This window comes from Parvimonas sp. D2 (genome assembly GCF_035282635.1).
Lineage (GTDB): Bacteria > Bacillota > Clostridia > Tissierellales > Peptoniphilaceae > Parvimonas.
The window spans coordinates 115,343-172,057 of the sequence record NZ_JAYKBO010000003.1 but is presented as its reverse complement, the minus strand read 5'-3'; the positions used below and the strand labels follow the sequence as shown (position 1 = coordinate 172,057).

63 protein-coding genes, 3 tRNA genes and 1 riboswitch (1 of these 67 running past the window's edge) are annotated in these 56,715 nt (G+C 28.7%); of the genes, 42 read left to right on the top strand and 24 right to left on the bottom strand.

What is annotated here, in order from left to right; genetic code table 11:
- Positions 1-4 precede the first annotated feature (4 nt).
- From VJI77_RS05085 to VJI77_RS05075, 3 genes are all read left to right on the top strand, one after another.
- Positions 5-952 (top strand): NAD-dependent epimerase/dehydratase family protein, encoded by a 948-nt coding sequence (locus VJI77_RS05085; protein WP_313961348.1) that lies wholly within the window; start codon positions 5-7, stop codon positions 950-952.
- Positions 953-973: 21 nt separating this feature from the next.
- Positions 974-2,158 (top strand): glycine C-acetyltransferase, encoded by a 1,185-nt coding sequence (locus VJI77_RS05080; protein ID WP_323988540.1) that lies wholly within the window; start codon positions 974-976, stop codon positions 2,156-2,158.
- Positions 2,159-2,440: 282 nt separating this feature from the next.
- Entirely contained in the window at positions 2,441-3,982 is a 1,542-nt protein-coding gene (locus VJI77_RS05075; protein WP_323988539.1) for a S1C family serine protease, read from the top strand.
- Between the two features lie 119 nt (positions 3,983-4,101).
- On the opposite strand, the gene VJI77_RS05070 is transcribed toward VJI77_RS05075, so the two are convergent.
- Complete coding sequence (locus VJI77_RS05070; RefSeq protein WP_313961346.1) at positions 4,102-4,494, bottom strand: hypothetical protein; 393 nt, start codon at positions 4,492-4,494, stop codon at positions 4,102-4,104.
- A 448-nt stretch (positions 4,495-4,942) separates the two neighbouring features.
- Here VJI77_RS05070 and VJI77_RS05065 point away from each other — a divergent pair, with 448 nt between their 5' ends.
- Both VJI77_RS05065 and VJI77_RS05060 read left to right on the top strand, forming a co-directional pair.
- A complete protein-coding gene (locus tag VJI77_RS05065; protein WP_323988538.1) occupies positions 4,943-6,682 on the top strand; it encodes a DEAD/DEAH box helicase in 1,740 nt (579 codons plus the stop codon).
- 13 nt (positions 6,683-6,695) lie between these two features.
- Entirely contained in the window at positions 6,696-7,400 is a 705-nt protein-coding gene (locus tag VJI77_RS05060; protein ID WP_323988537.1) for a TrmH family RNA methyltransferase, read from the top strand.
- A 385-nt stretch (positions 7,401-7,785) separates the two neighbouring features.
- Here the strand turns inward: VJI77_RS05060 and VJI77_RS05055 are convergent, their stop codons facing one another.
- The 10 genes from VJI77_RS05055 to pip form a co-directional block, all read right to left on the bottom strand.
- A complete protein-coding gene (locus tag VJI77_RS05055; RefSeq protein ID WP_009354846.1) occupies positions 7,786-8,004 on the bottom strand; it encodes a DUF1858 domain-containing protein in 219 nt (72 codons plus the stop codon).
- 173 nt (positions 8,005-8,177) lie between these two features.
- Positions 8,178-8,254, bottom strand: a tRNA-Pro gene (locus VJI77_RS05050).
- Positions 8,255-8,374: 120 nt separating this feature from the next.
- Positions 8,375-8,977, bottom strand: coding sequence for a YdcF family protein (locus VJI77_RS05045; RefSeq protein ID WP_323988536.1), 603 nt, complete (start codon positions 8,975-8,977; stop codon positions 8,375-8,377).
- 9 nt (positions 8,978-8,986) lie between these two features.
- A complete protein-coding gene (locus VJI77_RS05040; protein ID WP_323988535.1) occupies positions 8,987-9,472 on the bottom strand; it encodes a GAF domain-containing protein in 486 nt (161 codons plus the stop codon).
- Between the two features lie 27 nt (positions 9,473-9,499).
- The gene (locus tag VJI77_RS05035) at positions 9,500-9,871 is read right to left on the bottom strand and encodes a DUF6483 family protein (protein WP_009354355.1); all 372 of its coding nucleotides are present in this window, start codon (positions 9,869-9,871) and stop codon (positions 9,500-9,502) included.
- Positions 9,872-9,879: 8 nt separating this feature from the next.
- Complete coding sequence (locus tag VJI77_RS05030) at positions 9,880-10,155, bottom strand: hypothetical protein (protein ID WP_009354384.1); 276 nt, start codon at positions 10,153-10,155, stop codon at positions 9,880-9,882.
- On the bottom strand, positions 10,152-10,430 hold the full coding sequence (locus VJI77_RS05025) for a hypothetical protein (protein WP_323988534.1): 279 nt from the start codon (positions 10,428-10,430) through the stop codon (positions 10,152-10,154). Before VJI77_RS05025 ends, VJI77_RS05030 begins: the two co-directional genes overlap by 4 nt.
- A 41-nt stretch (positions 10,431-10,471) precedes the next feature.
- Positions 10,472-10,747 (bottom strand): hypothetical protein, encoded by a 276-nt coding sequence (locus tag VJI77_RS05020; protein WP_323988533.1) that lies wholly within the window; start codon positions 10,745-10,747, stop codon positions 10,472-10,474.
- Entirely contained in the window at positions 10,744-11,037 is a 294-nt protein-coding gene (locus VJI77_RS05015) for a hypothetical protein (RefSeq protein ID WP_323988532.1), read from the bottom strand. Before VJI77_RS05015 ends, VJI77_RS05020 begins: the two co-directional genes overlap by 4 nt.
- Positions 11,038-11,062: 25 nt before the next feature.
- On the bottom strand, positions 11,063-12,004 hold the full coding sequence (gene pip, locus VJI77_RS05010; RefSeq protein WP_323988531.1) for a prolyl aminopeptidase: 942 nt from the start codon (positions 12,002-12,004) through the stop codon (positions 11,063-11,065).
- 119 nt (positions 12,005-12,123) lie between these two features.
- Between pip and VJI77_RS05005 the strand changes: the two genes are divergently transcribed.
- From VJI77_RS05005 to VJI77_RS04925, 17 genes are all read left to right on the top strand, one after another.
- Positions 12,124-12,363, top strand: a complete 240-nt coding sequence (locus VJI77_RS05005; protein ID WP_269752642.1) for a SemiSWEET transporter — start codon at positions 12,124-12,126, stop codon at positions 12,361-12,363.
- Between the two features lie 71 nt (positions 12,364-12,434).
- Positions 12,435-13,322: a fructose bisphosphate aldolase gene (locus VJI77_RS05000; protein WP_009447729.1), complete on the top strand. Its 888-nt coding sequence runs from the start codon at positions 12,435-12,437 to the stop codon at positions 13,320-13,322.
- A gap of 144 nt (positions 13,323-13,466) precedes the next feature.
- The gene (locus VJI77_RS04995) at positions 13,467-13,790 is read left to right on the top strand and encodes a PadR family transcriptional regulator (protein WP_269722603.1); all 324 of its coding nucleotides are present in this window, start codon (positions 13,467-13,469) and stop codon (positions 13,788-13,790) included.
- Positions 13,783-14,334 carry a DUF2812 domain-containing protein gene (locus tag VJI77_RS04990; RefSeq protein WP_323988530.1) on the top strand — a complete coding sequence of 184 codons (552 nt, stop codon included), beginning with the start codon at positions 13,783-13,785 and terminating at the stop codon, positions 14,332-14,334. The genes VJI77_RS04995 and VJI77_RS04990 overlap by 8 nt, the downstream gene beginning before the upstream one ends.
- A gap of 291 nt (positions 14,335-14,625) precedes the next feature.
- Positions 14,626-15,126, top strand: a complete 501-nt coding sequence (locus tag VJI77_RS04985; protein WP_323988529.1) for a hypothetical protein — start codon at positions 14,626-14,628, stop codon at positions 15,124-15,126.
- Positions 15,127-15,189: 63 nt separating this feature from the next.
- Positions 15,190-15,417: a YciI family protein gene (locus VJI77_RS04980; RefSeq protein WP_323988545.1), complete on the top strand. Its 228-nt coding sequence runs from the start codon at positions 15,190-15,192 to the stop codon at positions 15,415-15,417.
- Positions 15,418-15,557: 140 nt separating this feature from the next.
- Positions 15,558-15,779 (top strand): AbrB/MazE/SpoVT family DNA-binding domain-containing protein, encoded by a 222-nt coding sequence (locus VJI77_RS04975; protein ID WP_323988528.1) that lies wholly within the window; start codon positions 15,558-15,560, stop codon positions 15,777-15,779.
- A complete protein-coding gene (locus VJI77_RS04970; protein WP_323988527.1) occupies positions 15,769-16,899 on the top strand; it encodes an alpha/beta fold hydrolase in 1,131 nt (376 codons plus the stop codon). Before VJI77_RS04975 ends, VJI77_RS04970 begins: the two co-directional genes overlap by 11 nt.
- Positions 16,900-16,931: 32 nt before the next feature.
- Positions 16,932-17,690, top strand: coding sequence for an EFR1 family ferrodoxin (locus tag VJI77_RS04965; RefSeq protein ID WP_323988526.1), 759 nt, complete (start codon positions 16,932-16,934; stop codon positions 17,688-17,690).
- A 54-nt stretch (positions 17,691-17,744) separates the two neighbouring features.
- Complete coding sequence (locus VJI77_RS04960) at positions 17,745-18,188, top strand: GNAT family N-acetyltransferase (protein WP_323988525.1); 444 nt, start codon at positions 17,745-17,747, stop codon at positions 18,186-18,188.
- A 137-nt stretch (positions 18,189-18,325) separates the two neighbouring features.
- The gene (locus VJI77_RS04955; protein WP_029950463.1) at positions 18,326-18,601 is read left to right on the top strand and encodes a hypothetical protein; all 276 of its coding nucleotides are present in this window, start codon (positions 18,326-18,328) and stop codon (positions 18,599-18,601) included.
- Positions 18,602-18,714: 113 nt separating this feature from the next.
- Positions 18,715-18,999 carry a hypothetical protein gene (locus VJI77_RS04950; protein WP_323988524.1) on the top strand — a complete coding sequence of 95 codons (285 nt, stop codon included), beginning with the start codon at positions 18,715-18,717 and terminating at the stop codon, positions 18,997-18,999.
- 45 nt (positions 19,000-19,044) lie between these two features.
- Positions 19,045-19,536 carry an SF0329 family protein gene (locus VJI77_RS04945; protein ID WP_323988523.1) on the top strand — a complete coding sequence of 164 codons (492 nt, stop codon included), beginning with the start codon at positions 19,045-19,047 and terminating at the stop codon, positions 19,534-19,536.
- 29 nt (positions 19,537-19,565) lie between these two features.
- Entirely contained in the window at positions 19,566-19,952 is a 387-nt protein-coding gene (locus tag VJI77_RS04940) for a hypothetical protein (RefSeq protein WP_323988522.1), read from the top strand.
- Positions 19,953-19,976: 24 nt separating this feature from the next.
- Positions 19,977-20,615: a DJ-1/PfpI family protein gene (locus VJI77_RS04935; protein ID WP_323988521.1), complete on the top strand. Its 639-nt coding sequence runs from the start codon at positions 19,977-19,979 to the stop codon at positions 20,613-20,615.
- A gap of 698 nt (positions 20,616-21,313) precedes the next feature.
- The gene (locus tag VJI77_RS04930) at positions 21,314-21,961 is read left to right on the top strand and encodes a leucine-rich repeat domain-containing protein (protein ID WP_323988520.1); all 648 of its coding nucleotides are present in this window, start codon (positions 21,314-21,316) and stop codon (positions 21,959-21,961) included.
- 16 nt (positions 21,962-21,977) lie between these two features.
- A complete protein-coding gene (locus VJI77_RS04925) occupies positions 21,978-22,589 on the top strand; it encodes an alpha/beta hydrolase (protein ID WP_323988519.1) in 612 nt (203 codons plus the stop codon).
- 343 nt (positions 22,590-22,932) lie between these two features.
- On the opposite strand, the gene VJI77_RS04920 is transcribed toward VJI77_RS04925, so the two are convergent.
- Positions 22,933-23,625, bottom strand: a complete 693-nt coding sequence (locus VJI77_RS04920) for a class I SAM-dependent methyltransferase (RefSeq protein ID WP_323988518.1) — start codon at positions 23,623-23,625, stop codon at positions 22,933-22,935.
- 141 nt (positions 23,626-23,766) lie between these two features.
- On the opposite strand from VJI77_RS04920, the gene fsa reads away from it, so the two are divergent.
- The 4 genes from fsa to VJI77_RS04900 are packed head-to-tail and all read left to right on the top strand — an operon-like array spanning position 23,767 to position 27,207.
- A complete protein-coding gene (gene fsa, locus VJI77_RS04915; RefSeq protein WP_009354330.1) occupies positions 23,767-24,408 on the top strand; it encodes a fructose-6-phosphate aldolase in 642 nt (213 codons plus the stop codon).
- Between the two features lie 12 nt (positions 24,409-24,420).
- Positions 24,421-25,401, top strand: coding sequence for a class II fructose-bisphosphatase (gene glpX / locus VJI77_RS04910; protein ID WP_004832662.1), 981 nt, complete (start codon positions 24,421-24,423; stop codon positions 25,399-25,401).
- Between the two features lies 1 nt (position 25,402).
- Positions 25,403-26,707 carry a transcription termination factor Rho gene (gene rho / locus VJI77_RS04905; protein WP_323988517.1) on the top strand — a complete coding sequence of 435 codons (1,305 nt, stop codon included), beginning with the start codon at positions 25,403-25,405 and terminating at the stop codon, positions 26,705-26,707.
- A gap of 38 nt (positions 26,708-26,745) precedes the next feature.
- Positions 26,746-27,207 (top strand): flavodoxin, encoded by a 462-nt coding sequence (locus VJI77_RS04900; protein WP_323988516.1) that lies wholly within the window; start codon positions 26,746-26,748, stop codon positions 27,205-27,207.
- Between the two features lie 372 nt (positions 27,208-27,579).
- Here VJI77_RS04900 and uraA read toward each other — a convergent pair whose 3' ends face one another.
- Positions 27,580-28,845, bottom strand: a complete 1,266-nt coding sequence (uraA, locus tag VJI77_RS04895) for a uracil permease (protein ID WP_323988515.1) — start codon at positions 28,843-28,845, stop codon at positions 27,580-27,582.
- A 462-nt stretch (positions 28,846-29,307) separates the two neighbouring features.
- Here uraA and VJI77_RS04890 point away from each other — a divergent pair, with 462 nt between their 5' ends.
- Both VJI77_RS04890 and yjeM read left to right on the top strand, forming a co-directional pair.
- On the top strand, positions 29,308-30,900 hold the full coding sequence (locus VJI77_RS04890; RefSeq protein ID WP_323988514.1) for an ABC transporter ATP-binding protein: 1,593 nt from the start codon (positions 29,308-29,310) through the stop codon (positions 30,898-30,900).
- Between the two features lie 490 nt (positions 30,901-31,390).
- A complete protein-coding gene (gene yjeM, locus VJI77_RS04885) occupies positions 31,391-32,887 on the top strand; it encodes a glutamate/gamma-aminobutyrate family transporter YjeM (RefSeq protein WP_293439600.1) in 1,497 nt (498 codons plus the stop codon).
- Positions 32,888-32,960: 73 nt separating this feature from the next.
- Here the strand turns inward: yjeM and VJI77_RS04880 are convergent, their stop codons facing one another.
- Positions 32,961-33,563: an ECF transporter S component gene (locus VJI77_RS04880; protein WP_323988513.1), complete on the bottom strand. Its 603-nt coding sequence runs from the start codon at positions 33,561-33,563 to the stop codon at positions 32,961-32,963.
- Positions 33,564-33,612: 49 nt separating this feature from the next.
- A riboswitch (FMN riboswitch) is annotated at positions 33,613-33,726 on the bottom strand.
- Positions 33,727-33,936: 210 nt separating this feature from the next.
- On the opposite strand from VJI77_RS04880, the gene VJI77_RS04875 reads away from it, so the two are divergent.
- The 4 genes from VJI77_RS04875 to VJI77_RS04860 all read left to right on the top strand — a co-directional run bounded on the left by VJI77_RS04875 (position 33,937) and on the right by VJI77_RS04860 (position 40,616).
- Positions 33,937-37,905, top strand: coding sequence for an N-acetylmuramoyl-L-alanine amidase family protein (locus VJI77_RS04875; RefSeq protein ID WP_323988512.1), 3,969 nt, complete (start codon positions 33,937-33,939; stop codon positions 37,903-37,905).
- A 343-nt stretch (positions 37,906-38,248) separates the two neighbouring features.
- Positions 38,249-39,064, top strand: a complete 816-nt coding sequence (locus tag VJI77_RS04870) for a 2-hydroxyacyl-CoA dehydratase family protein (protein ID WP_323988511.1) — start codon at positions 38,249-38,251, stop codon at positions 39,062-39,064.
- Between the two features lie 23 nt (positions 39,065-39,087).
- Entirely contained in the window at positions 39,088-40,362 is a 1,275-nt protein-coding gene (locus VJI77_RS04865) for a double-cubane-cluster-containing anaerobic reductase (RefSeq protein ID WP_009354390.1), read from the top strand.
- Positions 40,362-40,616 carry a DUF3343 domain-containing protein gene (locus VJI77_RS04860; RefSeq protein WP_323988510.1) on the top strand — a complete coding sequence of 85 codons (255 nt, stop codon included), beginning with the start codon at positions 40,362-40,364 and terminating at the stop codon, positions 40,614-40,616. The genes VJI77_RS04865 and VJI77_RS04860 overlap by 1 nt, the downstream gene beginning before the upstream one ends.
- A gap of 40 nt (positions 40,617-40,656) precedes the next feature.
- Here the strand turns inward: VJI77_RS04860 and VJI77_RS04855 are convergent, their stop codons facing one another.
- The 8 genes from VJI77_RS04855 to VJI77_RS04820 all read right to left on the bottom strand — a co-directional run bounded on the left by VJI77_RS04855 (position 40,657) and on the right by VJI77_RS04820 (position 44,984).
- Complete coding sequence (locus VJI77_RS04855; protein ID WP_323988509.1) at positions 40,657-41,109, bottom strand: hypothetical protein; 453 nt, start codon at positions 41,107-41,109, stop codon at positions 40,657-40,659.
- A gap of 17 nt (positions 41,110-41,126) precedes the next feature.
- On the bottom strand, positions 41,127-41,558 hold the full coding sequence (locus VJI77_RS04850; RefSeq protein ID WP_313961308.1) for a hypothetical protein: 432 nt from the start codon (positions 41,556-41,558) through the stop codon (positions 41,127-41,129).
- Between the two features lie 30 nt (positions 41,559-41,588).
- A complete protein-coding gene (locus VJI77_RS04845) occupies positions 41,589-42,659 on the bottom strand; it encodes a PIN/TRAM domain-containing protein (RefSeq protein ID WP_323988508.1) in 1,071 nt (356 codons plus the stop codon).
- Positions 42,660-42,668: 9 nt separating this feature from the next.
- Positions 42,669-43,148 (bottom strand): CarD family transcriptional regulator, encoded by a 480-nt coding sequence (locus VJI77_RS04840; RefSeq protein ID WP_009354432.1) that lies wholly within the window; start codon positions 43,146-43,148, stop codon positions 42,669-42,671.
- A 102-nt stretch (positions 43,149-43,250) separates the two neighbouring features.
- A complete protein-coding gene (locus VJI77_RS04835) occupies positions 43,251-44,153 on the bottom strand; it encodes a ribonuclease H-like domain-containing protein (protein ID WP_323988507.1) in 903 nt (300 codons plus the stop codon).
- A 77-nt stretch (positions 44,154-44,230) separates the two neighbouring features.
- Positions 44,231-44,314: transfer RNA gene (locus VJI77_RS04830), tRNA-Leu, on the bottom strand.
- A 5-nt stretch (positions 44,315-44,319) separates the two neighbouring features.
- A tRNA-His gene (locus VJI77_RS04825) sits at positions 44,320-44,396 on the bottom strand.
- 87 nt (positions 44,397-44,483) lie between these two features.
- Complete coding sequence (locus VJI77_RS04820; RefSeq protein WP_323988505.1) at positions 44,484-44,984, bottom strand: Fur family transcriptional regulator; 501 nt, start codon at positions 44,982-44,984, stop codon at positions 44,484-44,486.
- A gap of 111 nt (positions 44,985-45,095) precedes the next feature.
- On the opposite strand from VJI77_RS04820, the gene VJI77_RS04815 reads away from it, so the two are divergent.
- From VJI77_RS04815 to VJI77_RS04770, 10 genes are all read left to right on the top strand, one after another.
- Positions 45,096-46,052, top strand: coding sequence for a metal ABC transporter substrate-binding protein (locus VJI77_RS04815; RefSeq protein ID WP_323988503.1), 957 nt, complete (start codon positions 45,096-45,098; stop codon positions 46,050-46,052).
- Positions 46,053-46,059: 7 nt separating this feature from the next.
- Entirely contained in the window at positions 46,060-46,731 is a 672-nt protein-coding gene (locus tag VJI77_RS04810; RefSeq protein ID WP_313961304.1) for a metal ABC transporter ATP-binding protein, read from the top strand.
- A complete protein-coding gene (locus VJI77_RS04805; protein ID WP_293439550.1) occupies positions 46,731-47,534 on the top strand; it encodes a metal ABC transporter permease in 804 nt (267 codons plus the stop codon). The genes VJI77_RS04810 and VJI77_RS04805 overlap by 1 nt, the downstream gene beginning before the upstream one ends.
- A 97-nt stretch (positions 47,535-47,631) precedes the next feature.
- Complete coding sequence (locus tag VJI77_RS04800; RefSeq protein ID WP_323988501.1) at positions 47,632-48,618, top strand: lipoate--protein ligase; 987 nt, start codon at positions 47,632-47,634, stop codon at positions 48,616-48,618.
- A gap of 10 nt (positions 48,619-48,628) precedes the next feature.
- The gene (gene lipA, locus VJI77_RS04795; protein ID WP_009354854.1) at positions 48,629-49,483 is read left to right on the top strand and encodes a lipoyl synthase; all 855 of its coding nucleotides are present in this window, start codon (positions 48,629-48,631) and stop codon (positions 49,481-49,483) included.
- 291 nt (positions 49,484-49,774) lie between these two features.
- Entirely contained in the window at positions 49,775-50,560 is a 786-nt protein-coding gene (locus VJI77_RS04790; RefSeq protein WP_323988500.1) for a sugar phosphate isomerase/epimerase family protein, read from the top strand.
- Between the two features lie 239 nt (positions 50,561-50,799).
- The gene (locus VJI77_RS04785) at positions 50,800-51,729 is read left to right on the top strand and encodes an alpha/beta fold hydrolase (protein WP_323988499.1); all 930 of its coding nucleotides are present in this window, start codon (positions 50,800-50,802) and stop codon (positions 51,727-51,729) included.
- Between the two features lie 74 nt (positions 51,730-51,803).
- Positions 51,804-52,511, top strand: coding sequence for an SGNH/GDSL hydrolase family protein (locus VJI77_RS04780; RefSeq protein ID WP_323988497.1), 708 nt, complete (start codon positions 51,804-51,806; stop codon positions 52,509-52,511).
- Positions 52,512-52,541: 30 nt separating this feature from the next.
- Positions 52,542-53,156 (top strand): SAP domain-containing protein, encoded by a 615-nt coding sequence (locus VJI77_RS04775; RefSeq protein ID WP_323988496.1) that lies wholly within the window; start codon positions 52,542-52,544, stop codon positions 53,154-53,156.
- A 329-nt stretch (positions 53,157-53,485) separates the two neighbouring features.
- Positions 53,486-54,796, top strand: coding sequence for an NCS2 family permease (locus VJI77_RS04770; RefSeq protein ID WP_293439533.1), 1,311 nt, complete (start codon positions 53,486-53,488; stop codon positions 54,794-54,796).
- 72 nt (positions 54,797-54,868) lie between these two features.
- Here the strand turns inward: VJI77_RS04770 and VJI77_RS04765 are convergent, their stop codons facing one another.
- Together VJI77_RS04765 and VJI77_RS04760 are read right to left on the bottom strand one after the other, a co-directional pair.
- Positions 54,869-56,593, bottom strand: coding sequence for an NADH-dependent [FeFe] hydrogenase, group A6 (locus VJI77_RS04765; RefSeq protein ID WP_323988494.1), 1,725 nt, complete (start codon positions 56,591-56,593; stop codon positions 54,869-54,871).
- 9 nt (positions 56,594-56,602) lie between these two features.
- Positions 56,603-56,715 carry the final stretch of an NADH-ubiquinone oxidoreductase-F iron-sulfur binding region domain-containing protein gene (locus VJI77_RS04760; RefSeq protein ID WP_323988492.1) on the bottom strand. The gene runs 1,468 nt beyond the window's last position, so the window shows 113 of its 1,581 coding nt (coding positions 1,469-1,581); the start codon falls outside the window, past its right edge; its stop codon occupies positions 56,603-56,605.

Genomic DNA, 56,715 nt, shown 5'->3' with positions numbered 1-56,715 from the left:
AATAATGAAAAGGATTTTAATGACAGGAGCACTTGGACAAATCGGTACAGAATTGGCTCTTTATTTGGGGGACATTTATGGAAGAGAAAATATCTTAGCTACAGATTGCTCAGATGCAAACAAAGCGGCTATCGAAGATATTCGTTTTGAAACATTAGACGTTACTGATCCAAAAAGAATGTTTGAATTAGCTAAAGAATTTAAAGCTGATACTATAGTAAATTTAGCAGCAATACTTTCTGCTAGAGGAGAAAGTATGCCACAATTAACTTGGAAGGTTAATGTTGACGGAGTTGTAAATACTTTAGAAGTTGCAAGAGAATTAAATGCAAAAGTATTTGTACCTTCATCAATAGCAGCATTTGGAGCAGGAACTCCACTTGATAATACACCACAAGTTACTATTCAAAGACCTAATACTATGTATGGAGTAACAAAAGTTTCAGGAGAACTTTTATGCGATTACTATTTTAATAAATTTGGAGTTGATGTAAGAGGAGTTCGTTATCCAGGAATTATTTCTTATAAAACATTACCTGGTGCAGGAACAACTGACTATGCAGTTCATATTTATTATGAAGCAATTAAAAACAAAGCTTACACTTCTTATATAGGTAAAGGAACTCAAATGGATATGCTTTATATGCCAGATGCACTTAAAGCAGTTGTTGATTTAATGGAAGCTGATCCTTCAAAACTTAAAGACAGAAATGCTTTCAATATTACAGCTATGAGTTTAACTCCAGAAATTTTAGAAGAAAGCATTAAAAAACATATGCCTGAATTTAAATTAAGCTACGATGTAGATCCAATCAGACAAGCTATAGCTGAAAGTTGGCCAAATTCATTAGATGACTCTGCAGCAAGAGAACAATGGGGTTGGAAACCAAGCTTTGATTTGGATAAGATGACAGTAGATATGTTAGAAAACTTAAGCAAAAAATTAAAATAGTTATAGATAGGAGAAAAAGATATGAGTATTCATGATTTAAAATTTTTACAAGAAAAAGTTAATAAGTTAAAAGAAGACGGAGTTTACCGTAAATTACCTGTATTAAATGGAAAGAATTCATCAACAATTGTTCTTGATGGAAAAGAAATGGTAAATTTATCTGCAAACAACTATTTAGGACTTGCTAATAATCCAGTTTTAAAGAAAAAAGCTCAAGAAGCTATTGAAAAATATGGTGTAGGTGCTGGTGCAGTAAGAACTATCATCGGAAATATGGATTTACACGAAGAATTGGAAAAGAAATTAGCAACTTTCAAAAAATCTCCAAGAGCATTTATATTCCAATCAGGTTATGATTGTAATATAGGAACTATCCAAGCAATTACAGAAAAAGGCGATTTAATAATCTCTGATGAATTAAACCATGCTTCAATTATCGACGGAATTAGAATGACTAAAGCTGATAAAGCAGTTTTCAAACACAGTGATATGGAAGACCTTGAAAGAGTTTTAAAAGAAGCTCAAGGAAAATATAAAACAATCTTAATTATTACTGATGGTGTTTTCTCAATGGATGGAGACCTTGCAAAATTACCTGAAATCGTAGAATTAGCAGAAAAATATAATGCATTAACTTATGTTGATGACGCTCATGGTTCAGGAGTAATGGGAAGCCACGGAAGAGGAACTGTAGATCATTTCGGATTACATGACAAAGTTGACTTTGTTATCGGAACTCTTTCAAAAGCTATCGGAGTTAAAGGTGGATATGTTGCTTGTAACGAAGTTGCTTACGAATGGTTAAACCATAGAGCAAGACCAGTACTATTTAGTACAACTTTATCTCCTGGAGATACTGCAGCTTGTATCGCATCTGTTGAAACTTTAATCGAATCAGATGAATTACAAAAGAAACTTTGGGATAATGCTAAATACTTTAAAGAACAATTAGGAAAATTAGGATTTAACACTGGTCATTCAGAAACTCCAATTACTCCAGTAATTATCGGAGATGAAGCAAAGACTATGGAATTTTCTAAAAAATTAAGAGAATATGGAGTATTCGGTTCAGCTATAGTATTCCCAACTGTACCAAGAGGAACAGGAAGAATTCGTTGTATGATTTCTGCAGCTCATAGTAAAGAAGAATTAGATAAAGCTGTAAAAGCATTCGAATTAGCTGGAAAAGATATGGGAATTCTTTAAGATTAAGCTTAAAAAATAGAGAAAAATATAAAAATATTAAAGAGGAGAAAATTTCTCCTCTTTTTTAACTTCATTTAAGTTTTTGTCGATATAATGTTATCAGTTGATAGATGAAACAATAGAAAAATACAATTCTACTATTAACTGCAAAATTTGTTTTTTGAATATATTTTTAAAAAATAAAAAATTTTTTAAAAAACTTTTTTCTTTAAGCTTACTTTAAGGTTGACAGTTTAAAATATATTCAAGATAATAAATGATATTAAAAAAGAGGTGATTATTATGGACGATAAAAGAGATAATATCTTCGATGAAAATGAAAATAATATAAAAAATGAAGAACATAAAGAAGAAACTTCAAGACAAAATGAAAATAATTTAAATGAAACACAAAAATTGTTCAATGAAGAAGATATGAATAACACAATCGATGAGGATTATGGAGAATATACTGAAGATCCATATGATTATTATAAACAACAAGAAATTTATGATGAACCATATATGGAAGATTCAAACACACAAGATAAAAAATTTGAATCTTATGTTGATGGTATTGTTCAAAAAGAATTTGAAAAAAGAAAAAAAGCTAATAGATTTAAATCTTTTTCAAAATTCTTATTAGCTATAATTTTAGCTAGTGCAATAAGCATAAGTGGTACTAGTTTCTACTTAAAGAGTAATAGTGGAAAGTCACTTTTAAATAATTCTTCAAATGATAAAGAAGCGACTGCAACAACTATTAATACTTCTGAAAAGCCAAATGTTGAAAAAGCAGTTGCACAAAAATCAATGCAATCAGTTGTAGGTATAACAACTGTTGGAGTTTCTGAAGATATGTTTTCCACTCAAAAACAAACAAAAGGACTTGGTTCAGGGGTTATAGTAAGTAAAGATGGTTACATTTTAACAAATAACCACGTTGTTGACCCTTCAAAGACAAAATCCGTAACAGTAATACTAAGTGATGGAACTAAAAGAGAAGCCAAAGTCTTATGGAGTGACAAAACTTTAGACTTAGCAGTTATCAAGATAGATCCAAGCGGTCTTAATTTAAAACCAGTTGAATTTGGGGACAGTTCTCAAGTTTCAATAGGTGATAAAGCTATAGCAATCGGTAATCCACTTGGTATAAATTTAAAATCAACTTTAACTTCTGGTTATATTTCAGGAAAAGATAGAGTTATTACTTTACAAGATGGATCTACTATGGAAGGTTTATTCCAAACAGATGCAGCAATAAACCCAGGAAATAGTGGTGGTGGATTATTTAATGATAAAGGACAACTTATCGGAATAAATACAGCCAAAGCTGGTAATAGTGACGGAATCGGATTTGCAATTCCTTCGAATTTGGCAAAACCTATTTTGGAACAAATAATTAAAAATGGTAAGTTTGAAAGTGTAACACTAGGTATAAAAGGTATAGATGTTTCACGATATAATGTCTTAGGACAAACAAAATTACCTGTTGACTCAGGTGTATATATTCATGAAGTTCTATCAGGTTCTCCAGCAGAATCTGCAGGGCTAAAACCTAAAGATATTATTACTAAAGTTGGAGATACTAAAGTTACATCTAACTCAAGTTTAAAAGCAGCTTTATTGAACTACAAGATAGGTGATAAAGTTAAACTTGAAGTTTACAGAGATGGAAAAGCAACTACAATAGAAGTTAAATTTGAAAAATTTAATCTAGAAAATAGTAGTAATGACAGTAAGAACAACAATAGTAAAAAATATAACAAGAATTTTAACGGAAATAATTTCGGTAACGATAATGAAGACGGTAGCGATAATTATGACGGAAATGATGATAATTAATTAGCATATTAGTAGAGATTTTTTTATAAATCCTCCGTAAAAATAAATAAATGCAAAAAAAGCTATGAATTATATTCATAGCTTTTTTTGTTACTCTATTTAAGAGTAGTATTTATAAATTATTTGTAAATATTTTCTTTAGACAGTTTAAATTCATAATTATCATCTTCATCAATTATTGTTTCATCATCAACAAATGAAAGTTTGTATTCTAACTTATTTGCTGTTAAATATTTTTTATCACCTTTTTTTACTATTTTAGGATTATCAAATGAAGTGGCATTTTCTTTTTTGATTTTATCTTTAGCCTTATTAACATCATCAGGAGTTGAATTTGGATTTATTTTGCTTGGTTCTCCTGAATATATAAGAACTTTTTCGGTAATTACAATTTCTCCGCCATTTTTACCAACAAATTTTTTTCCATAATAATTTTTAACTTCATTATTCCCCGTACAAGCAGTTAAAAGTAAAATCATAAAACATAATAATACTTTACTTATCTTCTTCATACTTTACCTCCAATTAAATAATATAATATGTAAATAGATAGAATCTAAAATTTTAAATAATCGCCATTCTTGTACCTACTAGGGTAAAAATAAAACATACTGCTCTCCAAAATCTTTTTTACAATATTAAACTAAATTGATTTCTCAATACTATATTATCAAAAAAAAAAAATAAAGTCAATATATATTTGAATAAATGTAAATTTTATAAAAAATTAATGAAGTATATTTATTATTCCCAAGTTATCCACATTTTTTGTGGATAACTGTAGTAAATCGTGGATTTTAGTTGAAAGTTGTACTGTATTTATGATATAATATATCGTTGAGTTATAAAAAAGAATTAAAATATAACTCATAATATGTCGTGATGTTTAATGTATAGTTTGTTTTTGTCTTTTTCTTTCGGAACTAACGTTAAGGTTCACGATAAAAGAAAGGGAAAAATATGATAGAAAATTTTAATGATTTTAATTTGTCGAAGGAAGTTTTAAAAGCCGTTGTTGAAATGGGCTTTGAAGAACCTTCTCCAATTCAAAAACAAGCAATTCCGACTATGTTAAACAACGAGGACATAATCGGTCAAGCACAAACGGGAACAGGAAAGACAGCATCGTTCGGTATTCCTATAGTAGAAAAAGTAAATAAAAACAGTAAGACAACTCAGGCTATGGTACTATGTCCAACAAGAGAATTGTCAATTCAAGTTGCAGAAGAAATTTCAAAACTTGCAAAGTATAAGGGAGTAACAGTTGTTCCAATCTATGGAGGACAACCTATAGAAAGACAAATCCGTTCTCTAAAAATGGGAGTTCAAGTTATTGTCGGAACTCCAGGACGTGTTATAGACCATATTAAGAGAAAAACTTTAAAAACTGAAAATATTAAAACTTTTGTATTGGATGAAGCTGATGAAATGTTTGATATGGGCTTTAGAGAAGATATTGAAAAAATTATAGGCTTTTTACCTTATGAAAGACAAACAACTTTCTTCTCTGCTACAATGGATCATGAAATGATGGACTTTGCTGCAAGATACCAAAGTGAACCAAGACTTATAAAAGTCGTACCAAAGGAATTGACAGTTCCAAAGGTAACTCAATACTATTTTGCACTTAAGCATAATATGAAACTTGAAATTCTATCCCGTATTTTAGATGTTCAAAATCCAAAACTTACAGTAGTTTTTTGTAATACTAAAAAAATGGTTGATGACTTAACTGCAGGACTTCAATCTCGTGGATATTTTGCGGATGGACTTCATGGAGATTTAAAACAAATCCAAAGAGATGGGGTAATGAATAAATTTAGAAATTCTACAATAGATATCTTGGTTGCGACAGATGTTGCTGCTCGTGGAATAGATGTTGACGATGTAGATTTAGTTATAAACTATGATATGCCTCAAGATGTGGAATACTATGTTCACAGAATAGGTAGAACTGCAAGAGCGGGCAGAGAGGGGACTGCAATAAGTTTTGTTTCTCCAAGGGAAATGAATACTTTATCTCAAATTCAAAAATACACAAAAACTAAAATAGAAAAAAGGGATATGCCAACTCTTAAAGACTTGATTAAAAGACATGAAGAAAGATTTATGGAAGACATCAAGGAAGAAATTAATAAAAATGAACATACAAAAGAGTTAAATCTAATAAATATTCTAATGAGTGAAGACTATTCTCCGATTGATATTGCAGCTTGTCTTTTAAAACATTATAATGAAAATAATAAACTTAACAATCACGAAGAACTTATAGACGTGGATATTAAGAAGAATAAGAAAAAGGGAAATGACAAAACTTCTATTTCAAACAAAGGCGGAAAGTCAAATGTTACTGAAAAAAATTCCGGAAGAATTTATATTAACATAGGTTCAAGAAAGGGAGTTTCTCAAAGACATATTGTTTCTGCACTTTGTAATGATGCAAATATAAGTGCTAGAGATATTGGAGATATTGAAATTTTTGAAAAGTTTAGCTTTGTAAATATCCATAAAAATGCACTTAAAGATGCAGTAAATAACTTAAATAATGCTCATATTAAGGGCTTTAAGGTTTTAGTTGAACTTGCGAATAAAAAAGAAGATTCTTCAAAATTTTCTGCAAAACCGAAAGATAAGAAAAATAAGAAGGATAAAAAAGACAAAAAGGGCGAAAAGTCTAAACGTGATAAAAAGAGAAGATAATTTAAGGTAAATTATGGAATTTTGTAAATATAAAAAAGATTTAAATTTTTCATACACAATGGGAGCTTTTCCGACTATTGAGCTTTTGCAGTCAAAGAATTACAAGAATATAGCAGTTTTGGTACATTCAAAATATGACGATAAAGCAGGTCTTGAAAAAATCTGTGATGAAAAAGGAATTAATTTAATTTATAATGATAAAATTGTAAATAAACTTCAAAGCAAGGAAAATACATTTGTAATAGGAGTTTTTGAAAAAAACTTTGCAAAGATAAAAAAAGACAATCACATACTATTATGTGAGCCGAGAGATAAGGGAAATTTAGGTACAATTTTAAGAACTGCATTGGGCTTTGGCTTTAAAAATATTGCAATAATCGACGGTTGTGATGTTTTTGATCCAAAAACAGTAAGAGCTTCAATGGGAGCAATCTTTAAGATGAATATAGAAATATTTAAAAATTTTGAAGAATACAAAAAAACTTTTGAAGAAAATAATATCTACTCTTTTATTTTAAATAAGGATTCAGTGTCTCTAAAAAATGTAGAGATTAAAAAGCCTTTTACATTGATGTTCGGAAATGAATCACACGGACTTGAAAACTTTGACTTAAGTGGAACAACTCCTATATTCATAGAACAGAGCGAAGACATAGATAGCTTTAATTTACCAATTGCAAGTTCAATAGCGATGTATAAATTTACGGAAAAAGAATAAAAAATATAAGTAAAAAGCAGGGAAAATCCCTGCTTTTTTACGTTATTCAAATTAAAACAAAATAAAATATTTTGTTTTATTTCTAATTATTAACACTTTTTAGAATTTATTTACTGTTCACGTCAAGCCGTTAAACAAAGGGACTTGCTTTATACGTCATTTCGACTGTAGCGATAGCGAAATGGATCTAGCCCTAACTTTGTTTACTTGTAAACAAAAGTAGGTCTGACGGGGTCGTTGTATCTTTTGATACAATGACTCTGGAGATCTCATACTTTTGCTTTAGCAAAAGTAAATGTATCGAAGATACATCAAAGACACATATTGTTTTACCAAAGTAAAAAAGCAGGGAAGTCCCTGCTTTTTTGTCTTAGTATGGATGCATTTAAGCATTAATAAAGTTTTCTAACTTTTCTTTTAATTCGTCAAATTCAAATCCACCTTTAATAGCAATCATTTCAAGAGTTGCAATATCTTTCATCATTGCAAATAATTCTGGATTATCAAGATTTGAATATTCTGGACTTAAAGTCTTTAAGAAGTTTTTAACTTCTGGATATTTTTCAACTAATTCACCAATTTTTGTACTTTTTTCTAATTTCATAGTATTTCTCCTTTTCTCTAATCAATTTAATTACTCTTTATATGATTTATTTTTTATGTTAATAACATTATAGCATAATTTGTATTGAAAATCTGTTGCATTTGAAACAAAAGAAAAAATTTTTAAAATTTTTTACATAAAAAAAAATTCCTATGAGTAAAACTCATAGGAATTGGTCGGGGTGAGAAGATTCGAACTCCCGGCCCCATGGTCCCAAACCACGTGCGCTACCAAACTGCGCTACACCCCGATACGATTACCTAAATATTATATAACTTTTATTATACTTTGTCAACACTTTTTTTGAAAATTTTTGTGTTAAGAAGTCATTTTTAGAGTGTTATTATACTATATAGGTTAAATCGTAAATTTAATTATTCTTTTGATGTAAATTTTTTATATCTTCTGCTGTAGGTTTATCAAATAGAAAAGTCTTTACAACTGCTAAAGTCTCTCTAACATTTGAAGCTATAACTGCCCCAAATGGAGTCTTTGCTGGAACAGTCCTTGCTAAAATTCCAAATCTATAAAGAATAAGTTTTGCCCTAAATAAATGATAGTCTGAAGAGATTACCATTATTTCTGATGGCTTTTTATCTAGCTTTTCTAATGCAAATTTTACATTTTCAAAAGTATTCTTGCTTTTTGTTTCAACGATAAGTCTTTCTTTATTAATTCCTTTTTCTACTAAATATTTTTGCATAAATTCTGCTTCAGAAAGTTCATTATTTTTTTCTTTTCCTCCACATAAAACAGCTTTTGCAGTCTTATGTTTATTTAAATATTCTACAGTAGTATCTAGTCTATTAATCAATGTTTTTGAAAGTTTTCCATTATTTGCCTCAGCTCCAAGCACTAAGACATAATTTTCATAAGTATCTATTTCATTCTTTTTAGAATGATAGATTAAAGATTGAATTAAGACGACTAAACACAAGCATAAGAATAGAAAAAATTTAAAAAGTTTTTTCATATTTACCTCCTATATGTGAGTTTCTAGCTGTTTGACAAATGCCTCTAGATAAGTTTGTTCTTCCTTTGAAAATCTATTAAAAATAGGGGAATCTATATCTAATACTCCGAATATTTTATCATTTCTAAAGATTGGAATAACAATCTCTGAATTGCTCTTGCCGTCACAGGCAATATGCCCTTCAAAATTATGAACATTTTCAACATTCAAAGTCTTTTTAAGACTTGCACTTGTTCCACAAACCCCTTCTCCTTTTTGTATTCTAACACAGGCAGGAAGCCCCTGAAAAGGTCCAAGAACTAGAGTGTTTGTCTTTTCATCTAAAAGATAAAATCCGACCCAATTAATTTTTTCTAAAAAGAAATTTAATAGGGCAGAAGCGTTTGATAAATTAGCTATTGTATTTTCTTCGCTATTGCATAATTCATACAAATCTTTTATTAAATAAGAGTATTGTTCTCCCAAGCTACCATCGTATTTAATTGGATTAAACATTAATACCTCCATGTTGTCAAAATATTTCTAAATCAAGTCTGATAAATTATTCATATTAAATTCTTTTAATAAGTCTTTTATTCCTGTTTTTATCTCATCTCTTTCAAAATCATGTTCATTTAAAAATTTAGAATCTTTTTCGTTGAGATATGAGTAAAAAAGGAGACCTATTAACAAACTATCTTGAGTTTTATATTTCAACATTTTAAATAAAGAATCTTCAGCTTCATTTATATTTCCATTGTCGATTTTTGATTTTAAATTTTTTAAAATTTCCTTGCTTTCTTCTAATTTTAATAGTTTTTCAGGCGAAGAACTTTTGTCGATTTTAAAGACAAATTCTAAAATCATACTTATCCATTCTTCAATTTTTCTCATTATATAATCATTTTTTAACATATTTTCTCCTAATCAATTACTTCAAGATATGATAGGTAAAAGTATGCAGTTGAGCATATTAACCCCAAGTTTAAAAATATCCATAAACCTGTAGTTTTTGCATATCTTGAAAAATAAGCGCCTATTGCTCCAACTATCTGTGGGAAAAAGAATCCTAAGTATCCAATATAATTTGGTAGGTGAATTCCTTGTCCTGTTTTGAAGGATTTTACATATAGTAATAGAACTGATTCTACTACGGCGCCAATTAAAAAAAGTATTGTTGATAAATTTTCTTTTTTCATATTAAAACTCCATAAACCAATATAAAATACATTATATATTCAAGATTAAATGTAATCAAGAAAAGAATTAAACTTATTATAGAGTAAATTTTATTAGAGTTACTCGTAAAATACATTGATAATCCAAGTAAAATTAAAGTTATAGGTTGTAAAGCCAATAAAATTTTTACATTTAAGTTCGAAAAGTGAACAGTAATACCCCAGAAAGCTGTGATGCAAAATGAAATCAAAGATAGTTTAAAAACTATTTTTGGTAAATTTTCATTGGATACCATATTGACCTCCTTATCTATATTAATAAATAAGTCTTTTTCTCCTAGCCGACTACTTCAATAAATGCTGCATAAAAGTAGAGAGCGGAAAACATTAAACCTATATTTAAGAATAACCACAATATTTGTATTTTTGCATGTCTTGAATAAAAAGCACCAATTGCTCCCATTACTTGTGGGAAAATCAGTCCAAAATATTTAAGATAATTAGAAAGTTGAATTCCTTGTCCAGTTTTAAAGGATTTTACATATAGTAACAAAATTATTTCTACCACAGTACCAAATAAATAAATTATCATAGATAGATTTTCTTTTTTCATATCTTACCTCCTAAGACCAATAAAAAAGTCATTATATGTTTAATATTAAATGTAATTAAGAAAAGAATTACACTTATTATAGAGTAAATTTTACTTAATTTTCTTGTAAAAAATATTGAAAATGCAAGTAAAATAAGAGTTAATACATATAGTACTAAAAAATATATCGAATCAAAATCATTCGCCAAATCTGTAAGATAATTTACAGAATATAGTAATACGGTAATTAAAAACGAGATTAAAGATAGTGAAAAAACTATTTTTGGTAAATTTTTACTCTTTGCTTCCATACTTACCTCCTTTATTTAGAGAAATTTAAAAAAGTTTTTTAAATTCCTCTTGTGCTAAAATAAGCTCGTGAGTCATTGCAGGATCGAAAGAAGTATGACCTGAAATAGGGAAAATCAATTTTGAATTATTTAGCTTTTCATGCAATAAATAAGCCCCAACAGGTCTGCAATCTACATCATATCTGCCATGAATAATTATTGTAGGAATATCTTTAATTTTTTCAACATTATCTAAAATATAATTTTCTTCAAAGAAACAATGATTTACAAAGTAGTGGCATTCCATAATTGCCATTGAAATATCTTCATCAGTGATTTCTTCTGAAATAACTCTCGGTTCAAGCGCAACTACTGAATTTTCAAACGCACTAAAAGACTTTCCGTATTTTTTCTTTGTTTCATAGTCATCTGAAGTTAAGTATTTGTAATAACTTTGAACATAATCTTTTCTTTCTTCTTCGTTAAAAGGAGATTTAAAGATTTCAAAGGCTTCAGGGAAGAACATTCCTGCTCCACCTTGATACAACCACTTAATATCCTCATCTCTTCCCAAGAAAATTCCTCTAAGAATTAAACCTACAACACTTTGCGGATAATTTTCTGCATAGTATAAGGAAAGAGTAGTTCCCCAAGAACCACCATAAACAAGCCATTTATCTATCTTTAAATGTTCTCTTATCTTTTCCATATCCTTTGCAAGATTTTGTGTATTATTGTCTTTTAATTCCAAAAATGGTTTACTTTTACCACAACCTCTTTGATCAATTGTTACTATTCTATAAAAAGATGGATCTAAAAATCTTTTAGATTTGTCGCCACAACCACAACCTGGCCCGCCGTGAACAAATACAACTGGGGCTCCATTTGGATTTCCTGATTGTTCGTAATATACTTCGTGAACATCATCAACTTTTAGATGTCCTTTGTCGAATGATTCAAATTCGGGAAAAAGTGTTTTATATTCCATATTAACCTCCAAAATAATATATCTATTTAGTCTATACTATATTAAATAAGTTCATTTGTCAAGTTGTATTTTATAGTCAAAATATGGTAAAATCATTGAATGAGATATTAGGAGGTTTTATGATAGGAATAGTAGCTGCTTGCCTTACAACATTTGCCTTTGCACCGCAAGTTATAAAGATAATAAAAGATAAAAATACACAATCTCTTTCTTTGATTATGTGTATTATGCAAACAACAGGAATTTTTCTTTGGTTGGTCCATGGTTTGATTATAAAAGACTTTGCTCTTATTTTTGCCAATAGCATTTCTTTTGTTCTAGTTTTAATTATACTTTTACATAAAATTAAATATAAATAGATTTATATATAAAAATATGATAAAATATAGCTAGAGTAAAATTTACTTAATAATTTTTAAGGAGCGAAGATATGGATTTACAAAAATTTAACAGAATCAAAAACGATGAAGGTTTTATAGCGGCTTTGGATCAAAGTGGTGGAAGTACACCGAAAGCATTAAGATTATATGGTGTAAATGAAGATGCTTACTCAAACGAAGCTGAAATGTTTGATTTAATTCACGAAATGCGTACAAGAATTGTTACTTCAAAGGCTTTTACTAAAGAACGTATATTAGGAGCAATTTTATTTGAAATGACAATGGAAAGAAAAGTTAACGGTAAATTCACTCCGGACTATTTATGGAATGAAAAAGGCATTGTTTCATTTTTAAAGGTTGACAAGGGCTTAGCTGAAGAAAAGAACGGAGTTCAACTTATGAAAGAAATTCCTAACTTGGCTGAAACTGTAAAAAAAGGCGTTGAATATGGAGTTTTTGGAACAAAAATGCGTTCAGTAATTAAAAAAGCAAATGAAGAAGCTATTAAAGAAGTAGTTGCTCAACAATTTGACTTTGCAAAACAAATTATCGCTGGGGGACTTGTTCCAATTGTTGAACCAGAAGTTGATATAAATTCAGCAGAAAAGGAAAAATGCGAAGAAATTTTAAAAAGGGAAATATTAAAAGAACTTGATAAATTAGAAGAAGGACAAGAAGTAATGTTAAAACTTACATTACCAACTGTTCCTAACTTCTATAAAGAATTAGTTGACCACAAGAGAGTCGTTAGAGTTGTTGCTCTTTCAGGTGGTTACTCAAGAGAAGAATCAAATGAACTTCTTGCTAAAAACCACGGAGTTATAGCAAGTTTCTCAAGAGCTTTAACAGAAGGACTTAATGTAAATCAAACTGGGGAAGAATTCGATAAAATGTTGGACAGCTCAATTCAAAGCATATTTGAGGCATCAAGAAAATAGTTTTTAATACAGCCGAGCAATCGGCTGTTTTTTTGTGGGAAAATTTAAGAAAAATAAAAAAAATGTTGACATATATATCGAGGTATGATATACTATAAATACATCGAGATACGATATATAATAGTTTGATATAAGGAGTCAAATATGGATTTAAAATTAAAAAAAATATATGCGCCTATGTCGGAAACTGCTTTTTATATTCTGTTTAGTTTACAAGTTCCTAATCATGGATATGGTATAGGGCAGGAAGTCAAAAAAAAGACTCAAAATGAAATAAATATAAGTCCAGGAACAATGTATGGAACTTTGTCGAAAATGGAAAAAGACGGACTTATAACTTTTGTTAGAGAAGAAGAAAAAAGAAAAATTTATTTAATAACTGAAATAGGTAGAGAAATATTAAATTTGGAATTGGAAAGAATAAAAAGATTGTATAAAAATAGTATTGGAGATGAATATTATGGCTAGAAGAAAAACAAAAATAAGATTTTTTACAGTTAGTGACTATGTAGATGAAGAAAAATGGTTAGAGAATAATCATAAAAGCGGCTGGAAGTTAGTTAATTTTATACCACCTTGTTTTTTTGTCTTTGAAGAATGTAATTCTGAGGAAGTAATTTATAAGTTAGACTATGAAAATAAAAAAGCTTCAGGAGATTATATACAAATGTATAAGGACTATGGTTGGGAATATTTATGTTCAGGTTTAGGATGGAATTATTTTAGAAAAGTAAATACAAATAGTATTACAGAATCAGAAAAAGAAATATTTTCAGACTCTCAATCTAAGTTAAATATGATTAATCATATTTATAAGACTAGGATGTTTCCATTATTTATTATATTTTTAGTTACTCTTATTCCTCAATTTTCGAAATTCGTCAAAGATACACATAGAAGTATAGATATATATTTCGGAGGAATTTTTATGGTTTTCTTCTTTGTATATTTATATATTTTTATTCACTGTGGATTTAAGTTAAGAAAGTTGAAAAAAGAATTAGAAAGATAAAAATTAAAAATACATTGTACGAATGGTTCTGAAGACCATTGCATAATTGATTATTGTTGTAATAAATTATAATTCTTATATTAATAAACTAATATTAAAATAGGACTGTGAATTTGATTTTATAGTCCTATTTTTATTGTGAAACAACAAGGTTCTCTGGGCACCAACCCAATGTAAAGCATCGTGGAAGGGTGGGGTTCTTATCGAATTAATTGAAATATTAGATTATATAATGTAAAATATAAATTAGTAAGGGTTTTGAATTTTATATTATAAAGGAGAGAATTTAAAATGAGAAAAATAAATTTTAGATATAATAAAAATACTCCGATTATGTTATATATTATGCTTATAATTGGAATAGCAGTAGGTTTTTTTCTTTATTATGAGTTCCTTATTTATTCTGGAATTGCAAGTACAAATGAGTTACAGTATTTTAAAGAACATCCTAACCATGCTATTTATTTGATTTTCTTATTAATTCCAGTTACCATGTTTTTATCTACTTGGATTATCTTTAAATTTTGGAGTAGAGAAGATGAAGAAGCAGAGCTTGAATTATATGATGATTATGCAATTTTAAAGATGAAAAATGAAAAAATTAAAATCCAAAAAGGTGAATTGGAGATTAAATTTCCACAACCACAGGCGATTTTATATACGACATATATATTAAAATTACCTGACCAAAGAATTGTATTTGTAGGTTCTTTAAAAGAAAAGGGAAAATCAAAGCTATCTCTAAACATCGCAATAGAAGAGTTATTAGATTATGAAAAGGTGAAAATATAAAATTTAGGAGTACAAAATGGCATATATTTATTTAATGAATAATAAAAAAATCTAAATTTAGAAATAGTTAAAAAACATGTTGAACATTTAAAAAAATTAGATGAGTCTGGAAAACTTATTTTATGTGGACCATTTACAGACTATGCTGGAGGGATGGTAGTTTTAAACTGTAAAAATATAGAAGAGGCAAGAGAAATTGCAGAGACTGATCCTTTTATAGCTGAAGGATATAAGACTTATGAACTTAGAACATTAGAAATTGCGAATAAAGAAAATAATTATGGACTTTAGGAATATAAAATATTTAGTTAATATAAATTACTTAAACAGTAGAAATTAAAAATCTACTGTTTTTTTATTGTGGCTTGCTTTTTAAATTTCAATGTAGTATAATAAGTATGAATAAACATACTTATTATACGGAGGTAATTATGAAAAGTAAAAAAGATAAAAAACTACATGCATGGACTGCGAAGGTAGGAACTAAAGGACAAATTGTTATTCCAAAAGAGGCAAGAGAAATTTTTTCTATAGAAACAGGAGAGAATTTGCTAATACTTGGAGACGAAAGGAGAGGATTGGCAATTCTAAATGGAGATTCAGCAACAAAAATTTTGATGAGTATTCAAGGAGATTTAAGCGATGAAGATTAGAATATTAAAATTTATAGGGATATTGCTTTTAGTTATAGCTGTTTTTGTTGTAATCTATGCAATTTATAATCTAAATTATGACTATTCAGGTGAAAAGTTTAGGAAGAATAAGGCTTCAAGTATAGGCTTAGAAGAAAAACAATTTAACCTAAAAAATGGAAATGTAATAAATTATGTTGAAGGACCAAAGAATGGTCCGGCTATTCTATTATTGCATGGACAAATGGTAGATTGGAAGGATTATCGTACTGTATTTCCTGAATTAGTAAAAAAATATCATGTCTTTGCACTTGATTATTATGGACATGGAAAATCAAGTAAAAATCCTGATTTATACAATATTGAAAGCATAGGTTCCGATATTGCATCATTTATTCAAGAAAAAATTGGAGAAAAAACAATTATTTCAGGACATTCATCAGGTGCACTCATTACTGCTTATATAGGTGCTAAATTCCCGCAAAATGTAAAAGCGATTATTTTAGAAGACGGACCATTTTTTGCAACAGAAAAAGGACGTGCCGAAAATACATTTTCTTATAAAACTTTCGAAAATATTCACAATTATTTAACTGAAAACCCTAATACTACTTATTTTGAACATTATCTAAAGAATGATCCGATGCGAAAACTATTTAATGAGGGTGGAAAAGATAATTGGGACAAAATTGTGGCTAAACCTGCAATGAAAAGATTTCAAAAGGATAAGACTAAAATACCGGTTATTTGGTATTATCCACCAAAGTTAGGAGTAAATACTTTACTTCAATTGACAGCTAATTTACAAGATAAAACAGGTGATTATGACTTAAGATTCGGAGATGCATTCTATGATTTCAGTTTCTTTAAGGGAATAAAACAAGAGGAATTGTTAAAAGAAATTACTGTTCCAACTTGTATATTACATGTAAAACCACCAAAAAATACAGCACCTTCATATTATAATGAAGAGGGGCTTCTGATTTCTGCAATGGATGAAAAAGATGCAAAGCGTGTTAAAGAATTGATTAAAGGTAGTACTTTAATTGAGGGATTCGATTCTATGCACGACATTCACGGGGATCAGCCAAAAGCATATTTGGAAAAAGTAGAAGAATTTTTAGATAATATAGAAAAGTAAAATTGGTAGATTAGAATTCATTGGAGGAATATATGATAGGCATTTATTTAAGTGGAACAGGAAACACAAAACATTGTGTTGAAAAACTTGTAAATTTGATAGATGATAAGTCAAAATGTGTTCCTTTAGAAATTCCACAGATTATAGATTTATTAAAAGAAGAGGATGTTATTTTTTTAGGATATCCAACTCAATTTTCTAATGCTCCATTTATGGTACGAGATTTTATTAAGAAAAATAGTCCTCTTTGGAAAGGTAAAAAAGTTTTTTGTGTAAATACAATGGGACTTTTCAGTGGAGATGGAGCGGGATGTACTGCAAGAATTTTAAAAAAATATGGAGCAGAAATTCTGGGAGGCATACAGATAAAAATGCCTGACTCCGTTTGCGACAGTAAGCTTTTGAAAAAATCTATTGAAGAAAATAGGCAAATAGTAAAAAATGCAGATAAGCGATTAGAAGAAGTTGCAGAACAGATTAAAAATGGAAAATATCCAAGAGAAGGACTATCTTTCATATCACATTTGAAGGGACTTTTTGGTCAAAGATTATGGTTTTATCGTAAAACTATGGGATATACTGATAAATTAAAAATAAACGATGATTGTAATGGTTGTGGTTTATGTAGTAGGGTTTGTCCAATGAAAAATATCCGCATAAAAGAGAAAAAAGCTGTTCCTGAAAACAAATGCGCAATGTGTTATAGATGTATAAGTCTATGTCCACAAAAGGCAATTACTTTGCTTGGAGATAAGGTAATTGAACAGTCTAGGTTTGAAAAATATGTATAATAATGTGATGATGAATATAAAGGATTAAATAAGTTGAAATTGTAGGATAAAATTATGAAGATATTGGAAATTAGAAAAAACAAAAAGCAGTATATGGAACTTTTACTTCTTGCTGATGAACAAGAAGATATGATTGACAAATATATTGATAGAGGAATAATGTTTATTTTAGAGGATAATGGTATTAAATCTGAATGTGTGATTACTGATGAGGGAAATGGAGTTCTTGAAATAAAAAACATTGCTACCAACCCTAACTTTCAAAGAATGGGTTACGGAAAAATTCTAATTGATTTTGTTGTTACTAAATATAAAAATCAATTTTCTACATTACAAGTTGGTACGGGAGATAGTCCTAAAACCATTGATTTTTATTTGAAATGTGGATTTTCTCGCTCTCATACTGTCAAAAATTTTTTTACGGATAATTATAATCACCCAATATATGAAGACGGTATCCAATTTGTTGATATGATTTATTTGCGTAGAGATTTATAAATTTGATTTTGTTTAAGCTAAAATACAGCAGTTTAACAGTAAGTCAATATGATTTACTGTTTTTTTATATTTGAATTATCAATAAATATGATGTAAAATATAAATTAGCAAATAAAAGTGGAATTTAAGGAGGCAATATGTGGTTAATAATTGGTATTGGAGCGATAGTTTTTGCAATATTGAATATTGTATTTTCACTTAATAATAAAAATTCAAAATGGTTCGGGTTTATAAGTTTGTCACTAACAGCATTGACTGTATGTGCATTTTATTCTCAAGCTTCAAGCTATGTCCTTAAAGAAGATTGGAGTGCACTTATGGATGTCGTTCCATCAGTTAGTAGGATATTATGGTTTTGCGTTTTTATGTCTATTTTAATAAATGCGATTCCGCTTTTTAGAGATAAGAAATAGAAAAATAATTTAAACAGTAAGTCAATATGGATTTACTGTTTTTTTGTATTTGAAATGTTAATAAATATGATGTAAAATATAAAATAATAAGAAAATATTTTTAGGAGGCGGATATGTGGTTAATAATTGCAATTGCAGGAATTAATTTTGCCTTAATAGCTCGTGTTAAGGAATTTCGAGATGAAAATTTCATATTTTTTAAAAGGATAAGTTTGTTGATAACTGCATTATGTTCTATTAATTTTATTTATTCCGCTATAATTTATAATTCTTATTTTGCTGGAGGAAATTGGAGAATGTTTTTAGAGACAATGCCTGGAGATTCTAAAAATGTATTAATTTGCATTGGTCTATCTATTTATGTAAATTTTGTTCCGATTTCTATTTTTAGAAAATAGTCAAAATATAGCTAAATAAAATTGATTTAAAAGGGAGATATAATATTGAGTAGTTGGAGTGGTATAAGGAAAAAACTTGAAAAAGAATATCTTGCTGAAAGTCTTCAAGGACATATTCAATATTTTGCTACAACTTATAGCAAAAGTCCTGACCACGAGGGACGAGCAGCAATAAGATATGACGTAAAAGAAATCATCAAAGGTTGTTTTTGGAATAACTGGTTTAAAGCCGATTTATTTCCTAAAGATGAAAAATACGAAGAAAGAATAAAAAAAGAAAATGCATTTATGGACGATACAGCTTTAAAATTGGGAGTATTTGACCAACGTTGTTTTTATAAAGCCTTTGCAGAATTTGACAATCAAAGCATAGAAATAAGCCTAAAAAGTGAAAATTTACTCGTAAGAATTTTTGCGATTTTAGATAGACGAGTTGGAAAAAGAAAGTTGATTCAAATGAAAGAAACAATAGAAAATGAGCTGGATACATTTCAGGAGTTCTATGCAATTCGTATGAATGCTGAAGGACTTATTTAAGTTTAAATAAATTTGGAGGAGAAGAGATTATGTTACTATTGGGCGTAAAAAAAGAAAATGATTGGCTTTTAGCTGAATATAATTTGACATATAAAGTTGGCTGGGAGAATATTTGTAAAGCAGTTAGTTTAGTATATGAATACTATGATAATGTAGAAATTCTAGTTGATAATAATAAGGTGAATATCTGCTCGAAAGAAGAAATTTTACAATTGGATGAAGCAAGAACAATGATAATTCGAGGAGTTTCAAAGATTATTCAAGTTCCATTAATGATAACATTCTTTAATCAATTACAAACTGTAAGAGTTTCCGTTGCCTGTGCAACAGATGAGTTCAAAGATGCAGACTATAAGAAATTCAATATGTCATTAGGGCAATACATGGATAGCATAGAATTGGCTATGTATAGGTAAAAAGAAAAAATGGAGGTATAGGAAATGAAAAAAAGAATTGCATTATTGGTTTATCCTGATTTTAGTTTGCAAGAAGTTGCAAATCTAATGTATGTATTTCGTTGGTATTTTGATACTTTTACCGATGTAATATATACAGAATTAAGCCCCGTTAGGAGTGAAGAAGGAATTTTGATAAATCCGGCAAAAACTTGTTCTGAGTTTTGTAAAGATGATTATGATTGTTTGATTCTTTCAGGATGTAGCGACTTAAGACAACCAATACGAAATAAAAAAATCAAAGAATTTTTAGAAAGTTTTGTAAATGATGATAGTTTTGTCATTGGTGCAATTTGTTCCAGTCCAATATTCCTAGCACAAGCAGGTTTGTTGAAAGGAAAAAAATATACAGATTCTTTATTTGTTGAAATGGGAGAATCATTTGCCTTTATTGAAGAAAATAATTTTTTACCACAATCAGTAGTTGAAGATGGAAATATTATAACAGCGGTTGGAAATGCATTTAATGAATTTGCAGTACAAGTTGCTAGGAAATTAGGATATGATTGTCCGGATAAAATATTAAGTGGTTATACTGACTCAGATGACATTAATGACTATATACATCATCTTCCTGAAGATGAAATATTAGAATTTAAAGAAGAATTTAAAGAATTCTTTTAAACAGTAAGTCTTAAGATTTACTGTTTTTTGCTGTATAGAGTTTGAATTTTATTTATTAAAAAGTAATTACAAGGCGATAGAAATATCATCTTTTTCTATAACAAAATATGAGATTTCCAGAGTAATTGTATCTAAAGATACAATTACCCCGTCAGACCTACTTTTGTTTACAAGTAAACAAAGTTAGGGCTAGATTCGCTCCATTCGTTTCACTCATTTCGGTCGAGATGACGTGTTAGGGGCGTTGTTTTGCAAGTTGCTATGACGTGAAACATATCGTTGTATAAGGTTATAAATATAGTTTGATGTTTATTTACCTTTAACGTTAAGCCCTTAATCGAAGATTTTTCCTTATACGTCATCTCGACTGGAGCAGAGCGGAATGGAGAGATCTCATAATTTTGCTTAAGCAAAAGTGAATGTATCGAAGATACATAAAATATGTAAATCTCATAAGCCCACGAGCATATCAACTTAAATTGAATGAAATATATACTTATGATATAATCATAATAAAGTATTTGCAATGAAAATTTAGATATAATCTTCTTAAATAGAAAGGAGTAAAAATAGTTTTAAATGAAAAACAATTAATATACGGTTATGATTATTACTTCAAAAATGAAAATAGACCTAAAAGTATTGTTGAGGTTTCTGAATATAATGGAGAAAGTGCAATTATAATAAATTGTACTCAATTGGATGATAGTTCTAATTCAAAGTATAAAACTGCAAAAGCAAGAAAAAATGTTGTAAATGAATGGTGTGATTTTTTAATTAAAAATCCAACGGCTTTTACAGAACTTACATTTTGTACAAGAATGCCACAAGAGTTGTTTAATGCGGTTTGTTCACAACAAAATCTTAAAAAATTATATATTAAGTGGGGAGTTTATCCTGATATTTCTAAGATTTCAAATCTTGTAAATCTTGAATATTTGCATTTAGGCTCAGGTTCAAGTGTAGGGAGTGTTGAACCAATTTCGAAATTAGAAAATTTAGTAGCTTTAACCGTTGAAAATTTTCAAAAAATTGACGATTATAGTCCACTTACAAATCTTAAAAAATTAGAAAGTCTCACAATTGAGGGGGATTGTTTTGCTCCAAAGAATATTCATATAAATTCTATTGATTTTTTGAAAGATATGAAGCAATTAAGATTTTTTAGATTTTTTACAAGTATTGTAAAAAGTAAGGATTACACTCCACTTTTAAGTCTTGAAAATATAGAACATTTATCTATTAAGCCGCTTAAAGAAGTTAATAAATTATATGATGAGATAATTAAATTACCTAAATTAAAATATGGAGCAATTGTATTTAATCCCGAATTTTATAAAAAATAGAAATTGAGGTGATATAATGAAACATGCAGTTATATACATACATGGGAAAGGCGGAAATTCTGCAGAAGCAGAACATTATAAAAAATTTTTTAGTGATGAATATAAAATTATTGGCTTTGATTACAAATCTGAATTTCCTTGGGATGCCAAGATAGAATTTTCAAAGTTTTTTGATTCCATAGTCTCTGAATATGATGATATTTACTTAATAGCAAATAGTTTGGGAGCTTATTATTCGATGCTTGCATTATCGGATAAGAAAATTAAAAAAGCTATGTTTATTTCACCAGTTGTAGATATGGAAAAAATAATTTTAAATATGATGAAAATGTCTAATGTTTCAGAGGAAGAATTATATAATAAAAAAGAAATTGCAACATCCTTTGGTGAAACTTTGTCTTGGGAATATCTTAGCTATGTTAGGAATAATCCAATAGAATGGAATATACCAACAGATATTCTCTATGCAGAAAATGACTTTCTAACTTCTTTGGAGACTATGACGAATTTTGCAAATAAAACTAATTCTAGTCTTACTATTATGAAAAATGGAGAGCATTATTTTCACACTGAAGAACAAATGAATTTTTTGGATAAATGGTTTAGTAAATTTATAAAAAATGAGTAAAATAATTTCACTAAAATAGTTGTTATAAATTAAAAAACAAGGATTAGAAAAATATAGTGATGTATTTTTGGGAGAATATGTAGATGGAAAGTTAATTCTAGCTCCTTATAATTAATAGTTTCAGAAGTAAAATAGATAGCGATAGTGCTATCTTTTTTTGTTGATAACAAGGGAATAATAAATTTTAACTATATGCAATTTGACTCGTATAGAAAATTTTTAAGATATATGATAGAATTTTTTTAAATAAAAGTAACTATATATAATTCTGATTATAAACTCCTCGAATTCGAGGGGTTATAAAAAACAAACCTACTCGTGAATCACGAGTAGGTTGTTTTATCTATTTACTTATTACAAATACTACTGACGGGGAGTTTTCTTCGTCAAATTCGTCTTTTTTGAAGTTTCCGTAGATTTCGTATTTTAGTCCGAGTCTGTTTACGAATGAAATTAGGTCATCAACTAGTAGTGGAACTAAAAGTTGTGTGTTTTCAAATTTTTCGTTTTCTGTTGTAAGAACTGTGTTGAAACGGATTTTGCTGTTTTCTCTGTAATAGTTTCTTGTAAATTTTACTTTTGTTCCAAGAGTCGGTAAGGCTCCAAGGAATAGGTCGTTTTTAAGAATGAAAGGTTTAAAGTTTACCCAGCTTAAGACTAATTTCCCGTTTTCTTTTAGTAAGTCCATAGTTTTTAAAATGAAGCTACATATTTGATTTATGTCTTCCAAATGTGCAATTGTTGTTCCAATGCAATAGCAGACGTCGAATTTTTCTTCAAAGTCTAATTCTAACATATTTTTTTCATATACTTTGAGTCCTTTTTTTCTTGCCTCATCTACCATATTTTCTTCCAAGTCGATACATATTACATTTTTTCCTAAGTTTTCCAAGTTTTTTGCAACGAGTCCTGTTGCACATCCTATGTCTAAATAGTCTTTTCCATCTGAAATATTATTTAAAAAATTTAATTGTGCTTCATTTGTTGGAAAAATATCTTCATAGTATTTACATATTTCTTTATAAAATTTATTCATAGAAACCTCCATTCTAAAAAATATAATGTTATAATTGATTATACCCAAATTTTTTAAAACAACTTTTTGTTTAGTTAGCATTTTGCATTGTTTTGTGGTAAAATATATTCGAATAGATTAATTATATTTAGGAGGCAATTGATGAAATTTTTTATTGACACAGCTAATGTTGATGAGATAAGAGAGATAAGTAAATGGGGTATTCTTGACGGCGTTACTACTAATCCGTCTTTGATAGCGAAAGAGGGAAGAGATTTTGTTGAAGTTATTACTGAAATCACTTCAATCGTTGACGGACCTATTTCAGCGGAAGTTATCAGTCTTGAAGCTGAAGGAATGGTAAAAGAAGCTAGAGAACTTTGTAAGATAAATAAGAATATTGTAATAAAAATTCCTATGACTGAAGAGGGATTAAAGGCTGTTAATGTTTTAAGTAAAGATGGAATAAAGACAAATGTTACTTTAATTTTCTCTGCAACTCAAGCACTTCTTGCAGCAAAGGCAGGAGCAACTTATGTAAGTCCGTTTTTAGGTAGACTTGATGATATTAGCTCTGAAGGAATGATTTTAATTGAAGATATTTTCGAAGTTTTCAGCAATTATGCGATTACAACTGAAATCATTGCCGCATCTGTAAGAACTCCAATGCATGTTCTTCAAATTGCAAAGAGTGGAGCAGATATTGCAACAGTACCTTATAAGGTGTTCAAACAAATGTTAAAACATCCACTAACTGATATAGGAATTGAAAAGTTTTTAAAAGATTGGGAAAGTGTTAAATAATAGGAGGAAACTATGGATAGAAATTTAACTTTAAATTTAGTAAGAGTTACAGAAGCTGCGGCAATTCGTTCTTCATATTTTTTAGGAAAAGGCGATAAAAATGGTGCAGATGGAGCGGCTGTTGAAGCAATGAGATCAATGTTCAATGAACTTCCAATGGAAGGAACTGTTGTTATCGGTGAAGGAGAAATGGACGAAGCTCCTATGTTATATATCGGCGAAGTTGTAGGAAATGGACAAGAAGGAGTCGCAAAGGTTGATATTGCAGTTGATCCAGTTGATGGAACTTCTCTTGTAGCAAACGGATTGCCAAATGCAATTGCGGTTGCTGCTTGTGCACCTGCAGGTTGTTTATTACATGCTCCAGATATGTATATGGATAAGATTGCAGCTGGTCCTTTGGCTGTTGATTGCATACATATTGATTTACCTATCGAAATGAATATAAGAAGACTTGCGAGAGCTTTAGGAAAAGAAGTTGGAGAAGTTACAGTTAGTATTTTAAATAGAGAAAGACATCAAGATATTATAGATAGAGTTAGAAAACTTGGTGCGAGAATAAAACTTTTTGAAGCCGGAGATATTGCTCAAGCCATTGCAACTTGTATTGACAATAGTGGTTGTGATTTAATGGTTGGAATCGGTGGGGCACCTGAAGGTGTTTTAGCTGCAGCAGCTATTAAAGCATTGGGTGGAGTTTTCCAAGGAAGACTTGTTCCTGCTGATGAAGAAGAATTTAGAAGATGTGAAGCTATGGGACTTGAAGATCCACTAAAAGTTTTAGAAATGAATGACTTAGTAAAAGGGGATGAAGTTTTATTTGCTGCAACAGGGGTAACTGATGGCGAACTTATTAATGGAGTTAGACATATTGGTAATGATAGAGTTAAGACTTACTCTGTTGTTATGAGAGCAGAAACAGGAACAATTAGAAATATTGAAGCAACTCATAGAATTTCTAAAAAACCTGAATATGCAAAGATAAAGAGATAGTATGAATATAGAACTTTTAAAAGGAAAATATCTTGATGAATTAAAAACTATTGCAAAGTCTTATGGAATTGCAAATGTTTCAAAGTATAAAAAGAATGAATTAATATCTGAAATTTTAAAAGCAGATAATGGATTTGAAAGTGAAGAGTCTGAAAGAGTAAGTATAGATGAGTCTGTTGAAAATGATTCAAAGACTAATACAAAAACTGTATGTGGGCTTATTGATATTACTGCAGATGGTTATGGTTTTTTGCGTTCAAATGGCTATGACTCAGGGGAAGAAGATATCTATGTATCACCAACTCAGATAAGAAGATTCAGACTTAAAAAAGGAGATAAAATTTTAGGTTTAACTAGAGAGAGTAAGGAAAGCGAAAAATTTTCTCCACTTATCTATATAAATGAAATAAATGATATAAAGGTTTCAGAATTAAAAGCTAGAAAAGATTTTGACGATTTAATTCCGATTTATCCAAATGAAAAATATACTTTAGAAACTGAAAAGAATGAGGTTTCAACTAGAATAATTGACTTTTTAGTACCGATTGGAAAGGGGCAGAGAGCTTTAATTGTTGCTCCTCCAAAGGCAGGAAAGACAAGCCTACTTCGTTCAATTTTAAAAGGTATAGAAATAAATAATCCAAAGAGTAAAATTTTTGTTTTATTAATTGGAGAAAGACCTGAAGAAGTTACGGAAATGAAGAGATTTACAAAAGCGGAAGTAATTGCTTCAACTTTTGATGAATTACCTCAAAATCATATAAGACTTGCAGAATTTGTACTTGAAAGAGCAAAAAGACTTGTAGAGCTCGGAGAAGATGTGGTTATTTTGGTTGACAGCATAACAAGACTTTCAAGAGCTTACAATGTAAATACACCGTCCTCCGGGAAAACTCTTACGGGTGGACTTGATCCTTTTGCTTTGCATAAGCCGAAAAGATTTTTCGGCTCTGCGAGAAATGTTGAAAATGGTGGAAGTTTAACCATAATTGCAACAACACTTGTAGATACGGGAAGTAAAATGGACGATATGATTTATGAAGAATTTAAAGGAACAGGAAATATGGAAATTCATTTGAGTAGAAAACTTTCGGAACTTAGAATTTTCCCTGCCATTGATATTTATAAATCAGGAACAAGAAAAGATGATTTACTTTTGACAGAAGAAGAAATACAATCTGCAAATTTAATTCGTAGAAAACTTTCAAATACAAATACTAACGAAATTATGGAAAATTTAGTAAAAAACATAAAGAAAACTGAAAACAACAAGGAATTTTTCAAAGCTATCTTAAAAAATAATTAAAAATTAAAGTTTCGATTTGAAACTTGAAGGAGATTTAAATGAAAATTTTAGTTGTGTATTATTCCTATTCAGGAATAACTAGAAAATTAGCGGAAGATATCGCTTTAATTACAGATGGAGATTTGTTGGAATTAAAACCGCTAAGACCTTATTCATTTTCATATAACACAGCTGTAAAAGAAGCTAGAAATGAAATTGATAAGGGATATTGTCCACCTTTAACTGAAGAAATAGGAAATATTGATGATGTAGATATAGTTTTTATTGGCTCACCTAATTGGCTTAAGACTTTTGCACCACCAGTTCTTACTTTTTTACGTAATGCAAATTTGGATGGCAAAACAATTATTCCTTTCTGCACTCATGGTGGTGGAGGTTTTGGAAGAATTATTGACGATATCAAAAAAGAATGTAAAAATTCTACAGTAAAAGATGGATTAGCCTTAAGTGGATTTTACGATTTTGATGAATTACAAAAATGGCTAGGAAATAATTTATAAAATTATGGACTTTATAGAAAAACTCAACTTTGCGAAAGGTTGAGTTTTTACTTTTTTCAAATAGTATTTAGAATTTATTTACTGTTCACGTTAAGCTCTTAATCGAAGTTTTCTATTTGCACGTCATCTCGACCGAAGTTGAGCAGAGCGAGACGTAGCGGAGAGATCTCATACTTTTGTAATGGTAAAAGTAAACGTATCGAAGATACATCGGATAAAAAATTTATTAACTAAAAGTTTTTATGATAATTTTGTTGTAATTATATATAGCTGTTTATATTTCTGAAAGAAATCTTAACGAAAGTATTAATTAACTTTTTAGAATTAAAAACTCAACTTTTTCTTGAAAAGTTGAGCATTTTTTTATCCTATTTATTTATGATTTGACAGTCCAAACCTGTTTAAGAAATGGAATATTAAACTTAATACTACAGCAACCATACTTGCAAGAACCATTCCTTTTAACTGCATTCCAAAGAAATTAATTGAAATTCCACTAAGTCCTGTTACAAATACAACTGAAGTCAAAATCAAATTTTGGCTATTTGAGTAGTCAACTTTTGAATCAACTAAGAGTCTTATTCCAGAAGTTCCAATCATTCCGTAAAGTAAAAATGTTATTCCACCGATTACATTTCCCGGTATGCTTTGAATTAACATACTTAAAGGTGCGATAAATGCCATACAGATTGAGATTACCGCTGCACCAGCAATTACATAAACTGAATAAACTTTAGTAACTGCCATTACACCTATGTTTTCTCCATAAGTTGTTGTTGGAACTCCGCCCACAAGAGCAGACAACATAGTTGAGAAGTTATCGGCAAAGATACTTCTGTGTAAGCCCGGATCTTCTAAAAGATTTTTACCTATTATATTACTTGTTACAACTTGATGGCTAATATGTTCGGAAGTTATAACGAGTAATGCAGGTAACATTATTAAACTTGCTTTGAAGTCAAAAATTGGAAATTGAAATTCCGGTATTGTAAATAATGTTGAAGATGTAACTGTAGAAAAGTCAATCATTCCAAAAGCTAAGGCTGCAATATATCCACATATAATTGCGATAAGGATTGGAATTGTTCCTAAAAATTTTCTAAATACAACTGAACCTAAAATCGCAACTGAAAGAGTGATTAAAAATACATAAACATCGGCATTAGTTGAAGTTTCAGTCAATATATTTGCACCTATTTTTCCGCCTCTTATTGTATTTCCTGCAAGTTCAAGGCCGATAAGGGAAACAACAGCGCCCATTGCTGCAGGTGGAAGCACAATATTTATCCAATCTGTTCTGAATTTATAGATTAAATAAGCCAAGATGCAACCTAAAAATCCCGTTGTAGCAAAAGCGCCAAGTGCATATCTATAACCCATAGTGTTTATAATAACAGTACCTACTCCCAAAAAGGCAAAACTTGAACCTAAATAGGCGGGTGCCTTTCCTTTTGTTATAAAAATAAATAACAATGTACCTATACCATTCATCAAAAGAACAATTCCAGGGTTTACATTAAATAAAATTGGAACCAAAACTGAAGCTCCAAACATAGCAAAAGTATGTTGTAAACTCAAAGGGATAAGCATTGTAACAGGAACTTTGTCCCTTACACCGATAATTTCTTTATTATTCATAAATCCTCCTTCGGCTTAAGTCTTAAAAATATAAAAAAAATGAAATAACAACAGTTATTCCATTAATAATTAAGTAAAATATTTTTAAAGACAATAAGTCCGTTATTAAAATTAAAAAAGAGAGTCGTCAAAACAAAGTTAAAAAAGTTAAATATATTTGTTTTAAAAAACTTAACTAAATTTGCCATAACTTACCTCCTTAAATTTATCTTTACAATTATACAGCATATAATATAAAAAGTAAAGTCTTAAATTGCATGAAAATTAAGGTCTTATCATACTTAAAATTTTATATATTTATAGAAAGTATGATATAATTAAGTTTACCATAGATATTTTAAAAAGAGAATTTAATTTCATCATACTTAACATCTAAAAAAGTTATAGAAATGAAAAGTATGATACAATAAAGTTGTGTAAAAAGTGAATTATATTTTTACAAAAAACATTTAGGAGTAAAAAATGAAAGATTATTTATCTAAAGTTAAAAAATATATTATTCTTCAAGTAGTATTGGATTTTATAGGAGTTATTTGTTTAGCATTAACTCCATTGATTCAAAAGTGGTTATTTGATTATGGATTACAAAGCGCCTCAAGTCAAATCATTTTAGCTATTATATTATATGCTTTATTACTTGGAATTTATTCTCTAATGCAATATTTTTGCATTTTAGTAGCATTTAAATCAGGAATTTCATTTGAAACAAGACTTAAAAAGAGTTTTTTTGATAAAATTTTTAATATGAATGCTAAAGTTTTTCAAGAGAAGCCGATAGGGGAATATATTTCTATTCAATCAAATGATATTACTGCATTAGAACAAGATTATTTACAACCTATTGTAGATGTAATTCGTTCTGTAAATATGATGTTGATTTATGGAGTTATTATTTTTATGAATATCAACCATAAAATTGGTTTAGTTGTAGTTTTATCTTCTATTTTTGCGATTTTTATCCCAAAGATATTTGGAAAAATGTTGGATAATAGTAGAAGTAATTATCAAAGACATCTTGGAAAATATACTTCAACTATTTCCGATTTGCTTGAAGGTTTTGGTTTAATAAATTCTAAAACAATTGAAAATATAAAAAATAGACATAATGAAATTCTACATAAAACAGCGGATAAAAGATATGAATTTGGAAAGAAAAAAGCACTGGTACTTGGATTAAGTGATTTAATGACAAAAATGGTTAGGGCTTTTACTTTTGCGATTGTAGGATATTTATTCTATAAAAAAGAGATAACTGTAGGTGTTGCAATAGCAACATTAAGCTATTCTTCTGCATTTATCGACCCTATTGATAGCTTGCTATATGACATTACGGCTATTCGTTCAGTCAATTCTACAAAACAAAATATCCTTTCGTTTTTAAATCAAAAATCAGAAACAGAAAGCAAAAAAGAATTGGAAAATTTTAAAAATGAGCTGATTTTTGATAATGTAAAATTCACAGTTGATAAACTACAACTAGAAGATATAAACTTAAAAATAGAAAAAGGTAAAAAATATGCAATTGTTGGTAAATCAGGAGCTGGAAAGTCAACATTTTTAAATTTATTACTTGGAATACATAAGCCAAATCAAGGGGAAGTCATTATTGACGGAGAAAATGTAAAAGAGCTTAATTTATCAAATACATTGCTTTATATGAGTCAACATGAGCATATTTATCGTGCATCTGTAAAAGAAAATATAACTGTTTTTGATTCATATTCCTATGATTACATTCCTGATAATGCCCATGAAATTGCTATGATAAAGAATATTCTTAATAGAAATACTGATGACTGTTCAAACTTTAGTGGTGGTGAAAAAAGAGTTCTTGCATTACTTCGTATATTGTGTAGAAAAGGAGAAATACTGGTTTTGGATGAACCTTTTACAGGTGTTGATACGGAAAGTGTTTCAAAATTAGAAGATATTTTATTGAAAACGGATCAAACAGTTTTGATTGTAACACATAATACATCTATTGATCATCTAAAAAAATTTGATAATATAATTAGTGTGATAGACGGAAAAGTTTTTATTGAAGATGTAAAGTAAAAATTTAAAAATAGTTTTATTAAAACGGCAAAATTAAAAGCCGTTTTTTTATGCATTTTTGAATTAATTAATTTGTACTAAAGAAAGTAAAAAACATTTTTAAATACGCAAAAGTTTTTTTACATAAATGTAAAATAAGAAAAAATTGTCAAAGATACATATTTTAAAAGATGATATTATCAAAATATGCAAAATAACGTCAACTCTTAAGCTGTGAATAAATGTTATATTAAAATTACTTATGAAAGTTTTTGCGTATAAATTTGTCATAGCATAGCAATCTAACTTGAAAGTGATGATACCTTTAGAATATGATAGATATCACTATTATAAACTTAATTTTTTTATAAAAATTCAATATTTTGAATATATGGCTTAATTTTGAAAATCATACTCGATTAGAAATATAAAATTTTTTTATGATATGTTGACAGGGCTGTGATTTTATGTTAAAATTCAAAATGTAAAAAATAAATATTGGAGGGATATTATGTCTAAAAAGAAATTGAGTTTAAGAGCACTCGTTTTGATGGTGTTCACTTCTGTTTTTGGGTTTACTAACATCACAAGATCATATTATCTTATGGGATACGCAGCTATTCCTTGGTTTATTATTTCTTGTGTTGCATTCTTCTTGCCATTTGCATTTATGATTGCAGAATATGGCTCAGCTTTCAAAGATTCTGAGGGAGGAATCTACTCATGGATGGAAGGAAGTTCAGGAAGTAAGTATGCATTTATGGTAACGTTTATGTGGTATGCATCTTACATTGTATGGATGGTAAATGTTGGTTCAGGTATTTGGATAGTTTTATCAAATGCAATTTTTGGGGTTGATAAAACTCAAAGTTGGTCATTGTTTGGACTTGACTCTGTAAAAACATTAGGTATTCTTGCTATTATATGGATTGTATTTTTAACATTCATTTCTAACAAAGGTGTTGATAAAATTAAAAAGTTCACATCTTTTGGTGGTAGTGCCGTAGCATTGATTAATGTATTTTTATTTGTTGGCGGAATTTTAATGTTAATCCTTAATAAAGGTGGAGTTGGTGATCCAATAACTGTTGATGCTTTAGCTCATTCACCAAACCCTGCTTATGCTGGTGGTTTACAAGTATTATCATTCATAGTATATGCTATATTTGCTTATGGTGGTTTGGAAGTTGTAGGTGGACTTGTTGACCAAACTGAAAATCCTGAAAAGAACTTTCCAAAAGGTATTGTTATTTCAGCTATTGTTGTATCTTTAGGATACTCATTAGGTATTTTGATTTTTGGTACTTTTACTAAATGGTCATTTGCATTTACACAATTTTCAACACAAAAAATCACTTTAGGTAATGTATCATATATTGCTATGAATCACATGGGATATCAATTAGGACTTGCTTTTGGTCTTGCTGAATCTGCTGCAAGAAATGTAGGACTTTGGGTTGCTCGTTATATGGGTATTTCAATGTTCCTTGCTTTAACTGGAGCATTCTTTACTCTTATTTATTCACCATTAAAACAATTAATTGGTGGAACTCCTAAAGAATTATGGCCAAAATCATGGACTGAACAAAAGAATGGAGTATATACTAAACCAATGATATATCAAGCAATTTGTGTAGTTGTAATCATTTTTATAGTATCATTTGGTGGAAAGAGTGCACAACAATTTTTCCAAATTTTAGTTTCCATGACTAATGTATCTATGACTTTACCTTATTTCTTCATTGCTTATTCATTCTTAGCATTTAGAAAAAATGAAAATATTGAAAGACCTTTTGTAAGATTTAAAACATATTCAACAGTTAAAGTTGTTGTAGCAGTTACTTGCTTTATAGTTGGTTTTGCAAACTTATTTACAGTTATTGAACCAGCTATTTCATCAGGAGATTGGTTAACAACAATAATGTCAATCGCTGGACCATTATTATTCACTTTGATTGCATTATTACTTTATAGAAGAATGGAAAAAACAAAAGGAATAGAAAAATAAAATAAGAAATATAAAGAAACGGCAAATAAAATTTGCCGTTTTTTGATGTATTTATTAAAAAAAGCATAGAGTTCTATGCTTTTCTTTTTAGTATTGGGGAAATTCTTTTATATAATAAAGATGTTACAATTGACGTAACTGCTGTCTTAACTAAGTTAAAAGGTAGAACTGAAAAAACCATTAATGTAAAGTAACTTGTTACAAGAGGATTTATTTTTGCTACCATACCTACAAAAGAATTTAAGTCAATTTTTAACAACTTCGCATAAAGTGGGAATATAACAAAATAATTGCTCAAAGTTGCAACTAAGGACATTGAAATACTTCCGATTAGTAGTCCTAAAAGAGCTGACTTTTTACTTTTGTTATGCTTATAAATAAAAGCTGTCGTCAATACAAATGCTGATGAAACTATAAGATTTGAAAGTTCTCCAACATAAAAAGTTTTTGTTCCATTAATTACAATATTAAGTAATATTTTTATACATACTATTAAAAATCCTGCTAATGGTCCCATTGCAAATCCTCCAATTAATGCAGGAAGTTCTGCAATATCCATTTCCATAAATGTAGGTGCAAAAGGTAGTGGAATTTTAATAAACATTAAAAGTACAGATATTGATGCAAGAATTGCAATTTTTGTAATCTCTGAAATACCGAATTTTTTGTTATTCATAATAACCTCCTAAAATTTAGCAAAAAAAAATGCCATCTTTAGGGCATAAACATCTCTTCTTTCATCCAGACTTTAACTGTCGGTATTGGAATTTCACCAATTCAGCATAATGCTCGCAGACTTTACTGCCGGTGAGGAAACGACCCTCGCCCTGAAGACAAGTTGAGTATATCATAAATAATAAGCATTGTCAATAGGAAAAATTTTGTTTTAAGTTTAAGGCAAAAGCATATTCTATGTGTTTTTAATAAAGATTATTAATGAATAATGATTATTCATAAAAATTATTTATTCATTGATAAATTATTTGCAAAAAAATTTTCTGTAATATATAATCTATATGTTAGAAAATTTTTAAGGAGGTAGCATTAGAATGAAAATGCTTAAAAAAATCTTTGCATTTGTACTTTTGTTTTCAATTGTATTTAGTTCTATCGGTATAAATACTTTTGCAAAAGAAACAAGTGCTTTAACTGATGTAGAAGATACAACTGTTATGTCTCCTACTGAAGACGGAAAGAGGACCTTTACACTTAAGGGTTCTGATTTAGAAGAAGAAGATATTAAGGCTAAAGTAGTACTTAAAGGAAGTACAGAACGTTTAACTGAAGTTGAAAAGTCAATAACTTTTTCTGAAGAAACAAAAGAAAACACAAGTAATAAAGTTGTTACTTTAACTTTTCCTAAAAATGAAACTGGAAAAATGCAACAATATGAAGTTTCTTTTAGTGTTAAAGGAGATGATGAATCTTTTGTAGATGAGTTTAAAAAAGTTATAAGAATAAGAAAGAGTTCTTCAAGTGGTGGTGGAGCTGTTGTACCACCTGTAAATCCTGAACAACCTAAACCTGTTGAAGAAAATGCAATTTTAAATGTAACAACAGATACTGAAAACTTGTCAGCAGAAGGTGGAGAGGTCAATTTAACATTATTTACTAAAAAAATTAATGATAAACATATATCTTCTAAAGATGTAAAACTTCAAGTATCTTTAGATGGAATTGTAACAGAATTAGGAAAAAATATAGAAGTAAAAGGTGAAAAAGCAAAAAAGACTATAACTCTAAAGTTTCCTAAGAATAATACTTCTAAAGAGCAAGTTTATACTATAAAATTCAATACAAAAGGCTCTGAAACAGATTTTCAAGATGAACCAATAGTTACTATTAAAGTTGCACCATCTGAGCAAAATAATGAAGAAAATGCGATTATTAGAGTAACGCCTGAAAATCAAAACTTGCCAATGGAAGGTGGAGAAATAAATTTAGAATTAATTACTAAGAGAGTTAATGAAAATCATATTTCTGCTGAAAATGTTAAAGTACAAGTATTATTAAATAATATTCCTACTGATTTAGGAAAAAATGCAGTAGTTAAAGGAAATAAAGCTAGAAAGACAATTACTTTAAGTTTTCCTAAGAATGAAACTTCTAAGGAACAAGTTTATACTATAAAGTTTAATACAAATGGATCTGAAACTGTATTTCAAGAAAATCCAACAGTTAAGATTACGGTTGAAGCTTCTGAGCAAAGTAAAATGCTTGTAAATGAACTTAGAGTGAAAACTCCTAATATGCCTAAGGCGGGTGGAGCTAATACTATTACTGTAAAAGGTGAAAATTTAGAGTCTGATAAACTTAATCTTGAAATTTTCAAAATTGAAAAAGGCATTGAAAATAAAATTAATATAGATTATACTTTTGCAGGAACAAGCGAAGTTCAAAGTGCAACTTTAAATTTCCCAAAAGCAAAGTCAAATAAGGAAGAAGTTTATAAGATAAGATTAAAAGATAAAGAAGTTACTGTTACTGTAGGGGAGAAAGAAAGTGGAGAAGTAGTTGATTTAGTTCCAAGTAACGTTTATCTTAATAATAGTAAAATAAAAGTCACTTTAAAATTTGATGAAAAAATTTTTCCAGTAAAGGACATTGAAAGTCTAAAATCTGGAATTTCTTATAAAAAATCTGTATCAGATAATTTTGAAAAGTTAAAGCCGGAAGATAAGGTTGAAGTGGTTGAAGATAGAATTGTAATTACTTTAGCAAATCCAATTGAAATTAAAATGGGAGCAAAGATTAACTTTACAGATAGAATAATCAAAGATGGAAAAGACAGAGAAAACAGAGCTTTTGAAAGATTTATTAATGATGCATTACCAACAGTAAATGAAGCTAATTTTGTTGAAGGAGAAATTTTAACAAAAGTAGGTGGAAATGCAAAAGTTAAGATAGTTGGAGAAAACTTAAAAGAAGCTCTTAAAGTTAAAATCATAAAGAATAATAAAGATAAAACTTCTAATTCTGAAATAACAGAATCTGCGAATGTAAAAGTTGAAGTTATAAATAACAATCAACAAAATATATCTTTTAAATTACCAGCAAATAAAAGCTTAAAAGCAGAAACTTATTCAGTTATGGTATCTTTAGATGGTGGAAAAACATATTCTTCTGCAATTGGAGTAAATATATTACAAAATAGAGCAAAAAGATTAGTTTCAACAGTTTTACCTACAGATAAAATAACAGACAAGCCAATTTTGAGCTTTATGTCAATTCAGTCTTATGGAACATCAGGTGGTGGTACTGAACAACCTGATGTAACTCATACTTATACTCCAGTTGGTCAAGAAAGTAAGAAAACTTGGGTTACTATGTTTGGAGCTAATTTTAATAAATCTTTGACGAAGATAAAAATTGTAGATGAAAATGGAATAGAATGGTATCCACTACAAAACGAGGGAACATCTGATAGTATGGATAATTTCATAATGGTTAGTGCAGATGGAACTGGAATTTACGGAAACGGAAATACTCAAATGTTTGAACTTATTTGTCCAAGAAATGTTACAATCCCAACAAATCCAAATGGAGATGTTACTTTTAAATATTTAGTTGCTGTTGATGGTGAAAATTTTGATGAAGAAGTTTTTGTAAAAGCAACTGTTGTAAATGATAAAGTTGGGAAAAAGGAAAATATGACAGCAGATGAAATATCTGAAGTAAAAGTAAAACATCAAACAGAAAATGGTAAAGTAGTTTCTAAAGAAATAACTGTTAAAGGTTATAAATGGTCTAAACTTAGATCTTTTAATGTAAGACCTATAGAAAATAATGCGGATTTTGAAGCTATAAAATATAAGATAGTAAGAGCTGATGGAAGTGTTGAAGAAAAAGAAATAGGAAATATCCATGAAGAAAAAGTTAGAGATATTAAAGAAGTAACATTTATCTATAAGAGCAATATAAATCTTGATGAATTAAATGAAGCGATAACAAATGCGAATGCAGCAAAAGAAACAGACAAATATAAATATGCTACAGAAGAAATCAAAAACGAATTCGATAAGGCATTAGAAAAAGCTGTTAATGCTGTAGAAACTCCTGTAAGTCAAGAAAATGTAAACAATTTAACAAAGACTTTAAAGGAAAAGACAGAAAAATTAGATGGTGTTAAACCTGAAAATCCTGAAGAAGAAGTTACACTTACAGATGAAGAAACAAAAATTTCGGTTACAGGAAAGAATCTAGCCGGAAAAGAAATAGTTGTTAAAAGATTGTGGATAATAAAATCAAAAGATGTTTCAACTTTCGACATTACTTTTAGAGATGCAGTAACAAAAGAAAAAGTAGATTTACCAATTGGTAAGTACAAAGTTGTAATTCCAAAAGAAAAAGACAGAGAAGTACTAAATGTATATCATTTGCCAGATAAAGGGCAAGAAGAAAAAGTTGAATTTACGCAAGATTCTAACTCAGTAACATTCTTTACTACTCACTTTTCAAAATATGTCTTAGAATATAAGGCTAATAATCCAGGACAAACAGAAGTTTATGAATGGGTTAAAAATGATGATGGAACATGGACATATCAATCATCTGACGGGAAGTTAGTAGTAAAAGACAGCTGGAAATTTATAGACAATGAATGGTATAGATTTGACAAAGATGGTAAAATGCTATCAAATAAATGGTTTGAAGAAAATGGAAAATGGTACTATATTGAAGAAAATGGAACAATGTCTAAAAACGAATGGATAATCGTTAATGGAGAATGGTACTATGCAAATACAAGTGGAAGAATTTCGCAAAACGAATGGGTACTAGTAAACGAAAATTGGTACTATGCAAATGCAAGTGGAAGAATTTCACAAAATGAATGGGTATTAGTAAATGGAAATTGGTATTATGCAAATGCAAGCGGACGTATAGCAGATAGCGAGTGGTTCATAGTAGGAGGCAAATGGTACTATGCTGAAAAAGGTGGTCTAATTGCTCAAGGAAAAACTATAAAAATTAATAATATAAATTATACATTTGATTCAAACGGTGTATTAGTTAAATAGTAAAACAAATAATCTTATTAAAAACTCCGATAATATAATCGGAGTTTTTTTATATTTTTAATTGATAAATCAATATTCTACTATAAAATTTTATTATGAATAAAGAGTTTCAATTAGAATTTCTAATTTTACTATATAAAATATATGTGATATAATACAAATATGACATTATGAGTTAGTGTATTTGACTAAATGATAATAAAAAATTTTTATTACAGTTGGAGGTGAGTAATTAAATAGTCAGATACAGTATAAAAAGTAATTTTATCATAGAATTTCTTGAATAATATCTAAAGGATTAAATAAAGAAAATTTGAGGAGATATGACTGGATAGAAAAAATTATGGAAGATTTGAGAGAAGAAATTTTAGAACTTAGGCGAAATGCTTTTGTAGAAACAATAATGGGTTTGGAGAATGAAATATACATAATAGGTTACTTGGGAAGAACTGTTCCAAAAGAGATATTTTACGGTTTTGACCTAGTGCCCTTACCTTTGGACGGAGTAGATAAATACATATTGGAATATTCAAATGAAAAAGATTTGTGTAGCATAATTGATTCAACTTTGACTTATGCTATGACAAAAAAATGCCCTTTACTTTATAATGCAAAATTGGTTGTTGTAGATAATTCCTGTCCTTTACTTTTAAAAATATTAAAAGAAAATTTAAAGGACAAGATTTTTTTCTATGATGGTAATATAAATAATTTAAAAAATAGAGTGGAGGACGTTTATAAAAGAGATTTTTCTGAAACAAATTTCTTAAAAGCAGTTGAGTTATCTAAAAATATTTCTTCAAAATTGGAAAAACTTTCCAAAACTAATATTGATTCCAGATTTTTATACGAAGTAGAATTTTATACTCAATTTATTTTCTCTTTGGAAGAAAAAAATAATATGATTGATAGAGTATTATCTCATTTTAAGGATGTAGATAAAAAAAGGCAGAAGCTATATGTTTCAAGAGCAATTCAGATTTTAGATTATATCGATGAAAAATATAAGGACTATAAAATCATAGAAAATTTTTGTCTTGGAGAAGTTTTTAAGACTTATAAAAGTAGTGGTTATGAGTTTTTAAAAGAGAAGTATAATTCTAAAAAATCAGATAAATTAGATATTTTATTTCAAGATTGTCCCTATGATAATAAATAAAAATTTATTTTAGGAGGCAAAAAATGGCTGATTACAGAAAAATGTGGGAAGAATTAGATATGGACGTAAATACTCATGATATTTTATGCGAAGTGTTACCTGTCGCATTTGGGGATGTTTTTTTAAGTCAAGAGAATAGACCGGAGAGTATGGATTATTTTAATATGGTAGTTGCAGAAATTCATGGGATTAGACCTGCAGAACTTATTGAATTTCAAAAGAAGGGTGGAAAAGTTGTAGGCTCTTTCTGTATCCATGTTCCAGATGAAGTTGTGGTTGCGGCTGGAGCTATCGCGACAGGTTTATGTAGTGGATCTCAATTTTGGGTTCCAGGTGGAGAAAAGGTACTTCCAACTTCAACTTGTCCATTGATTAAGGCGTCTTTAGGTGCAAGATTTGATAGAACTTGTCCTTTCTTTAGAATTGCTGACCTTTTTGTTGGAGAAACAACTTGTGATGGAAAGAAAAAAGCTTGGGAAATTTTAGCAAAAGATGCTCCAATGTATATAATGGATATTCCACAAATGAAGAGAGAAAAAGACTTTGTTAAGTGGAAAGAAGAAATAAAAGATTATATGGTTGAATTGGAAAAATTGACAGGAAATAAAATTACAGAAGAAAGCCTAAGAAAAGCCATTGTAACTTTGAATAATAAGAGAAGAGCTTTACAAAGATTAAATAGCTTTAGAAAACTTGAAAATGTACCAATTTCAGGAAGAGATGTACTACTTATTACACAAATAGCATTTTATGATGACCCTGAAAGATTTACTGCACAGGTAAATAGACTTTGTGATGAACTTGAAGAAAGAGCAAAGAATAATGTTAGTGTATTCAAAAAAGGTACAAAGAGAATATTGTTAACTGGAACTCCACTTTCAATTCCAAACTGGAAAATTCATCAAATCGTTGAAAATATTGGGGGAATGATTGTCTGTGAAGAAATGTGTACTGGAAATAGGTATTCTGAACATCTAGTAGATGAAAATGGAAAGACAATGGATGAAATGGTTGAAAATCTAACTCGTAGATACTTAGGAAATATAAACTGTGCATGCTTTACACCAAATACTGAAAGAGTTGAAGATATAATAAGATTAGTTAAAGAGTATAATATTGATGGAGTTATCGATGTAAACTTGAAGTTCTGTACACTTTATGACACAGAAGGAACTATAGTTGAAAAAGCATTGAAAGAAGCTAAAATTCCTGTTCTAGGAATTGAAACTGACTATACTGACTCAGACAGTGAACAATTAAAAACAAGAATTGGTGCATTTATAGAGATGTTAAGCTAATGTTATATTATATATTCTTTAAAGATACCAAAAGTGGACAGGAGCTTTATAAATTAATGAGAGAAAATGGAATAAAATGCACAATAGCACCAACTCCAAAAACTGAAGATCACTGTTGCGGAATAAGTATTTTATTTTATGATATTGAAGATAAAGCATTAATTAAAAAATTGATTTTGGAAAATGGTATCGAGATATTAAAATTTTATGAAAAAGAAAAAGATATAAATCCGGATAGGATGAAATTTTGTTAAAAAAACTTCGACAATTATGTCGAAGTTTTACTTTTTCTAATTATCTTTCAACACTGAATTTAAAAGTTTCTTCATCTTTATCAAAAGTTAAAGAATAAGTTTTTCCCTTTTCAACTTCTAGTGAAAGTTTAGTAGGTCCCCAAGTTGTAGTTACATTTTTATGTAGAACTCCAGGTCTTGTATAACTGTAAGTAAGTTCAACATCAACAGTTCCTGGTAATGCATAAATTACAGACTTAGTTCCTTCATAAGCGATTTTTGGATAAGCATTTGGACTTAAAATTGTTCCAGAAAGTGTTTTTGAAGTAATTGCATTAAAACCAGTATTTAAATAGATTTTAACCGCATCAGGATGATCTGAAAGCCATTTATCATATCCTTGTTTTCTTTTTTTCATCCAAATAATCATTCCAACAATGTAAACAATAAAAACAGCAGGAATGATATAAGCCATGATACCCATATTTTTAATCATTTGTGAAAAATTATTCATAATTTCCTCCTATATATTTATTCCGCTTTAAGCGTAATTGATTCTGCTTTATCTCCGACTATACTAAGATCTTCAATAAGTTTTTGGAACTGATTGTAACCTAATAATGATAAATCATAACTTTTAGTGTTATCATTTGAATCGATAACATATAAAGTAAAAATATCATTCTTAACTCTAGCTTTAATAGCACATTCATCTATTACATATTCATCAATTTTTTTGCCTTTCACTATTGTGAGTGTTTCATCAGTAACTTTAACATATAACTTTCTGTCTCCAAGAGTCATAACTAATGATGAAATAGCCACAATTGATACGATAATTACATTAACATAAAGTTGAACAAAAAATCGTAGAATAAATGCTAAAAATGCACAGGCTGCAACCAATATTACTAATTCCTTTACAACTTGAAAAGAAGTTGATTTGTAAATTCTCTCGTTCATAAAATCCTCCCTTTTAATTACATAATATATCTATTTTAAATTCTTTCTAGTAAAAATCATTTTACCTGCGGGAGTTTGCAATATGCTCGTTACAGTTGTTTCTATTGTTTGACCAATATAATCTTTCCCATCTTCAACTACAATCATAGTTCCGTCAGAAAGATAACCAAGACCTTGTTCAGGTTCTTTACCGCGATTGATGACTTCAACAATGAGTTTTTCACCTTGGATTACAACTGGTTTTACTGCAAGAGCAAGCTCATTTATATTAAGTATAGAAATTTTTTGAAGAGATGCAACTTTGTTCAAATTGTAGTCATTTGTAATAAGTTTTCCATGATAATCTTCTGTCAACTTTAACAGTTTATGATCTACCTCTTTGATATTCTTGTAATCTTTATCTACAACTTTTATTTCAATATTTTTTTCATTTTGTAGTAAATCTAAAATATCAAGTCCTCGTCTACCTCTTTGTCTTCTATTTGGGTCTTCAGAATCTGCAATATATTGCAATTCTTTAACCATAAACATAGCAATAATAATTGGACCTTCTAAAAATCCAGTTTTTATTATATCGTAAATTCTTCCGTCAATTATAACAGAAGTATCTAAAATTTTAGGACAAGATTGTCCTTTTTTAATATTTTTTTCTCTTGAAAAAAGTTTAAATTTCAATATTTCTTCTTTTTTATCTACTGCAATTTTAATTCCAATAAATCCAAGTGCGATATATATAAATATAGTAATTGTTGCACTTAGCAAATTTCCAATTACTGGAAATTTAATATTAGAAATTGGTAAAGAAATTAAAAAAGCTATAACTAATCCAATTATAAGTCCAACAATTGCCGAAACAATATCTGAAGTTGGAGTTTTTTGAACTTTTTTAATCATATCATCAAAATTATCTGTAAGTTTCTTAAAAATTATCGGGAATAATAAATAAAAAATAATACCAAAAATAATTGCAAAAAAAGAATAAATTGAAACTAAAACAGATTTATTTAATTCTAATTCTGTTACTTGACCAAATGCGTAAGCTAATAAAATTCCTATAAGCCCACCAAAAATAAGGGTCAAGTACCTTAAAATTTTAAGCATATCTTCCTCCTAGTGTTCCATAGAATAATCTATTATTTTGTTGATTTTGTTTTTTGGAAAACCACTGACCATAACAAATTCAGAAATTAAAATTCGTCTTGCAAGGTTTAACATAAACAATTCTTTTAAAGAAAGTTTACCTTTCTCATTTCTAATAGCTAAGCCTTTAAAGACATAAGCTATCTTAAAAATATCTGAAGACTTAAGTCTTTGTGTATTTTCTTTGTATCTTTGTACCCAATTATTAGGCATAGGGCAATCGACATCATTAAGATAATTGTAAACTTTATCAAGGGTATCTTCATTGACAAGTTGTCTAAACTCAAACTTATCAATATCTACTTCTTTAATAAATATATGCAAATTTTGCTCCATTGGAAGTTCAATCACATAAAATCGTTCGCAATCGTCACCTAAGTATTTGTTTTCTATACTTTTAATCAATCCTGCACCATGCATAGGATAAAATATTTTGTCTCCAACGTCCATAGCAAACTCCTAAATTTCACCAATAACTACATAACAACCCTCCAATATTATTATACACTAAAAGATGAAAAAATTAAAGGATTTTTTATCAATTTACCGAGATTAAATTAAATTCAGTAAAAGGAGTAAATTTTCTTTAATTATTTTATTATTTTTTATTATCAGAATAAAGTTTTCAGTTAAATTCTGAGATTCTTTAAATATCTTATTTTCATATTTTGATTTAAAAACTTTAGCTTTAATATTATTTTCAATTAGTCCTTCTTCTAATTCTAAGGAGATTTTGATTTCATCTTTATTGCTTGTAATACTGTAATTATTTTGATGAAAATTTATTTCTGCCTTTTCTATATTTGAAAGTCTTGCTATAAGATAATTTTTTTGAACATAAATATTTTTTAAAATTCCTTTAAATTTTTTATTATTTATAGTCAAAATTTTATTTAAGATGCTTTCCTTGTATTCATAAATATAGCTTAAAACTTGCAAATCAATATAATTGTGATAAATAAGTTTTGAAAGCATTTCCTTATCCTTAAGCTCTTGATACATTTTATAAATTTTAGGCATTTCTTGTTGATTAACATGGTCATGAACATCAAATCCAAGTCTTTTTCCTAAATTTATAGCTTTTAGACTAGGTTCATCAAGAAAGAAATTTAGTTTTTGAAATTGTCTATAAATATCAATATTCTCAAAGTCAACTTTTGAAATACTGTACTTTTCCATCTTTTTTCTAATAAATGGAAAATCAAACCTGTCACCATTATATGAGATTACTTTTTTTGAATTTAAAAGCTCTTTTACCTTTAAAATGAGTTCTTTTTCTTCTGCTTCATCTTCGATATAATATTGAGAATAAATTAATTCTTTTCCCTTTTTTTCACAAATTCCAAACATATACATAAAATCTTTAGTTCTACTAAGACCAGTTGTTTCTATATCAAATAGGGTATAGTCTTCAAAATTAGAGTCTGTTTTTTCTATATTTATAACTTTTTTCATAACAACTCCTTTTTTATTTTGTAAAGAAAAAAAGTAGAGTCAAAAACTCTACTTTTAAACTATTACAAATAGTAACATGGTGCAGGAAAGAGGACTTGAACCCCCACGTCAATGACACTAGATCCTAAGTCTAGCGCGTCTGCCAGTTCCGCCATTCCTGCATATATGGGGTGGATGATGGGATTCGAACCCATGACCTTCAGAGCCACAATCTGACGCCCTAACCAGCTAGGCCACACCCACCAAACTTTACATTCATATTAAATGCTTGTATATTATATCAATTTATAAAAACTTTGTCAAGTCTTTAATAATAATTTTTATAAATAATTATATACAATGCTCATCTTTACATTTATGTTTACTATCTGGTTCTTTACTGGAATCTTTTATAAATTCCAATTCTTCTTTTGAAAGTTTTTTCTGACAATTTTTACAAATACCTTTGATTTCTAAATAATGACCTGTTACGATAAATTCTGTTTTGTTTTCTATGTCATCGATTAAACTATGTATTGGGCAATGATTTATCGGTATTATTTTTTTGCATTTTTCACAAATTAAACTGTGAATATGTCCATTATTTAATTGATAATATGTAGTTCCATCTATTTCTGCAGTTCTTTTTGCAATATTTTTTTCGCAAAATTGATTTAATGCTCTATATATACTTGAAATACTATATTTTTCGCCTTTTGTAGAGATTGCATTGTAAATATCTTCTGCTGTAGTAGGAACTTCTCTTTTTTCTAATTCTTTAAGAATTGCCATTCTATTTTTTGTGATTTTCAAATCATTATCTTTTAGAGTTTTCAAAAAAGCCTTTTTCATAAATACTCTCCTTTGCTTGATTTTTCGACAAAATGGGTATATAATATTCTGTATGTAAATGAGTGCTATTTGCAAATGCAAATAATATTGATTAATTAAAAAGGGGTCATTATGAAAAAAATCATAACTAAAATCATTTCCTTTGCCATTATTATATCACTTTTTACAGCTTGTGGCAAAGAAAAAGTTAAAAACAACGAAACGAACGAAGTAAAAGAAAATAAAAAAGTAATATATACATCATTTTATCCATTACAAAGTATAACAAAGGAAATTGTTGGAAACAAAATGGAAGTTAGAAAATTAATTCCTAACGGACAAGAAGTTCATCATTGGGAACCAACTGCTCAAGATATGAAAAATTTATCTGAAGGTAGTGTAATTTTGGTAAATGGATTAGGCTTAGAAAGTTGGATGGATAAATTCAAGGAATCTATTAAAGATTTAAATGTTGTCGAAGTTTCAAAAGATGTTAATCTTTTGAAAGCGGAAGAAGAACATGAAGAAAATGAAAATCATGAAAGCGAAGAAAAACATTATCATGGTGAATATGATCCACATATTTGGTTAAGTTTAAGAAATATGAAAGTTATTGCAAAAAATATTTGTGATAAAGTTGTTGAGATGGATAAAGACAATGAGACATATTATAGAGAAAATTTAGCCAAGGTTCAAAATAGACTTGATGATTTGGATAAAAAATATTCTGAACAGTTGCAAAACGCAAAAATTAAGTCAATTATAACTTCACATGAAGCTTTTGCTTATCTACTTAAGGACTATGGTTTAAAACAAATTCCGATTGAAAATTTAACTTCTGATTCTGAACCTAATTTGGCAAAGATGAAAGAAGTTATAGAACTTGCAAAAAATGAGGGAATAAAGTATGTTTTCTATGAAGAATTAAGTGAAAACAAGGTTGAAGAAACTATTGCTAAAGAAATTGGTGGAGAAGTTAAAATGCTCTATACAATAGAGGGACAAACAGAAGAACAAGCTAAGGAAAATAAAGATTATTTTGAACTTATGGAAGAAAATTTAAAAGCTTTAGTTGAAGCTACAAAATAGGAGAAATATGGAAAATATTATTTCAATAAAAAATTTATCTTTTTCTTATAGTGGAGGTATTAATGTTTTAGAAAATCTTTCTTTTGATATTAAAGAGAAAGATTTTATAGCTATAATTGGAGCAAATGGTAGTGGAAAATCCACTTTGTTAAAACTCATTTTAAAAGAACTTAATCCTTCAAGTGGAGAGATATTTATATCAAATACAAATATTAAAAATTTTAAAGAATGGAATACAATTGGATATGTTCCACAGATAAATGCAAGTAATATTCCTAACTTTCCGATAACTGCTTTAGAGATTGTAACTTTAAATCTTTATGAAAAAATGGGCTTTTTCAAATTTTCTAGAAAAAGTCATAATGAACTTGCAAAAAGAGCATTATCTCAAGTTAATATGCTTGAGTTTGCAAATACACCTATAAATAAAATGAGTGGTGGACAACAACAAAGGATTATGATTGCAAAATCTTTGATTAATAACCCAAAAATTTTGATTTTTGATGAACCTACAACTGGTATTGACAAAGAAAGTAAAAATCAACTTTTTAAGATTTTAACACATCTAAACAGGGTGCATGGAATTACAATTTTACTTGTAACTCATGAGCTTGAGATTATGAAAGATAATTTGACAAAGGTTGTGGAAATAAAAGATAAGAAAGTGGTGGTAAGATAATGTTTCAACTTGAATTTATGAGAAGAGCTTTTTTAGTTGGAATTATGCTATCCATTGTTATACCTTGCATTGGGGTTGTTATGGTAAATAAGAGAAATTCTATGATTGGAGATGCCTTGTCCCATGTTTCTCTTGCGGGTGTTACTATTGGGCTTATCTTTAGAGTAAATCCGATTATAACTGCTATAATTTCCTGTGCAATTGCAAGTTTTTCTATCGAAATTATGAGAAGATATTTTCCGAAAAATTCAGATATATCAACTGCAATAATGATGAGTTTAGGTATTGGGCTTGCAGCTGTTCTTTCTGACTTTGTTAAGGGAGCGGCTAATTTCAACAGTTTTTTATTTGGTAGTATTGTAGCAATTAGTGATTTTGAAGTTATTTTAGTTACATTGGTATTTTTCATTGTAATTACAGTCTTTATAGTTTTATACAAAGCACTTTTATATGTTTCTTTTGATGAAGTCGGAGCAAGACTTGCAGGAATTAAAGTTCAAACTGTAAATATAATTTTTACATTTTTGATTTCTCTTTCCATTTCAATAGCTTCAAGAACTGTTGGAGTTTTGATGGTTTCATCACTAATGGTTGTTCCAGTCGCATGTGCCTTAAGGATTTCAAAATCGTATTTTCAAACAGTAGTTTACTCAGTACTATTTGGAATGGCATTTACTATTGCTGGAATTGTTATATCTTTTTATCAGGGGTTAAAGCCTGGTGGAACAATGGTTTTAACTGGAATTGCAGTGCTTTTTACAATAGTAATAGTTCAAAACTTAAGAAAGTTATTAAAAATTTAAAGAAAATCATTTTGGTTTTCTTTTTTTGTGCACTATTTTTATAACTTATTTTGTGGTAAAATATAGTTAAGTTAAAATTAATTTATGGAGAAATATTATGATTTTTGTTGAAAATAAAAATTTTGATCCTGCATTAAATCACGCAATCGAGCTTTATCTAATGGAAAATTATGATGAAGATATTTTTATGCTTTGGAGAAATAGACCTTGTATTTTGATTGGGAGATATCAAAATATTGATTTAGAAGTAAATTTAAATTTTACAAACGCAAATAATATGGATGTAATCAGAAGATTATCTGGTGGTGGTGCAATATATTGCGATACGGAAAATATGCAATATAGTTTTATAACAAAAAAAACTGGTGATGATGTAGATTCATCTTTTAAAAAATTTGCAAAACCCGTTGTTAATTTCTTAAATTCTTTGGGACTTAATGCAGAATTCACAGGAAGAAATGACATTCAAATAGATGGGGCAAAGGTAAGTGGAAATGCCCAATATCAAAATAAAGAAAAAATCCTACATCATGGAACTTTTTTGTTTAAGGCAAATTTATATAATCTAACTAATTCTTTAAAATCAAGAGATATTAAATTTAAAGGAAAAGCTGTTCAATCTGTAAGATCTAGAGTTGGATTTATTGGTGATATGATTGATATGGATGTCGAAAGCTTTATGGATAAAGCAATTGAATACATAAAAAAAGAATATAATATCACTGATACTACGATTTTAACTGAAGAAGAGATGAAAAAAATCTATGAAATTAGAAACTCACTTTTTGCAACAAAAGATTGGAATTATGGAAATGGCTCTTTAAAGAAAAATAGAAAGGCTGAAAAGTATTCTTGTGGAGTTGTGGAAATAGGCATTGATGTTGAAAATGGAAGAATTAAAGACATTTCGATAGAAGGGGATTTCTTTAGTGAATTGGGTATAGATAAATTATGTAGTATATTAAAAGGAGTTCAATGTTCTAAAGAAGCTGTTGAAGAAGCTCTTAAGGGTATTGAAATTGATAGATACATTAAGTCAATGGATAAAAAAGTTTTTATTGATGATATAATTAAATTATTTTAAGAGGTGTAATATGCTAAGGAAAAAAGCAGAAATAATGAGAAAGCCTGAATGGTTAAAACTAAAAATTCAGGGAGATAAAAATACAACAGATGTTGAAAGTATGATTGAAGGTTTAAACTTACATACTGTTTGTCATGAAGCAAATTGTCCTAACAAGATGGAATGTTATTCAAGAAGGACTGCAACTTTTATGATTTTAGGGAGAAACTGTACAAGAAACTGTACTTTTTGCAATGTAACAAGACATGCACCTGATCCCGTTGATTTAAATGAACCTGAAAATCTTGCTAAAGCTGTTCAAATTTTAGGATTAAAACATGCTGTTGTAACATCAGTAACAAGAGATGATTTACCTGATGAAGGTGCAAATCAATTTGCAGAAGTTGTAAGACAATGTAGAAAGTACAATCCTGAAACTACTATAGAACTTTTGATTCCAGATATGTCAGGAAGAAAAGAATTAATGGATATAATCTATGAAACAAAACCAGATGTTTTAAACCATAATGTTGAAACAATTCCTGCATTTTATCCAAAAGTTAGACCTGCTGCAAACTTCCAAAGAAGTTTGGAGGTATTAAGATATGCAAAAGAATGTGGTCTTAAAACAAAATCAGGACTTATGGTGGGCTTTGGAGAAACTGAAGAACAAGTTGTTGAAGTTTTCAAAGCACTTAGAGATGTTGGATGTGATATGGTAACTGTGGGACAATATTTGCAACCTACAAAATTCCATATAGCTGTTAAAGAATATGTACATCCTCAACAATTTGATAGATATAGAGATATAGCTTTTGATATGGGATTTTTGAGAGTAAACTCAGGTCCGTTGGTAAGAAGTTCATATCATGCAGAATCACTTTAATTTTTAAACTCATTTTTACAATTGTAAAAATGAGTTTTTTTTATAAAATATATAAAGTAATTTACTTATTATATAGTTATTACAAATTGTTGACAAAATTTTTTTAAAAGTATAGAATATCTTTAATATCAATAATCTATATTAAAATAATATAGAGAAAATGTTTTTGAAAGAAACTCTAATAATATAATAAATCAATTATCAAGAGTTTTATTTGGATAGAAATTTTAATGTACATAAAATAATAAAATAGTAATGGAAGTTTAAAAAGTTATGTAGATGGGGTTAGTTATGATAATAGGATTAAAAATTGAAAAAATAGAATATTTATTTGATAAAGAAATGGTAAATTTACTTCTTAATATGGGTATAAAACATTTTGAAATTCAGATAAAGAATTCTGACATAGATAGCTACTATTTTTCAAAGGATTTTGTAAAATTTGTTTCAGAATTAAAAAAAAATAATAATATTAGTATTAGTTATCATGGAACTTTAGGGCTCAATTTCATTGAGAAAGTTAACAGATTAAAAATGACATCTTTTGATATATTAAGAGATTTTTTGAATTTATGTGATAAAACTTCTGCTAAATGGTTGACATTACATATTGGAGAGTGTGGATCTGGAAGAACAAAAATGACTGATAGGATTGAGTTGTTAATTGAAGATTTTAGAAAATTTTATGAAAATAATAAATTTTTGACACCTATTGGTATTGAAAATTTACCATATCAAAAAAATGGTAAGTTGTTATTGGGGGATGATTTTAGAGATATAAAAAAAATAGTGGATAGAGTTAAAGATTTTAAATTTTTATTTGATTTAGGACACTATAATGTAGCATATTATAATGACAATTTGAATGAACTCTACAATTATATTATCGGGGTTCATATTCATGATAATAATGGAGATATAGATTCGCATAAAGAGTTAGGAACAGGAACTGTGAATTATGAATTTATTATTAGAAACATATTAAAATTAAATTCAGAAGTTCCTTTTGTAATTGAATATAGAGATTTTGATATTGATAAAATTAGAAGAACTGTTAAAAAGTTAAAAGAAATATAGAAAATTAGAAGGGAATTTTTTGATATTACAATTATACAAGATATTTTCTTTTTTATATATTTTCTCTTATAACAGTTATGTCATAATATTGTAAAAATAAGTTTTTTATTGTGAAACAACAAGGTTCTCGGGCACCCACCCGATGCAAAGCATCGAGGAAGGGTGGGGTTCTTATAAATACTATATTTATTAAGCAATTTGTGGTAAAATAAATATATATTGTGGTTACGGGGTGTTTTATGAAAGAATTTTATATATATTCAAGTCTTGACAATAAAAAATTATGTTGTGTCGATTTTTCTGAAAATTTAAAAAATCCGAAAATAGTTCTGCAAATTTGTCACGGAATGGCTGAACATATAAGAAGGTATAAAGACTTTGCTCTGTTCTTGGAAAAACATGGAATCAGAGTTTTTGGAATGGATAATAGAGGGCATGGGAAAACTTGTGAAGACGAAGAAGAAAAAGGTCATATTGCTGATAAGGAAGGTAATATAAAACTTGTCGAAGATGTTTACGACCTTAATAAATATATAAAAGAGCAATTTCCTAATAAAAAAGTTGTAATATTTGGACATAGTATGGGCTCAGTTATAGTTAGAAATTTTTTAAATAAATATTCTGACTCGGTTGACGGAGCAATAATTTGTGGAACGACTGAACAATATGGAATGAAACACAGATTTGCAATGTTATTAGCTAGAATTTTATCGAGAAAAAATGGAACTAAAAAAAGTGAATTTGTAAATAGACTTGGCTTTAAAGGATATAATTCTAGAATTAAAAATAAAAATACAGATTTTGATTGGCTGACAAGAGATGAAAAAGTTGTTGATAACTATATTTTAGATAAAGATTGTGGTTTTCTTTGTACAAATACTTTTTTTCTAGATTTGTTGACTTTAATAAAAGAAGCATCTAATAAAAATAATATTGAAAAAATAAAGAAAAAATTACCGATTTTATTTATTTCAGGTAAAGCTGATCCTGTTGGTGGTTATGGAAAAGGAGTTTTAAAGGGCTATAGAAAATATAAAAAAGTCGGATTAAAAAAGATAAAAATAAAACTTTATGCACAAATGCGTCATGAAGTTTTAAATGAAATTGATAAAGATAAAGTTTATCTTGATATCTATAAATTTTTAGAGAGCATATACGAAGAAAATTAAAGCTAAATTTATGGGGAAGTTAGAGTAATATTACTCCTCTTTAGTTTTAACTGCTATTTATTGGAGGTAAATCAATGAAAGTAGTTTGTATAGGAGATAGTCTGACTTATGGGAATGTAGGATATTCTTATTTTTATTTTTTATATAATTATATGGGATATGACTACATAAATAAGGGTAAAAACGGGGACAGCTTGAGAGGAATGTTTAGTAGGCTGAAAAAAATTGTTGATAATCCTAATACTGATTCCGACCTCTATGTTATAGGTATTGGAACAAATGATATTCTTTTGCCATATTTAAGAGATAGCTCTCCATTTTGGTTTTTACTAATGAGTTCACGTTGTAAAATAAAGAGATGTATCGAAGATGATGAAACATTTTATCAAGAATATAATGAACTTTTGAATTTTCTTCATGAAAAAAATAAAAAAGTTATTATTTTTGGGATGCCATTTATAAACTTAGAAAATTTTCCTGATGAAAAGTTAGTAAAGAGAAATAAAATGATAGAGACTTTGGCTGAGAAATATAATTATTCCTTCATCGATATCTATAAATTGCAAAAAGAAAAAATTCAACCTGATAATCGTGTATATACTTGGAAATACAGATTTTTATTAAGAGTTTTTGACTCTATAATTATGACTTTAGTTCCAATAAGCAAAAACTATTTTACAAAAATTAGAGCTTTAACTACAACTGTTGACGGAGTTCATTTTAGTTATGAATCAGCAAGAATTTTGGGTATAGAAATAGAGAAAAATATATATTACATTTAATGTAAAGATGATTTTTTAGGAGGAAAAACATTGAAAAAAAGACCAGAGTTTCAAGAAATTAAAAATTTTGAAGAATTTTGTAAATATTATTGGTATCGTGAAGAACTTTCTCAAATATGTAAATTACTAGGTTTAGAATATAGAGGGACAAAACAAGAACTTAATTGTACTATTGAGGAGTATTTTAAAGGAAATATCATTAAAAAGTCAGTAATAAAAAAAGAAAAGAAGAAAGTGGAAAATATTACCTTAGATACTCCATTACTTGAGTGTGGTTTTTCCTTTAATACAAAATTTAGAGAATACTTTTCTAGCTTAACAGGTGTTTCACCATTTAAATTTAATGCTGATATGGCTACATCTTGGAGAAAAGTAAAAAAAGATAAAGACTTGAATTTTACAATTCAGGATATGTTAAATGTGTATTATGGAAAATCGGATTATGCAAAGTATGATAATTCAGTTTGTGAATGGAATCAATTTTTAAAAGATTTTTGCTCTGATAAATCTAGTTTAGACTATTCGAATAAGTTAAAAGTTGCTTCTATTCTTTGGAAAGAGGTTAGAGATTCAAAAAACGAGAAAAAATATTCGAAAAAATTGTTGGATAAATATTCTGATAAAGTAGAGGAATATCGAAAATAAATACCTACTAATTAGACTAATAAAGGAATATTAATTGGGAAAGATGTATTATTCTTTTTTGAAAATAAAATGAGAATATTAGCTAATAAATAGATATTGACAAAAGAATTATTTACTGTTATTATATTGATGTGATATTGATAACTCAAAGAGAAAGTGCACATAGGGTTCCGAAGATTTTTCTTGCAGGTCCAAGCTGTGCAGGTGCTATGCACTACACCTAAGGGAGAAAAGCCCAGAAGGTAGGTTTCGCTTGAAGCCTACTTTTTGGGCGTTTATTTTTTAAGAGTTATTTTTGTTTTTTGCAAAAAAATTTTTTAGGAGGAATTATGAGCACGTTTTTTGAAAACTTTTTTAAACTCAAGGAACACAAAACAACTGTTAGAACAGAAATTTTAGCAGGTATTACCACATTTATGACTATGGCGTACATATTAGTTGTAAACCCTACAATTTTATCCGAGGCAGGAATGGATAAAGGAGCAGTATTTACAACAACAGCAATCGCATCATTCATAGGAACAGTTATAATGGCACTACTTGCAAATTATCCATTTGCATTAGCGCCAGGGATGGGTTTAAATGCTTACTTTGCTTATACTATAGTAATTGGTAAAGGATACAGTTGGCAATTTGCTTTAACTGCTGTTTTATTAGAGGGTATTGTATTTTTAATTTTAACTTTTACAAAAGTTAGAGAAATGATTGTAAATGCTATGCCATATTCACTTAAACAAGCAGTAAGCGCAGGAATTGGTATTTTTATAGCATTTTTAGGATTGTATCAAGCTGGACTTGTTAAACAAGGACAAGGAATACCTCTTGACTTAGGGACAATTACAAGTACTACTTCATTAATTACAATTTTTGGTATTTTATTTACTATTTTCTTACTTGTAAAAAAAGTTCCAGGTGCAATTCTATTTGGGATGTTAGCCACTACAGCAGTGTCAATAATTTGTGGAGTTTCTGAACTTCCAAAGGCAATTATAGGTAAGCCATCAAGCATAGCTCCTATATTTATGAAATTTGATTTTAGCAAAGTTTTATCAACTGAAATGTTTGTAGCTCTTTTTGCTTTTCTGTTTGTTGATTTATTTGATACAGTAGGAACTTTAGTAGGAGTTGCATCAAAGGCTGATATGTTAGACAAAGATGGAAATTTACCAAAAGCAAGACAAGCTCTTTTTGCAGATGCTATAGGAACAACTGCTGGAGCAATGTTAGGAACTTCAACGGTAACTACATTTGTTGAAAGTGCAGCGGGAGTTGCAGAAGGCGGAAGGACAGGACTTACTTCAATAGTTACAGCTATTCTTTTCTTATTGGCTTTGATTTTCCAACCTATTTTTGCAGTAATTCCTACTTATGCAACATCTTCTGCATTAATTGTAGTTGGATTATTTATGATTACTGGAATTAAGAAAATTGATTTTGAGGATTATACAGAAGCACTACCTGCATTTTTAACTATTATTATGATGCCTCTATCATATTCAATAGCAAATGGAATTGTTTTTGGGATAGTTTCATATGCTGTATTAAAATTAATCTCAGGTAGAGGAAAGGAAGTTTCCCCGGTAGTATATATTTTAGCTTTACTATTCATATTAAAATTTGTAGCAGAAGCATTTATGTAATAAATATTAAGAAAAAAGGATTGAAATTATAATTTCAATCCTTTTTAGTTTAAGTTTTATTAAATTTAATTCCTATTTTCCATAAGTTGTGTGAAGTAGATGATGTGCTCTTTCTCCACCAGGTTCTCCCAAATATTCATTGTATATTTTTTGAATTGAAGGGTTTTTATAGGATAATCTAATTGTCTTATTTCTGTCTTCACTGTGGATACCATGCATTCTTTTTTCAATAATATCTGTATCTCCATGTATGAAAGGTTGACCACCACCAGCAATACAACCTCCAGGACAAGCCATTATTTCTATAATATCATAGGATTTTTCTTTGGATTTAATTGAATTTAAAAGTTTTCTAGCATTTCCTAAACCGCTTACAACAGCAGCTCTAATCTTTTTACCTTTTATTTCAATTTCTGCTTCTTTAAATCCTCTTAAATCTTTTAATTCAGTATATTCTAAATTTTGAAGATCTTCACCTGTAATCATATTATATGCAGTTCTAAGAGCAGCTTCCATAACACCACCAGTTGAGCCAAAAATTACACCAGCTCCTGATGATTCTCCCATAATACTATCAAAGTCTGATTCATCCAGATTAGGAAAATCCATAGAACAATCTTTGATCATATGTGCAATTTCTCTTGTGCTCAATACATAGTCAACATCGCTTAAGCCTTTATTACTAAGTTCTGGTCTTGCTGATTCGTATTTTTTAGCAACACAAGGCATAACTGAAACTACCACTATATCCTTAGGATTTATATTCATTTTTTCTGCAAAATATGATTTTGCGACTGAACCGAACATTTCATGTGGTGATTTACAAGATGAAGGAATATGTAGCATCTCAGGAAAATTATTTTCAATGAAATTTACCCAGCTTGGGCAACAGCTTGTCAAAATAGGAAGATTCTCTCCCTTTTCAAATCTTGTAACAAATTCTTTTGCTTCTTCCATTGTAGTTAAATCAGCTGCAAAATCTGTATCAAAAACATAGTCAAAGCCAATATTTCTAAGTGCTGTTACCATCTTTCCAGTAACAACTGTTCCAGGTTCCATTCCAAACTCTTCTCCCAAAGCAACTCTAACAGCAGGTGCAGTTTGAACTATAACAGTTTTTGTCTTATCCATTAGAGCTCTAGTAACTTGTTGTATTGAGCTAACTTCTGCAAGAGCTCCTGTAGGACAAACACTTAAGCATTGACCACAAAAAGTACAGTTTGTATTTATCATAGGTTCATCAAATTCAGTTCCTACTACAACAGGGAAACCTCTACCTACATCTGTTAAAGTTCCAACAGTTTGGACTTCGTTACACATAGTTTCACATCTTTTACAAAGTACACATTTGTTAGGGTCTCTAATAAGAGAAAGGGAAGAATTATCTAAAGGAAAATTAATTCTTTCTCCGGTAAACCTAATTGTTCTAATATTTGCAAGCCAAGCTAAATCTTGTAATTCGCAGTTCCCACTCTTAGAACATACTAGACAATCAGTAGGGTGATTTGATAGTAATAATTCAATATTAACTTTTCTTGAACGTATAACTCTATAAGTATCAGTTCTTACATCCATTCCTTCTTTTACAAGTGTATCACAAGCAGGAACCAATGTGCCTTTATCCATAAGTTCAACAAGACAAACTCTACAGTTTGCATCTCTATTTATAAATCCTAGACCTTTCATATCCATGTGGCAAAGAGTCGGGATTTTTATATTAATTTTTTTAGCAGCTTCAAGTATTGTAGTACCTTTTTCAACTTGAACATCTTGTCCATTAATTTTTAAATTAACCATAATTACCTCCTATCTCAAGATGATTGCCTTAACAGGACATTTTTCGAGACAGTTATTACACTTGATACATTTGCTTGTATCGATAACATGTCTTTCTTTTCTTTCGCCCTCAATAGCATCAA

What these genes read in the sequence shown, in the direction of transcription:
- VJI77_RS04960 (WP_323988525.1), top strand. Translation starts at nt 17,745, where the DNA reads ATGAAGATATTGGAAATTAGAAAAAACAAAAAGCAGTATATGGAACTT.
- VJI77_RS04995 (WP_269722603.1), top strand. Translation starts at nt 13,467, where the DNA reads ATGGATTTAAAATTAAAAAAAATATATGCGCCTATGTCGGAAACTGCT.
- VJI77_RS05085 (WP_313961348.1), top strand. Translation starts at nt 5, where the DNA reads ATGAAAAGGATTTTAATGACAGGAGCACTTGGACAAATCGGTACAGAA.
- VJI77_RS04810 (WP_313961304.1), top strand. Translation starts at nt 46,060, where the DNA reads ATGGAAAATATTATTTCAATAAAAAATTTATCTTTTTCTTATAGTGGA.
- VJI77_RS04990 (WP_323988530.1), top strand. Translation starts at nt 13,783, where the DNA reads ATGGCTAGAAGAAAAACAAAAATAAGATTTTTTACAGTTAGTGACTAT.
- pip (WP_323988531.1), bottom strand. Translation starts at nt 12,004, where the DNA reads ATGGAATATAAAACACTTTTTCCCGAATTTGAATCATTCGACAAAGGA.
- VJI77_RS04785 (WP_323988499.1), top strand. Translation starts at nt 50,800, where the DNA reads ATGAAAGAATTTTATATATATTCAAGTCTTGACAATAAAAAATTATGT.
- VJI77_RS04940 (WP_323988522.1), top strand. Translation starts at nt 19,566, where the DNA reads ATGTTACTATTGGGCGTAAAAAAAGAAAATGATTGGCTTTTAGCTGAA.
- VJI77_RS04860 (WP_323988510.1), top strand. Translation starts at nt 40,362, where the DNA reads ATGTTATATTATATATTCTTTAAAGATACCAAAAGTGGACAGGAGCTT.
- VJI77_RS04890 (WP_323988514.1), top strand. Translation starts at nt 29,308, where the DNA reads ATGAAAGATTATTTATCTAAAGTTAAAAAATATATTATTCTTCAAGTA.
- VJI77_RS05080 (WP_323988540.1), top strand. Translation starts at nt 974, where the DNA reads ATGAGTATTCATGATTTAAAATTTTTACAAGAAAAAGTTAATAAGTTA.
- VJI77_RS04875 (WP_323988512.1), top strand. Translation starts at nt 33,937, where the DNA reads ATGAAAATGCTTAAAAAAATCTTTGCATTTGTACTTTTGTTTTCAATT.
- VJI77_RS04955 (WP_029950463.1), top strand. Translation starts at nt 18,326, where the DNA reads ATGTGGTTAATAATTGGTATTGGAGCGATAGTTTTTGCAATATTGAAT.
- VJI77_RS05045 (WP_323988536.1), bottom strand. Translation starts at nt 8,977, where the DNA reads ATGAAAAAACTTTTTAAATTTTTTCTATTCTTATGCTTGTGTTTAGTC.
- VJI77_RS04870 (WP_323988511.1), top strand. Translation starts at nt 38,249, where the DNA reads ATGGAAGATTTGAGAGAAGAAATTTTAGAACTTAGGCGAAATGCTTTT.
- glpX (WP_004832662.1), top strand. Translation starts at nt 24,421, where the DNA reads ATGGATAGAAATTTAACTTTAAATTTAGTAAGAGTTACAGAAGCTGCG.
- VJI77_RS04965 (WP_323988526.1), top strand. Translation starts at nt 16,932, where the DNA reads ATGATAGGCATTTATTTAAGTGGAACAGGAAACACAAAACATTGTGTT.
- VJI77_RS04950 (WP_323988524.1), top strand. Translation starts at nt 18,715, where the DNA reads ATGTGGTTAATAATTGCAATTGCAGGAATTAATTTTGCCTTAATAGCT.
- VJI77_RS04855 (WP_323988509.1), bottom strand. Translation starts at nt 41,109, where the DNA reads ATGAATAATTTTTCACAAATGATTAAAAATATGGGTATCATGGCTTAT.
- VJI77_RS05015 (WP_323988532.1), bottom strand. Translation starts at nt 11,037, where the DNA reads ATGGAAGCAAAGAGTAAAAATTTACCAAAAATAGTTTTTTCACTATCT.
- VJI77_RS05070 (WP_313961346.1), bottom strand. Translation starts at nt 4,494, where the DNA reads ATGAAGAAGATAAGTAAAGTATTATTATGTTTTATGATTTTACTTTTA.
- yjeM (WP_293439600.1), top strand. Translation starts at nt 31,391, where the DNA reads ATGTCTAAAAAGAAATTGAGTTTAAGAGCACTCGTTTTGATGGTGTTC.
- uraA (WP_323988515.1), bottom strand. Translation starts at nt 28,845, where the DNA reads ATGAATAATAAAGAAATTATCGGTGTAAGGGACAAAGTTCCTGTTACA.
- VJI77_RS05040 (WP_323988535.1), bottom strand. Translation starts at nt 9,472, where the DNA reads ATGTTTAATCCAATTAAATACGATGGTAGCTTGGGAGAACAATACTCT.
- VJI77_RS05055 (WP_009354846.1), bottom strand. Translation starts at nt 8,004, where the DNA reads ATGAAATTAGAAAAAAGTACAAAAATTGGTGAATTAGTTGAAAAATAT.
- VJI77_RS04840 (WP_009354432.1), bottom strand. Translation starts at nt 43,148, where the DNA reads ATGGACGTTGGAGACAAAATATTTTATCCTATGCATGGTGCAGGATTG.
- VJI77_RS04850 (WP_313961308.1), bottom strand. Translation starts at nt 41,558, where the DNA reads ATGAACGAGAGAATTTACAAATCAACTTCTTTTCAAGTTGTAAAGGAA.
- VJI77_RS05025 (WP_323988534.1), bottom strand. Translation starts at nt 10,430, where the DNA reads ATGGTATCCAATGAAAATTTACCAAAAATAGTTTTTAAACTATCTTTG.
- VJI77_RS04765 (WP_323988494.1), bottom strand. Translation starts at nt 56,593, where the DNA reads ATGGTTAATTTAAAAATTAATGGACAAGATGTTCAAGTTGAAAAAGGT.
- VJI77_RS04880 (WP_323988513.1), bottom strand. Translation starts at nt 33,563, where the DNA reads ATGAATAACAAAAAATTCGGTATTTCAGAGATTACAAAAATTGCAATT.
- VJI77_RS05035 (WP_009354355.1), bottom strand. Translation starts at nt 9,871, where the DNA reads ATGTTAAAAAATGATTATATAATGAGAAAAATTGAAGAATGGATAAGT.
- VJI77_RS04970 (WP_323988527.1), top strand. Translation starts at nt 15,769, where the DNA reads ATGAAGATTAGAATATTAAAATTTATAGGGATATTGCTTTTAGTTATA.
- VJI77_RS04815 (WP_323988503.1), top strand. Translation starts at nt 45,096, where the DNA reads ATGAAAAAAATCATAACTAAAATCATTTCCTTTGCCATTATTATATCA.
- VJI77_RS05075 (WP_323988539.1), top strand. Translation starts at nt 2,441, where the DNA reads ATGGACGATAAAAGAGATAATATCTTCGATGAAAATGAAAATAATATA.
- VJI77_RS05030 (WP_009354384.1), bottom strand. Translation starts at nt 10,155, where the DNA reads ATGAAAAAAGAAAATTTATCAACAATACTTTTTTTAATTGGCGCCGTA.
- VJI77_RS04770 (WP_293439533.1), top strand. Translation starts at nt 53,486, where the DNA reads ATGAGCACGTTTTTTGAAAACTTTTTTAAACTCAAGGAACACAAAACA.
- fsa (WP_009354330.1), top strand. Translation starts at nt 23,767, where the DNA reads ATGAAATTTTTTATTGACACAGCTAATGTTGATGAGATAAGAGAGATA.
- VJI77_RS04920 (WP_323988518.1), bottom strand. Translation starts at nt 23,625, where the DNA reads ATGAATAAATTTTATAAAGAAATATGTAAATACTATGAAGATATTTTT.
- VJI77_RS04835 (WP_323988507.1), bottom strand. Translation starts at nt 44,153, where the DNA reads ATGAAAAAAGTTATAAATATAGAAAAAACAGACTCTAATTTTGAAGAC.
- VJI77_RS04900 (WP_323988516.1), top strand. Translation starts at nt 26,746, where the DNA reads ATGAAAATTTTAGTTGTGTATTATTCCTATTCAGGAATAACTAGAAAA.
- lipA (WP_009354854.1), top strand. Translation starts at nt 48,629, where the DNA reads ATGCTAAGGAAAAAAGCAGAAATAATGAGAAAGCCTGAATGGTTAAAA.
- VJI77_RS04865 (WP_009354390.1), top strand. Translation starts at nt 39,088, where the DNA reads ATGGCTGATTACAGAAAAATGTGGGAAGAATTAGATATGGACGTAAAT.
- VJI77_RS05020 (WP_323988533.1), bottom strand. Translation starts at nt 10,747, where the DNA reads ATGAAAAAAGAAAATCTATCTATGATAATTTATTTATTTGGTACTGTG.
- VJI77_RS04985 (WP_323988529.1), top strand. Translation starts at nt 14,626, where the DNA reads ATGAGAAAAATAAATTTTAGATATAATAAAAATACTCCGATTATGTTA.
- VJI77_RS04805 (WP_293439550.1), top strand. Translation starts at nt 46,731, where the DNA reads ATGTTTCAACTTGAATTTATGAGAAGAGCTTTTTTAGTTGGAATTATG.
- VJI77_RS04780 (WP_323988497.1), top strand. Translation starts at nt 51,804, where the DNA reads ATGAAAGTAGTTTGTATAGGAGATAGTCTGACTTATGGGAATGTAGGA.
- VJI77_RS04800 (WP_323988501.1), top strand. Translation starts at nt 47,632, where the DNA reads ATGATTTTTGTTGAAAATAAAAATTTTGATCCTGCATTAAATCACGCA.
- VJI77_RS05060 (WP_323988537.1), top strand. Translation starts at nt 6,696, where the DNA reads ATGGAATTTTGTAAATATAAAAAAGATTTAAATTTTTCATACACAATG.
- VJI77_RS04925 (WP_323988519.1), top strand. Translation starts at nt 21,978, where the DNA reads ATGAAACATGCAGTTATATACATACATGGGAAAGGCGGAAATTCTGCA.
- VJI77_RS04975 (WP_323988528.1), top strand. Translation starts at nt 15,558, where the DNA reads ATGAAAAGTAAAAAAGATAAAAAACTACATGCATGGACTGCGAAGGTA.
- VJI77_RS04935 (WP_323988521.1), top strand. Translation starts at nt 19,977, where the DNA reads ATGAAAAAAAGAATTGCATTATTGGTTTATCCTGATTTTAGTTTGCAA.
- VJI77_RS05065 (WP_323988538.1), top strand. Translation starts at nt 4,943, where the DNA reads ATGATAGAAAATTTTAATGATTTTAATTTGTCGAAGGAAGTTTTAAAA.
- VJI77_RS04820 (WP_323988505.1), bottom strand. Translation starts at nt 44,984, where the DNA reads ATGAAAAAGGCTTTTTTGAAAACTCTAAAAGATAATGATTTGAAAATC.
- VJI77_RS05005 (WP_269752642.1), top strand. Translation starts at nt 12,124, where the DNA reads ATGATAGGAATAGTAGCTGCTTGCCTTACAACATTTGCCTTTGCACCG.
- VJI77_RS04790 (WP_323988500.1), top strand. Translation starts at nt 49,775, where the DNA reads ATGATAATAGGATTAAAAATTGAAAAAATAGAATATTTATTTGATAAA.
- rho (WP_323988517.1), top strand. Translation starts at nt 25,403, where the DNA reads ATGAATATAGAACTTTTAAAAGGAAAATATCTTGATGAATTAAAAACT.
- VJI77_RS04845 (WP_323988508.1), bottom strand. Translation starts at nt 42,659, where the DNA reads ATGCTTAAAATTTTAAGGTACTTGACCCTTATTTTTGGTGGGCTTATA.
- VJI77_RS05000 (WP_009447729.1), top strand. Translation starts at nt 12,435, where the DNA reads ATGGATTTACAAAAATTTAACAGAATCAAAAACGATGAAGGTTTTATA.